Annotated in this window: 67 protein-coding genes, 1 tRNA gene and 4 pseudogenes (2 of these 72 running past the window's edge); 62 read left to right on the forward strand and 10 right to left on the reverse strand. The window is 41.4% G+C overall.

Annotated features, from left to right (window positions below; genetic code table 11):
- The 5 genes from C6347_RS04690 to C6347_RS04710 all read left to right on the forward strand — a co-directional run.
- Nucleotides 1–667: the 3' portion of an iron-containing alcohol dehydrogenase gene (locus tag C6347_RS04690; protein WP_034659783.1), read on the forward strand. It extends 497 nt beyond the left edge of the window; only the last 667 of its 1164 coding nucleotides appear in the window; its start codon lies off the left edge, out of view; its stop codon occupies nt 665–667.
- A 121-nt stretch (nt 668–788) separates the two neighbouring features.
- Nucleotides 789–1961, forward strand: coding sequence for an iron-containing alcohol dehydrogenase (locus tag C6347_RS04695; protein WP_034659782.1), 1173 nt, complete (start codon nt 789–791; stop codon nt 1959–1961).
- A gap of 126 nt (nt 1962–2087) precedes the next feature.
- Nucleotides 2088–3443, forward strand: a complete 1356-nt coding sequence (locus C6347_RS04700; protein WP_106071464.1) for a glucose-6-phosphate isomerase — start codon at nt 2088–2090, stop codon at nt 3441–3443.
- A 110-nt stretch (nt 3444–3553) separates the two neighbouring features.
- Nucleotides 3554–3772, forward strand: a complete 219-nt coding sequence (locus C6347_RS04705) for a spore germination protein (RefSeq protein WP_060597201.1) — start codon at nt 3554–3556, stop codon at nt 3770–3772.
- 32 nt (nt 3773–3804) lie between these two features.
- A complete protein-coding gene (locus C6347_RS04710; protein ID WP_034659780.1) occupies nt 3805–4206 on the forward strand; it encodes a YugN-like family protein in 402 nt (133 codons plus the stop codon).
- On the opposite strand, the gene C6347_RS04715 is transcribed toward C6347_RS04710, so the two are convergent.
- Entirely contained in the window at nt 4203–5189 is a 987-nt protein-coding gene (locus C6347_RS04715; RefSeq protein ID WP_060597200.1) for a potassium channel family protein, read from the reverse strand. The genes C6347_RS04710 and C6347_RS04715 overlap by 4 nt on opposite strands.
- Before the next feature lie 125 nt (nt 5190–5314).
- Between C6347_RS04715 and C6347_RS04720 the strand changes: the two genes are divergently transcribed.
- From C6347_RS04720 to C6347_RS04745, 6 genes are all read left to right on the forward strand, one after another.
- Nucleotides 5315–5539 carry a YuzI family membrane protein gene (locus C6347_RS04720; RefSeq protein ID WP_060597199.1) on the forward strand — a complete coding sequence of 75 codons (225 nt, stop codon included), beginning with the start codon at nt 5315–5317 and terminating at the stop codon, nt 5537–5539.
- Between the two features lie 81 nt (nt 5540–5620).
- Entirely contained in the window at nt 5621–6295 is a 675-nt protein-coding gene (locus tag C6347_RS04725; RefSeq protein ID WP_060597215.1) for a zinc metallopeptidase, read from the forward strand.
- Between the two features lie 48 nt (nt 6296–6343).
- Nucleotides 6344–7636: a hemolysin family protein gene (locus tag C6347_RS04730; protein ID WP_034659775.1), complete on the forward strand. Its 1293-nt coding sequence runs from the start codon at nt 6344–6346 to the stop codon at nt 7634–7636.
- A gap of 135 nt (nt 7637–7771) precedes the next feature.
- Nucleotides 7772–8173 (forward strand): secondary thiamine-phosphate synthase enzyme YjbQ, encoded by a 402-nt coding sequence (locus C6347_RS04735; protein WP_060597198.1) that lies wholly within the window; start codon nt 7772–7774, stop codon nt 8171–8173.
- Nucleotides 8174–8189: 16 nt separating this feature from the next.
- On the forward strand, nt 8190–9221 hold the full coding sequence (locus C6347_RS04740; protein ID WP_060597197.1) for a nitronate monooxygenase: 1032 nt from the start codon (nt 8190–8192) through the stop codon (nt 9219–9221).
- Nucleotides 9222–9245: 24 nt separating this feature from the next.
- Entirely contained in the window at nt 9246–9494 is a 249-nt protein-coding gene (locus C6347_RS04745) for a hypothetical protein (RefSeq protein ID WP_106071465.1), read from the forward strand.
- A 21-nt stretch (nt 9495–9515) separates the two neighbouring features.
- On the opposite strand, the gene C6347_RS04750 is transcribed toward C6347_RS04745, so the two are convergent.
- On the reverse strand, nt 9516–10256 hold the full coding sequence (locus C6347_RS04750; RefSeq protein ID WP_060597195.1) for a protein-glutamine gamma-glutamyltransferase: 741 nt from the start codon (nt 10254–10256) through the stop codon (nt 9516–9518).
- A gap of 339 nt (nt 10257–10595) precedes the next feature.
- Between C6347_RS04750 and C6347_RS19585 the strand changes: the two are divergent.
- From C6347_RS19585 to C6347_RS04775, 9 genes and pseudogenes are all read left to right on the forward strand, one after another.
- Nucleotides 10596–11462 (forward strand): annotated as a pseudogene (locus C6347_RS19585) (cache domain-containing protein); the annotation flags it as partial.
- 114 nt (nt 11463–11576) lie between these two features.
- Complete coding sequence (locus C6347_RS19590) at nt 11577–12404, forward strand: methyl-accepting chemotaxis protein (protein ID WP_374955723.1); 828 nt, start codon at nt 11577–11579, stop codon at nt 12402–12404.
- A 281-nt stretch (nt 12405–12685) separates the two neighbouring features.
- Nucleotides 12686–13576: pseudogene (locus tag C6347_RS19595) on the forward strand (cache domain-containing protein); the annotation flags it as partial.
- Entirely contained in the window at nt 13571–14521 is a 951-nt protein-coding gene (locus C6347_RS19600; RefSeq protein ID WP_374955724.1) for a methyl-accepting chemotaxis protein, read from the forward strand. The pseudogene C6347_RS19595 and the gene C6347_RS19600, both read left to right, overlap by 6 nt.
- Nucleotides 14522–14838: 317 nt before the next feature.
- Nucleotides 14839–15732, forward strand: a pseudogene (locus C6347_RS19605) (HAMP domain-containing protein); the annotation flags it as partial.
- Entirely contained in the window at nt 15727–16674 is a 948-nt protein-coding gene (locus C6347_RS19610) for a methyl-accepting chemotaxis protein (protein WP_374955725.1), read from the forward strand. The pseudogene C6347_RS19605 and the gene C6347_RS19610, both read left to right, overlap by 6 nt.
- A gap of 165 nt (nt 16675–16839) precedes the next feature.
- Nucleotides 16840–17883, forward strand: a pseudogene (locus tag C6347_RS19615) (HAMP domain-containing protein); the annotation flags it as partial.
- Nucleotides 17875–18828, forward strand: coding sequence for a methyl-accepting chemotaxis protein (locus C6347_RS19620; RefSeq protein WP_374955726.1), 954 nt, complete (start codon nt 17875–17877; stop codon nt 18826–18828). The pseudogene C6347_RS19615 and the gene C6347_RS19620, both read left to right, overlap by 9 nt.
- A 90-nt stretch (nt 18829–18918) precedes the next feature.
- On the forward strand, nt 18919–19443 hold the full coding sequence (locus C6347_RS04775; RefSeq protein WP_106039136.1) for a type 1 glutamine amidotransferase domain-containing protein: 525 nt from the start codon (nt 18919–18921) through the stop codon (nt 19441–19443).
- A gap of 61 nt (nt 19444–19504) precedes the next feature.
- Here C6347_RS04775 and C6347_RS04780 read toward each other — a convergent pair whose 3' ends face one another.
- Nucleotides 19505–20509, reverse strand: coding sequence for a Gfo/Idh/MocA family protein (locus tag C6347_RS04780; protein ID WP_106039137.1), 1005 nt, complete (start codon nt 20507–20509; stop codon nt 19505–19507).
- Between the two features lie 201 nt (nt 20510–20710).
- On the opposite strand from C6347_RS04780, the gene C6347_RS04785 reads away from it, so the two are divergent.
- The 4 genes from C6347_RS04785 to C6347_RS04800 all read left to right on the forward strand — a co-directional run bounded on the left by C6347_RS04785 (nt 20711) and on the right by C6347_RS04800 (nt 24123).
- Complete coding sequence (locus C6347_RS04785) at nt 20711–21103, forward strand: DoxX family protein (RefSeq protein WP_106071469.1); 393 nt, start codon at nt 20711–20713, stop codon at nt 21101–21103.
- Between the two features lie 65 nt (nt 21104–21168).
- On the forward strand, nt 21169–22311 hold the full coding sequence (locus C6347_RS04790) for an AI-2E family transporter (RefSeq protein ID WP_106048260.1): 1143 nt from the start codon (nt 21169–21171) through the stop codon (nt 22309–22311).
- 127 nt (nt 22312–22438) lie between these two features.
- Nucleotides 22439–23272: an undecaprenyl-diphosphate phosphatase gene (locus C6347_RS04795; protein WP_050944681.1), complete on the forward strand. Its 834-nt coding sequence runs from the start codon at nt 22439–22441 to the stop codon at nt 23270–23272.
- Between the two features lie 377 nt (nt 23273–23649).
- Nucleotides 23650–24123 carry a hypothetical protein gene (locus C6347_RS04800; protein ID WP_060597177.1) on the forward strand — a complete coding sequence of 158 codons (474 nt, stop codon included), beginning with the start codon at nt 23650–23652 and terminating at the stop codon, nt 24121–24123.
- Nucleotides 24124–24164: 41 nt separating this feature from the next.
- Here C6347_RS04800 and bioB read toward each other — a convergent pair whose 3' ends face one another.
- From bioB to C6347_RS04815, 3 genes are all read right to left on the reverse strand, one after another.
- A complete protein-coding gene (gene bioB / locus C6347_RS04805; protein WP_034659758.1) occupies nt 24165–25160 on the reverse strand; it encodes a biotin synthase BioB in 996 nt (331 codons plus the stop codon).
- A 161-nt stretch (nt 25161–25321) separates the two neighbouring features.
- On the reverse strand, nt 25322–25672 hold the full coding sequence (locus C6347_RS04810) for a hypothetical protein (RefSeq protein ID WP_034659757.1): 351 nt from the start codon (nt 25670–25672) through the stop codon (nt 25322–25324).
- Between the two features lie 198 nt (nt 25673–25870).
- Nucleotides 25871–26248: a helix-turn-helix domain-containing protein gene (locus C6347_RS04815; RefSeq protein ID WP_060597175.1), complete on the reverse strand. Its 378-nt coding sequence runs from the start codon at nt 26246–26248 to the stop codon at nt 25871–25873.
- 158 nt (nt 26249–26406) lie between these two features.
- Here C6347_RS04815 and C6347_RS04820 point away from each other — a divergent pair, with 158 nt between their 5' ends.
- From C6347_RS04820 to C6347_RS04900, 18 genes are all read left to right on the forward strand, one after another.
- Nucleotides 26407–26670 (forward strand): helix-turn-helix transcriptional regulator, encoded by a 264-nt coding sequence (locus tag C6347_RS04820; protein WP_034659755.1) that lies wholly within the window; start codon nt 26407–26409, stop codon nt 26668–26670.
- Nucleotides 26667–26819, forward strand: a complete 153-nt coding sequence (locus C6347_RS19200) for a hypothetical protein (protein ID WP_164847178.1) — start codon at nt 26667–26669, stop codon at nt 26817–26819. Before C6347_RS04820 ends, C6347_RS19200 begins: the two co-directional genes overlap by 4 nt.
- Nucleotides 26797–27039, forward strand: coding sequence for a hypothetical protein (locus tag C6347_RS04825; RefSeq protein ID WP_081311382.1), 243 nt, complete (start codon nt 26797–26799; stop codon nt 27037–27039). Before C6347_RS19200 ends, C6347_RS04825 begins: the two co-directional genes overlap by 23 nt.
- 50 nt (nt 27040–27089) lie before the next feature.
- Nucleotides 27090–27488 carry a RusA family crossover junction endodeoxyribonuclease gene (locus C6347_RS04830; RefSeq protein WP_106071470.1) on the forward strand — a complete coding sequence of 133 codons (399 nt, stop codon included), beginning with the start codon at nt 27090–27092 and terminating at the stop codon, nt 27486–27488.
- Nucleotides 27485–27691, forward strand: a complete 207-nt coding sequence (locus C6347_RS04835; RefSeq protein WP_066030484.1) for an XtrA/YqaO family protein — start codon at nt 27485–27487, stop codon at nt 27689–27691. Before C6347_RS04830 ends, C6347_RS04835 begins: the two co-directional genes overlap by 4 nt.
- A gap of 126 nt (nt 27692–27817) precedes the next feature.
- Nucleotides 27818–28336: a sigma-70 family RNA polymerase sigma factor gene (locus C6347_RS04840; RefSeq protein WP_106071471.1), complete on the forward strand. Its 519-nt coding sequence runs from the start codon at nt 27818–27820 to the stop codon at nt 28334–28336.
- Between the two features lie 152 nt (nt 28337–28488).
- Nucleotides 28489–29133, forward strand: a complete 645-nt coding sequence (gene terS, locus C6347_RS04845; RefSeq protein WP_060597166.1) for a phage terminase small subunit — start codon at nt 28489–28491, stop codon at nt 29131–29133.
- Between the two features lie 8 nt (nt 29134–29141).
- Nucleotides 29142–30443: a PBSX family phage terminase large subunit gene (locus C6347_RS04850; RefSeq protein ID WP_181185443.1), complete on the forward strand. Its 1302-nt coding sequence runs from the start codon at nt 29142–29144 to the stop codon at nt 30441–30443.
- The gene (locus C6347_RS04855) at nt 30440–31897 is read left to right on the forward strand and encodes a phage portal protein (RefSeq protein ID WP_095285856.1); all 1458 of its coding nucleotides are present in this window, start codon (nt 30440–30442) and stop codon (nt 31895–31897) included. The genes C6347_RS04850 and C6347_RS04855 overlap by 4 nt, the downstream gene beginning before the upstream one ends.
- A 38-nt stretch (nt 31898–31935) precedes the next feature.
- Nucleotides 31936–33024 (forward strand): XkdF-like putative serine protease domain-containing protein, encoded by a 1089-nt coding sequence (locus C6347_RS04860; RefSeq protein ID WP_066030487.1) that lies wholly within the window; start codon nt 31936–31938, stop codon nt 33022–33024.
- Nucleotides 33025–33046: 22 nt separating this feature from the next.
- Entirely contained in the window at nt 33047–33970 is a 924-nt protein-coding gene (locus tag C6347_RS04865; protein ID WP_034659746.1) for a phage major capsid protein, read from the forward strand.
- A 13-nt stretch (nt 33971–33983) separates the two neighbouring features.
- Nucleotides 33984–34367 carry a protein YqbG gene (gene yqbG, locus C6347_RS04870; protein ID WP_066030488.1) on the forward strand — a complete coding sequence of 128 codons (384 nt, stop codon included), beginning with the start codon at nt 33984–33986 and terminating at the stop codon, nt 34365–34367.
- The gene (locus C6347_RS04875; protein WP_034659744.1) at nt 34364–34720 is read left to right on the forward strand and encodes a YqbH/XkdH family protein; all 357 of its coding nucleotides are present in this window, start codon (nt 34364–34366) and stop codon (nt 34718–34720) included. The genes yqbG and C6347_RS04875 overlap by 4 nt, the downstream gene beginning before the upstream one ends.
- Nucleotides 34717–35214 (forward strand): HK97 gp10 family phage protein, encoded by a 498-nt coding sequence (locus C6347_RS04880; protein WP_060597157.1) that lies wholly within the window; start codon nt 34717–34719, stop codon nt 35212–35214. Before C6347_RS04875 ends, C6347_RS04880 begins: the two co-directional genes overlap by 4 nt.
- A gap of 4 nt (nt 35215–35218) precedes the next feature.
- A complete protein-coding gene (locus C6347_RS04885) occupies nt 35219–35674 on the forward strand; it encodes a phage tail terminator family protein (RefSeq protein ID WP_066030489.1) in 456 nt (151 codons plus the stop codon).
- A complete protein-coding gene (locus tag C6347_RS04890; protein WP_003212736.1) occupies nt 35661–35873 on the forward strand; it encodes a YqzN/YkzM domain-containing protein in 213 nt (70 codons plus the stop codon). Before C6347_RS04885 ends, C6347_RS04890 begins: the two co-directional genes overlap by 14 nt.
- A gap of 3 nt (nt 35874–35876) precedes the next feature.
- Nucleotides 35877–37223: a phage tail sheath family protein gene (locus tag C6347_RS04895; protein WP_060597153.1), complete on the forward strand. Its 1347-nt coding sequence runs from the start codon at nt 35877–35879 to the stop codon at nt 37221–37223.
- 1 nt (nt 37224) lies between these two features.
- Nucleotides 37225–37668 (forward strand): phage tail tube protein, encoded by a 444-nt coding sequence (locus C6347_RS04900; protein WP_003213309.1) that lies wholly within the window; start codon nt 37225–37227, stop codon nt 37666–37668.
- 292 nt (nt 37669–37960) lie between these two features.
- On the opposite strand, the gene C6347_RS04905 is transcribed toward C6347_RS04900, so the two are convergent.
- Entirely contained in the window at nt 37961–38050 is a 90-nt protein-coding gene (locus C6347_RS04905) for a putative holin-like toxin (protein ID WP_081311383.1), read from the reverse strand.
- A 152-nt stretch (nt 38051–38202) separates the two neighbouring features.
- Here C6347_RS04905 and C6347_RS04910 point away from each other — a divergent pair, with 152 nt between their 5' ends.
- From C6347_RS04910 to C6347_RS04995, 18 genes are all read left to right on the forward strand, one after another.
- A complete protein-coding gene (locus C6347_RS04910) occupies nt 38203–38643 on the forward strand; it encodes a phage tail assembly chaperone (RefSeq protein WP_008344099.1) in 441 nt (146 codons plus the stop codon).
- A 41-nt stretch (nt 38644–38684) separates the two neighbouring features.
- Nucleotides 38685–38822 (forward strand): hypothetical protein, encoded by a 138-nt coding sequence (locus C6347_RS04915; RefSeq protein WP_088002055.1) that lies wholly within the window; start codon nt 38685–38687, stop codon nt 38820–38822.
- Entirely contained in the window at nt 38823–42944 is a 4122-nt protein-coding gene (locus tag C6347_RS04920) for a transglycosylase SLT domain-containing protein (RefSeq protein ID WP_258182050.1), read from the forward strand.
- Nucleotides 42937–43605, forward strand: coding sequence for a LysM peptidoglycan-binding domain-containing protein (locus tag C6347_RS04925; RefSeq protein ID WP_003213616.1), 669 nt, complete (start codon nt 42937–42939; stop codon nt 43603–43605). Before C6347_RS04920 ends, C6347_RS04925 begins: the two co-directional genes overlap by 8 nt.
- An 11-nt stretch (nt 43606–43616) precedes the next feature.
- A complete protein-coding gene (locus C6347_RS04930; RefSeq protein ID WP_106071472.1) occupies nt 43617–44627 on the forward strand; it encodes an XkdQ/YqbQ family protein in 1011 nt (336 codons plus the stop codon).
- On the forward strand, nt 44624–44890 hold the full coding sequence (locus C6347_RS04935; protein ID WP_034659738.1) for a DUF2577 family protein: 267 nt from the start codon (nt 44624–44626) through the stop codon (nt 44888–44890). The genes C6347_RS04930 and C6347_RS04935 overlap by 4 nt, the downstream gene beginning before the upstream one ends.
- A gap of 14 nt (nt 44891–44904) precedes the next feature.
- Nucleotides 44905–45327, forward strand: a complete 423-nt coding sequence (locus tag C6347_RS04940; RefSeq protein WP_106071473.1) for a DUF2634 domain-containing protein — start codon at nt 44905–44907, stop codon at nt 45325–45327.
- A complete protein-coding gene (locus C6347_RS04945) occupies nt 45320–46369 on the forward strand; it encodes a baseplate J/gp47 family protein (protein ID WP_106030407.1) in 1050 nt (349 codons plus the stop codon). Before C6347_RS04940 ends, C6347_RS04945 begins: the two co-directional genes overlap by 8 nt.
- A complete protein-coding gene (locus tag C6347_RS04950) occupies nt 46353–47276 on the forward strand; it encodes a YmfQ family protein (RefSeq protein WP_106030406.1) in 924 nt (307 codons plus the stop codon). Before C6347_RS04945 ends, C6347_RS04950 begins: the two co-directional genes overlap by 17 nt.
- Before the next feature lie 11 nt (nt 47277–47287).
- Entirely contained in the window at nt 47288–47671 is a 384-nt protein-coding gene (locus tag C6347_RS04955; protein ID WP_003212666.1) for a phage tail-collar fiber domain-containing protein, read from the forward strand.
- 273 nt (nt 47672–47944) lie between these two features.
- Nucleotides 47945–49093, forward strand: coding sequence for a hypothetical protein (locus C6347_RS04960; RefSeq protein ID WP_066030496.1), 1149 nt, complete (start codon nt 47945–47947; stop codon nt 49091–49093).
- 2 nt (nt 49094–49095) lie between these two features.
- Nucleotides 49096–49443, forward strand: a complete 348-nt coding sequence (locus C6347_RS04965) for a hypothetical protein (protein ID WP_066030497.1) — start codon at nt 49096–49098, stop codon at nt 49441–49443.
- Nucleotides 49444–49590, forward strand: coding sequence for an XkdX family protein (locus C6347_RS04970; RefSeq protein ID WP_081311384.1), 147 nt, complete (start codon nt 49444–49446; stop codon nt 49588–49590).
- 146 nt (nt 49591–49736) lie between these two features.
- Nucleotides 49737–50822 (forward strand): pyocin knob domain-containing protein, encoded by a 1086-nt coding sequence (locus C6347_RS04975; RefSeq protein ID WP_066030498.1) that lies wholly within the window; start codon nt 49737–49739, stop codon nt 50820–50822.
- Nucleotides 50823–50957: 135 nt separating this feature from the next.
- Nucleotides 50958–51170, forward strand: a complete 213-nt coding sequence (locus C6347_RS04980) for a BhlA/UviB family holin-like peptide (protein WP_066030499.1) — start codon at nt 50958–50960, stop codon at nt 51168–51170.
- 12 nt (nt 51171–51182) lie between these two features.
- Nucleotides 51183–51446 (forward strand): phage holin, encoded by a 264-nt coding sequence (locus C6347_RS04985; protein WP_034659731.1) that lies wholly within the window; start codon nt 51183–51185, stop codon nt 51444–51446.
- Nucleotides 51447–51465: 19 nt separating this feature from the next.
- Nucleotides 51466–52275, forward strand: a complete 810-nt coding sequence (locus C6347_RS04990; protein WP_060597133.1) for a peptidoglycan recognition protein family protein — start codon at nt 51466–51468, stop codon at nt 52273–52275.
- A 112-nt stretch (nt 52276–52387) separates the two neighbouring features.
- The gene (locus tag C6347_RS04995) at nt 52388–52579 is read left to right on the forward strand and encodes a hypothetical protein (RefSeq protein ID WP_066030501.1); all 192 of its coding nucleotides are present in this window, start codon (nt 52388–52390) and stop codon (nt 52577–52579) included.
- Nucleotides 52580–52631: 52 nt separating this feature from the next.
- Here the strand turns inward: C6347_RS04995 and C6347_RS05000 are convergent.
- A tRNA-Ala gene (locus C6347_RS05000) sits at nt 52632–52703 on the reverse strand.
- A 72-nt stretch (nt 52704–52775) separates the two neighbouring features.
- On the reverse strand, nt 52776–53333 hold the full coding sequence (cudC, locus tag C6347_RS05005) for a transcriptional regulator GbsR (RefSeq protein WP_034659712.1): 558 nt from the start codon (nt 53331–53333) through the stop codon (nt 52776–52778).
- A 206-nt stretch (nt 53334–53539) separates the two neighbouring features.
- On the opposite strand from cudC, the gene betB reads away from it, so the two are divergent.
- Complete coding sequence (betB, locus tag C6347_RS05010) at nt 53540–55009, forward strand: betaine-aldehyde dehydrogenase (protein WP_060597130.1); 1470 nt, start codon at nt 53540–53542, stop codon at nt 55007–55009.
- A 27-nt stretch (nt 55010–55036) separates the two neighbouring features.
- Entirely contained in the window at nt 55037–56245 is a 1209-nt protein-coding gene (gene gbsB, locus C6347_RS05015) for a choline dehydrogenase (protein ID WP_106036565.1), read from the forward strand.
- A 40-nt stretch (nt 56246–56285) separates the two neighbouring features.
- Here the strand turns inward: gbsB and C6347_RS05020 are convergent, their stop codons facing one another.
- Nucleotides 56286–56546: the 3' portion of a DinB family protein gene (locus tag C6347_RS05020; RefSeq protein WP_060597213.1), read on the reverse strand. It continues 219 nt past the right edge of the window; 261 of the gene's 480 nt are visible here — the last part of the coding sequence; its start codon lies off the right edge, out of view; it ends in the stop codon at nt 56286–56288.

The raw sequence follows: 56546 nt of genomic DNA on the forward strand, positions 1-56546 counted from the left end.
AGCAGTCTTCCCTAAATTCTCTATTCTTGATCCAGTGAACACATTCACTGTGCCAAAAAACCATACGATTTATGGCATGGTTGACATGATGTCACATGTGTTCGAGCAATATTTCCATCACACGGAAAATACACCTTATCAAGACCGTATGTGTGAAGGGCTTCTTCGTACGGTCATTGAAACAGCACCGAAGCTGATCAACGATCTAGAGAACTATGAGCTGCGTGAAACCATCTTATTCACTGGCACCATTGCCCTTAATGGAATGCTGTCAATGGGGGCACGCGGTGATTGGGCTTCTCATAACATTGAGCATGCGGTATCTGCTGTTTATGATATCCCTCATGCCGGCGGACTTGCGATCTTGTTCCCGAACTGGATGAAGCATGTCATTCAGGAAAACCCAGGCCGCTTTAAACAATTAGCGGTACGTGTATTCGATGTGGACCCTGCGGGCAAAACAGACGAAGAAGTGGGCTTAGAAGGAATCGACAAATTGTCAGCTTTCTGGACAAGTCTTGGTGCACCAAGCCGTTTAGCGGACTATGATATCAACGATGAGAAAATTGATTTAATTGCAGACCGTGCAATGGCACGCGGTGAATTTGGTCAATTTAAAAAGCTAAACAAAGAAGATGTTCTAGCCATTTTGAATGCTTCTTTATAATCGACCAACCAAAAGATAGCTGCTTTCGAGCAGTTATCTTTTTTTGAGTTCGACGTGTACATATGTTAAAGTAGTCTTTCATGTTTTTGGATATATACGCTGTAAGGAGATGTATCAACAGATGGAAAATTTTATTTACTATAATCCAACGAAATTAATGTTTGGAAAAGGACAACTAGAAGGACTAAAAAGCGAACTCGCTCGTTATGGAAAACGAGTGTTACTTGTATATGGCGGAGGCAGCATTAAGAAAAATGGTCTTTATGACAATGTGATCAGCGCGTTAAATGAAGCAGAAGCTGAAGTATTTGAGCTGTCAGGTGTTGAACCAAACCCGCGCCTTACCACAGTGGAAAAGGGAATCGACATCTGCCAAAATGAAAAAATTGATTTCTTATTAGCTGTTGGCGGCGGCAGTGTGATTGACTGTACAAAAGCGATTGCAGCCGGAGCAGAGTATGACGGAGATGTGTGGGACATTATCTCAAAGAAAACAACCGCTCAAAAAGCATTGCCATTTGGCACAGTGCTGACACTTGCGGCAACTGGTTCAGAAATGAATCCAGACTCTGTCATCACAAACTGGGAAACGAATGAAAAATATGTGTGGGGCAGTTCAGTCACTCATCCTGCTTTTTCCATTCTAGACCCTGAGCATACATATTCTGTGCCAGAAAACCAGACGGTGTACGGCATGGTCGATATGATGAGCCACGTCTTCGAGCAATACTTCCATAATGTAAAAAACACGCCGCTACAGGATCGAATGTGTTTTGCTGTTCTTCAAACAGTCATCGAGACAGCACCAAAACTGCTTGAAGACTTACAAAACTATGAGCACCGTGAAACGATCCTTTATGCAGGAACGATCGCTTTAAATGGCACGCTGCAAATGGGCTACTTTGGAGACTGGGCGTCCCATACGATTGAGCATGCGGTATCGGCTGTCTATGACATTCCGCATGCAGGCGGACTTGCCATCCTCTTCCCAAATTGGATGCGTCATACACTCGATCACAATGTGGAACGCTTTAAAAACCTCATGCTGAACATGTTTGACATCGAGACAGAAGGAAAATCAGATCGTGATATCGCATTAGAAGGCATCGACAAGCTGTCAGCCTTCTGGACAAGCCTCGGTGCACCAAGTCGTTTAGCGGATTATGACATTGGTGAAGATCAGCTGGACAAAATTGCCGACATTGCGGCGAAAGAAATGGAATACGGTGGTTTTGGTAACTTTATGAAACTTGGTCGTGATGACATTCTTTCTATTTTGAAAGCTTCTTTATAATCCTGCTTGCCGTTTCTCATAGAGAGAAACGGCTTTTTGCTATGCCAGTGACGATCACTTGATTTCAATAGCTAGTTCCGCTAAAGTGAAAGGGACAGAACTAACGTAATGGAGGGCTTACAAGCGATGACACATATTCAATTTGACTACTCGAAAGCGTTACCTTTCTTTCAAGAACATGAGCTTACATATTTAAAAGATTTTGTGAAGGTGGCCCATCATAATATTCATGAACAAACGGGTGCAGGCAGTGATTATTTAGGCTGGGTTGACTTACCGAAGCAATATGATCGCGAAGAATTTGCCCGCATTAAAAAAAGTGCAGATAAAATTAAGTCTGACTCTGATGTCTTGCTTGTTGTCGGAATCGGCGGCTCTTATCTCGGCGCACGTGCGGCGATTGAATTTTTGAACCACTCTTTCTATAACACGCTGCCAAAAGGCAAACGCAAGACGTCGCAAATCATCTTTATTGGAAACAACATCAGTTCTTCTTATTTAACAGATGTGATGGATCTATTGGAAGATGCAGATTTCTCTATTAACGTCATTTCAAAATCTGGAACAACAACAGAGCCAGCGATTGCGTTCCGCATCTTTAAAAAGCTCCTCATTGAAAAATACGGTGCTGAAGAAGCGAAAAAACGTATTTATACGACAACTGACAAGGCACGCGGTGCACTGAAAACATTAGCAACGGAAGAAGGCTACGAATCATTTATCATCCCTGATGATGTAGGTGGACGCTATTCTGTATTAACAGCAGTTGGTCTATTGCCAATCGCTGTGAGCGGTGCAGACATTGATCAGATGATGGAAGGCGCGGCAAAAGCAAGCGAAGACTTCGCTTCATCTGAGCTTTCTGAGAATGCGGCATACCAATATGCTGTCGTCCGTAATGTCCTTTACAATAAAGGCAGAACGATTGAAATGCTGATTAACTATGAGCCAGGCCTGCAATACTTTGCAGAATGGTGGAAGCAATTATTCGGTGAAAGTGAAGGAAAAGATGAAAAAGGAATTTATCCTTCATCTGCGAACTTCTCAACAGATCTTCATTCACTTGGTCAATATGTTCAAGAAGGAAGAAGAGACTTGTTTGAAACAATCGTCAATGTAGACAAACCTCGCCATGAGCTTGTCATTGAAGCAGAAGAACAAGACCTTGATGGCTTGAACTATCTAGCAGGAAAAACGGTTGATTTCGTTAATAAAAAAGCATTTGAAGGAACGATGCTTGCTCATACAGATGGAAAAGTACCGAATCTTATCGTCACAATTCCTGAGATGGATGCTTATACATTCGGATACCTCGTTTACTTCTTTGAGAAAGCATGTGCGATGTCTGGATATCTACTAGGCGTCAATCCATTCGACCAGCCTGGAGTAGAAGCTTATAAAGTGAATATGTTTGCTTTATTAGGAAAACCAGGCTTCGAAGAGAAAAAAGCCGAGCTTGAAAGCCGCCTGAAACAATCGTAAGAGTAAAAAAGGCACACCTTTGAAAGGTGTGCCTTTTTTGTTTTCTCACGGTTCCTGTGCAAGCGTCCTCATGCTCTGTACATAGAATAATGAGTAGAGGAGGGTGAAACATGAGAACGAATCATATTTACATTCACGATATTTCTGACCAGGCAATCGTCAACTTTGGCAATGTCGGACGTATTTGTCCTATGAGTGCTGTCAAGGATACTGAAGGTGCTGGCAGTGTGAACGAGACGAATCAATTATCCAATCAAAGCTTATTTGATGCTGCTTTTACAAACAATGTACAAATCACAAGAGGTAGATGTATGAATTCCTCTCTTTAACGAACCCTATTATACAAAAAGGAGGGTTTCGTATGATTCATGTACCATCCAGGCTGCCTGGTGAAAGCTTTTCACTTTACCATTTAGAAGAGACCATGAAGCCGCTCGGTTATGTCATTAATGGCAACTGGGATTATGATCACGGGTACTTTGATTATAAAATTGATAACCGTGATGGCTATACTTTTCTCAGAGTTCCTTTTACAGCCGAAAAAGGCCAGCTGGATCAGCCAGGCGTTGTGGTGAAAATGGGAGATCCATTTCTCTTAAAGCATGTATATCAAGATAAGTTAGATGATCATGCGATGGTTGGAAATGTGGGAGCATCCTTTAACCAATTCCAAGAACCAAAAGAGAAAGATGGAGATGTATCAAAAGCTTATACTGAGATTGGCTTTTCACTCGTCAAGGAATTAGAAGACGCACTGCTTTAAAGGCTGATCAGTTCATCCTCTGGATGAAGCTCATATCCAAAGGGAGGATTCATCATGGGTCCTTCTTTTTTTTGTACACCGACAATGATCACATGATGCTCTAAAAAGTGATGGAGCACTGTTAAGAATGTTTCTCCGGCTAACGAAGCTGGAACCGGTATGATGGTGACGTGTTTATGCAAGGTCATATGTCTTTTTTTCTTTAACGCTTTGAACTGTTCCTTTAGAAGAAAATGTTCGACCATTAAATGATTGACTGCATCAGAGGTATGAATGACTTGATTGGCACCAGCACGCTCGGCATTTTTCACGTAACGATCTGTTAAGATTTCAATTAAACAGTATAGCGAAGGATTTAATCCTTTTGCTGCAAGTAATGTTAAAACACTCTGCATATCAGCTGTCACTTCATTTTCGTGCTGATCTGCGGTAATCATCAGTGCATCTGCACTGGTAATATTGGCTTTGCGAAGTGTGACATCTTCGGTGCCATGCCCTTTAATAAAATGAACATTCTCTAAAAGTGGCCCTTCCTTCAAGGAGTCATCAATCAGCACAATCGGCATAGCTGGATCAATCGTTTGAAACGACTGAAGCAGTTTGTTCGTTTTCTCATTCCAGCCGACGATAATGAGATGTCCTTTCCCTTTAAAGGCGACCTTTCCTTCTACATAATGGTGCTGCTTGCTGAACACAGCGGCGGCAAGCGTGGCGAAATAAGCTGTGACAAAGCTTGCGCCGATCAAAATCAGAGCCATACCCGCTACTTGTCCAGGCATGGTTTGCGGCACAAAATCACCATAGCCTACCGTAGAGACTGTAATGAGCGCCCACCAGATCCCATCAAAGATCGTATGATACTGCTTCGGTTCAAGCAAAACGATTAATTGTCCAAAAAAAAGAAGCAAGAAACAGATGATGATGGCAATTCGAAGATAAAGTGGCCACCTTAGCCAAGCGATAAAGATACGATTTGATTTCATCGGACTCTTCCTTTCAGGAGACTGCTAATGTCAGTATGCCCGATTGAGGAACATTTTTTCATCTTCGTCATGTATTGAAACAGATCCCATATCTTAAAATAAGAGAGAAGAAGGAGGGAATGCGAATGTCGTTCGTTCAAAAGACCGTACTTCTTTTTATCGGTGCGCACTTTTTATCATCAGCTGTGATCTTGCTCGTGTTTGACTTAAATGCTGTGAATCATTTTATGAGTGATTTTTCATGGCTGCACTTTTTTCAAGACCTATACGGAACAGTGACCTTTTATACAGCATGCTTAGGTGTGTTCTTCTTTTTCATTGGTGCGGTTATTCCCCTTAAAAAGACCTAGTGCTTTTTTCTGTACACGTTACATAAAAGTCATTAAAATTGTAAATAAATATATAAAATAAAAAGGAAGCTGATGAGCATGCTGTTTTTTTATTTTTTAACATTTGCCGCATTGGGATTGTCATTTTGGGCACAATTTAAAGTAAAGAATAATTTTGAAAAGTATTCAAAGGTTGAAGCATCCAGTATGAAAACAGGTGCGGAAACCGCTCGACATATTTTAGATCACAACGGGTTATATGACGTGCCTGTTGAACCGGTAAGAGGAACTTTGACTGATCATTACGACCCGACGCAGCGTGTGGTTCGCTTATCTGAACCTGTGTACTACGGTCATTCCATATCGGCCATTTCAGTCGCATCACACGAGGTTGGACATGCCTTGCAGCATCAGGAATCCTATGGTGCGCTTGTCTTGAGACATAAGATCTTCCCTGTCGTGAACTTTGCATCTGGTGTTGCCCCGCTTCTTTTCCTTGGAGGAATCTTGCTCGGCAGCCTTAACTTAATCGGGCTTGGGATCATTTTGTTCTCAGCGGCTGTGTTTTTTCAGCTTGTGACATTGCCTGTCGAGTTTAATGCAAGTTCTCGTGCAAAAGATATCATTGTTTCAGAAGGAATCATTAGAAGCAGTGAAGAAAGAGGCGTGAACAAGGTGTTAAATGCTGCAGCTCTTACGTACGTCGCAGCGGCCCTTGTTTCCTTGTTTGAATTGCTCCGTTTTGTAATGATCTTCCTAAATGGCCGTAATGATTAATTGATGCCAGAGGAGGTGAGCCCTTACCATTGTTAGGTAAGGGTTTTTTTGTATATTTTAAACGTATTTTTAGTCATATTACTTATTGCTGCGACAGCATTTTTTGTTGTCACTGAATTTGCGATTGTGAAAATTAGAGGCTCTAAAATCAATCAGCTGATTGAAAGCGGTGATAAGAGAGCCATCCACGTACAAAAGCTCATATCAAATCTCGACGAATATTTATCTGCCTGTCAACTCGGAATTACCATCACCGCTTTAGGCTTAGGGTGGCTGGGCGAGCCGACGGTGGAACATTTTCTGCATCCGCTGTTTGAGGAATTAGGGCTTCATTCCGCATTAACCGACATCCTATCGTTTATCATCGCATTTGTGATCATTACGTTTTTACATGTCGTTGTGGGAGAACTGGCGCCTAAAACGATTGCCATTCAAAAGGCAGAGGCCGTCAGCCTTGTGACAGCAAAGCCACTCATCTTTTTCTATAAAGTCATGTACCCGTTTATTAAAGCATTAAATGGGGCGGCACGAGGCATTGTGAAATTATTCGGTTTTCATTCTGTCAAAGAACATGAAGTGGCGATCAGTGAGGAAGAATTGCGTCTCATTTTATCTGAAAGCTATGAGAAGGGCGAAATTAACCAATCTGAGTACAAATATGTGAATAAAATTTTTGAATTTGATAACCGGGTGGCGAGAGAGATCATGATCCCTCGTACAGAAATTTCAGCCATAGAGGTTGAACAGACGCTTGAAGACATGACGCATTATATGCTGAACGAAAGATACACACGCTACCCTGTTATTAAAGAAGACAAAGATCATGTGATTGGTGTCATCAATAGCAAAGATGTGTTTAAGGCGAGCTTCCTGAATCAAGATGTGACGATTGAAGACTTAATGCGTCCGGTGATTCGGGTGATTGAAAGTACTCCTGTTCAAGAATTGCTCATTTTGATGCAAAAGGAACGAATTCATATGTCAGTGCTCGTAGACGAATATGGAGGAACAGCCGGTCTTGTCACAGTAGAGGACATTTTAGAAGAAATCGTGGGCGAAATTCGGGATGAATATGATCAAGATGAAACACCTCATATCGTCAAAAAAGGTGACTTCCACTATGTAATGGATGGGAAAGCCTTGATTGATGAAGTAAATGATTTATTGGATTTAGCCATTGAGAATGATGATGTTGATACAATTGCTGGCTGGATGATGACACATAAATTTGATTTTGAGATTGGAGATACGATTGAAGCAGAAGGCTGTGAATTTACCATCATAGATGCAGAAGACCATCATATTCGGACCATTGAAATCAAAAAGGTTCACTTTTTCTAAAAACCTCGTAACACTTGACGAGGTTTTTTTAGTTGGTAAACTTTAGGTAAGAGAATGCCTTCTGCCGATAAGCAGTGATTTATTTCACATAAAAAGGGTATGGTTTTATAGAAATGACAAAAAGGAGCCGCTCATATGAAAAAAATCAATGTACAAACAAATAGACGCGATGAGATGATCGACGTGACGAACGAGATCCATCAATATGTCAAGGAAACAGGTATTCAAAACGGAACCGTCATCGTCTACTGTCCTCATACGACAGCAGGGATGACCATTAATGAAAATGCGGACCCAGATGTGAAACGAGATATGCTCCGGAGGCTTGACGAAGTCTTTCCGTGGGAACATCCGAAGGACCGCCATATGGAAGGAAATACAGCCGCACATATGAAAGCGAGCTATATGGGTGCTACGCAGCATGTTCTCATCAATCATGGTGATCTTGTACTTGGCACGTGGCAGGGAATCTATTTCTGTGAGTTTGACGGGCCGAGACATCGCCATTTTTATATACAGGTGTCTTCAAACGAATAAGAGATGGGGGAAATAAATGGGAGATATCACGAAATTACTGCAAATCAAATATGGAATTATTCAAGCGCCAATGGCAGGAGGCGCCGTGACATCGCAGCTGGCAGCCGCTGTTTCACAGTACGGGGGACTTGGCAGTTTGGCAAGTGGATATGTGCAGCCTGACAATTTGAGGCAGCAGATCAGACAGGTCAAACAGCTGACAACTCGCCTGTTTCAGGTCAATGTATTTGTACCAGAGCCAATTCCAGAAGTCAAAAAAGAGGATGTGGCATTTTGGGAGAAGAGACTGCCTGCACGACCAGCCGCTGATAGGCTGCCGAGCCAAGAGGAATTGTGGGATGATTTTGAACAGAAAATCAACATTATTCAGGAAGAAGACGTACCGGTCGTTTCCTTTACCTTCGCTTGTCCAAATGAACAAACGATTCATCGCTTAAAACAAAAGGGGATCTTTTTAATTGGAACCGCCACAACAAAAGAGGAAGCACTGCTTTTAGAGGAAAAAGGGATGGATGCCATTGTTCTGCAAGGAAGTGAAGCAGGGGGGCACCGAGGTACCTTTTTACCTGCAAAAGGAGATGCCCTGGTGGGACTCTTTAGTCTGATCTCTGACGTCAAGCCGCTCTGTCATGTGCCATTGATCGCCGCAGGCGGGATCACAGAACGAGCAGGTGTGAAAGCCGCTCTAGCGCTTGGAGCGGATGCGGTTCAAATCGGCACACGATTTTTAGCCAGCCAGGAAAGTGCTGCGGCAGACGTATACAAAAAGGCGATTTTACAGGCAGAAAGCAGTGAAACAAAGATCACGAGGCTTTTTTCTGGGAAAAGAGCAAGAGGAATTGTGAATCAGTGGATGGAGGAAGAAAGACAGAATGAAGATAGGGTTCTTCCTTATCCGGTTCAGCATGTATGGACGACACCGATGCGAAAAGCAGCCGCGGCTGCAGGAAACCCTGATCAAATGGCTCTTTGGGCAGGACAGGGCGTTAGCCGTATTCACTCGATTTTAACCGTTGAGGAGATCATGCATGAACTGACGCATATATAAATTCATGTTGGGTGGTGTGAAAGGATGGACATCTTAAAGCATTCATACCGAAAAAAAGGACAAATTGAATTTTGGTTTGATGAATTTCCGTACTCTTCTGCCGTCCTTACGCCCATTCGTCATTACTATTTTGTTCGTTACGTAAAATGGAGCCGGCACGATCCGCCGGTCACAAGAAAAGACTTAGAAAAAATGGAGATCCTTGCGAACAAGATGCTTGGCACGCTGCAAGATTATCGTAAACGCAAGGCATACAAAAGCCCCTTGTCATAACCAATAGACAAGAGGCTTTTTTTAGCTGCCAAACATTTGCCTGAGATAAATCACATCCATCCGGGTGGTCTGCGGCAATAGATAAGCAGATTGAACAGCACCTGGCCGCCTTCTCTTATTCAATTTGTCGATAATTTCTGCCGCTGTTAAAATCCCAAGTCCATGTCCGTAATATTGATCTTCTCCTAAGTAAATCACATTTTCCCCGCGCCACTGTGACTGCTGATAGCTAAACTCTGGATTTTCAAAATATAAGCAATCCCCATAGATAAAGTCATTCCCGCGTTCTGTATAAATCGACAATGTATCATAATGCCAGTCATACAGGGTTAAGCTGCGAAGCCTTCGGTTAAACTTCTCGTCTCCTACCGTTTGCAAGACCCCCATATAAAATACGATCACAATGGCTGTGGCACATTCAAATGCATATTGTGAGCCATTTTCAAAAATGTCTTTAATTCCTCTAGATGGTTCCACTTGATAGCGCAGCTCTAGTGCTCCTGCTTCCGATACACGCCAAAAGGCATCATTTGCACGAGATTTTTGGAAGATGGCAAATGAGGCACCACTTTTATGCAAATCTCTTGCAGCATTCATAATGTTCGATCTCAATGTGACCTCAAATAACAAATCAGATGCTTGCCTGTAGCGGAACGTATCATTTGAGGCTTGTAACTGCATCAAAATGATCCGCTTTTGTCCCTCTAGCTGAAATGAAGCCAGCTGCTCATTTGTCACTGGCTGTCCTGAAAGAATAATCATATGAAAAGCGCCCCCTTTTGTATTAGCGTATGCAAGATGCTTGGGCAAGGAATCAATTTGTGAAAATAAACAAAAAGGCATCCTTTTTAATTGAAAAACATGAAAATAATATGAAGATGTCCGATATATAACATATCGTTTAAAAGGAGGAAAAACATGAAAAATGCAATAAAATGGTTGAAAAAACCATCGATTTCTAAGAGACTGATTATTTCATTCACGCTCGTTCTTGTCTTGCCAATTATTACACTCAGTACGATTTCATATCAGATTGCCAAAGAAGAATTAGATCATGAAATCATGTACGGAGCAAACACAAGAGTCAATGAACTGAATGACATGATTCAGCAAAAGCTTATCAATAAGGAAAACGCAGTAAAACTCTTTACTGAAACATCTACTGCTGCAGACTTTAAGAAGAACAACCAGGACGAACTGTATGAGCATTTCGAGATATACAGTAAAATCAATGAAGATGATGTGGTTGGCTTTTATGCAGCAAGTAAAAAGCGTGATTTCATTCAGTTTCCTAAGGTAGACATGCCAAAAGGCTATGATCCAACAACGCGTGATTGGTATCAACTAGCTATGCAGGATGACAGTGGTAAGCCAGTTGTTACTAATCCATACATCTCTGCCACAACAAACGGCATGGTTGTCACGATTGCCCAGCGTCTGAAGGACGGGTCGGGAGCGATCGGAATTGACATTGATGTGCAAGACATTGTCAATAAAATAAAAGAGATTAAAATTGGACGACAAGGATATCCAATTATTGCGAATAAAAATAAACAAATTGTGGCTCATCCAGAAGAAAAGTCAGGATCTAAGGTCACTGAAAATATTTCATCTATCCTTTACAGCGGAAAAGAAGGAACGTCAACTTATGAGAATAAAGGAGAACAAAAGCGTCTTGTTTTTGTGACAAATGATTTAACAGGTTGGAAAATTGCTGGAACGATGTTTGTATCAGAAACAGAAGAAGCAGCACAGCCAGTTTGGAATTCTGCCATTATTCTTTTAATTTCTTCATTTATCCTTGGCGGCGTTGCGATCTTCTTTATCGTTCGATCCATCACAATTGGACTTCGAAAGCTTGTTGATTTCTCAAACAAAGTGAGTGAAGGGGATTTAACCGAAACCCTTGAAACCAAATCGAAGGATGAAATAGGAGAGCTGACAAGAAGCTTTAGCAAAATGAGTGAATCCCTCCGTGACGTCATTCGAGCGGTACAGCAATCTGTCGACAATGTGGCTTCCGCTTCCGAGGAGCTGACGGCAAGTGCCAGCCAAACAAGTCAAGCAACTGAACATATCACGATGTCGATTGAACAATTTTCAAATGGAAATGAAGCACAAAACGAGAAAGTCGAATCTAGTACGAATCAGCTTGTGGCAATGAATGAAGGGTTACAAGACATGTCACATACGTCATCAGAAGTGGCTGCTGTCTCACTTCAATCGACAGAGGCTGCTGGTCAAGGCGGCCGAATTGTTGAAAGCACAGCGAGCCAAATGAAACATATTGATACATCTGTACAAGAAGCAGAACAAGTCATGAAACAATTAGAATACAAGTCTAAAGATATTACGAGCATTTTAAATGTTATTAACGGCATTGCAGATCAAACGAATTTACTTGCGCTAAATGCAGCCATCGAAGCAGCAAGAGCAGGTGAATCAGGACGCGGCTTCTCCGTCGTTGCAGAAGAAGTGAGAAAACTAGCTGTCCAATCCGCAGATTCAGCGAAAGAAATTGAAAAGCTCATTCAAGAAATTGTGTTAGAAATTGCTAAATCTCAAGATATGTTCAAAACGGTCAATCGAGAAGTACATGCAGGACTCGGTATGACAGAAGAAGCAAAAGAAAGCTTCCAGAAAATTTATGAGGCGGCAGAAGGAATGTCGAAAAAACTGACTCAATTAAACGATACAGCGATTGATCTATCGAGCGGTTCAAAGCTTGTCTCACAAGCTATGCAGGAGATGCGCCAAGTCTCTAGAGAAAGTGCGGCAAACATTCAGGACATTGCGGCTTCTGCTGAAGAGCAGCTGGCATCTATGGAAGAAATCTCATCTTCTTCTGTGACACTTGCTAACATGGCAGAGGAACTAAAAGAGCGCACAAGTCAATTTAAAATTGATTAAAAAATGATGAAAAAATACCCAGAATTGTCTGGGTATTTTTTTTATGTTTAAACATCGTTTTCAGCCTGTAAAAATAAACCTTTCATCCGATAATAACTTTAGAGAAGTAAAGGGGGAAAGAGAAAATGGGGAAAATGATCCAATGGTTAAAAAAACCATCCATTTCAAAAAAATTAATTATTGCCTTTTTGGTAGTCCTTATCCTGCCAACCACTGCACTGACAATTAGTGCATTTTTTACATCAAAGACAGAGCTAGACAAACAGATTATGGGCAGTGCGATGAGTCAAGTCAATGCATTTGATACCTTAATCAATGAGAATATAGGAAACAAAGCAGATGCTGTGACCCTGTTTACAGATACACTCAAAGCGTCTAATCTTCAAGAAAAAAATAGAAATGCGACCATTAAAGAATTGCAGCAATTTGGAAAAATTAATGAAAAAGATGTTTCTGCTATCTATGCAGGCTCCGAAAAGGGATTGTTTATGCAATATCCTGTTCAAAAGATGCCTGATGGCTACGATCCAAGAGAGCGTCCATGGTATCAAGAGGCACTCAATGCAGAAAACGGCAAACAAGTCATCACAAAACCATACGTAGCAGCCTCCACAGGGAAAATGGTCATCACCATTACTCAAAAAATGAAAGATGGTTCAGGTGTTATTGGAATTGATTTAGAAATTGACACCCTACTGCAAAAATTAAAAGAAATCAAAATTGGGCAAAAAGGCTATGCCTTTATCATGGAGAAGGATAAAACAGTTTTAGCAGATCCGACCCAAAAGCCAGGAAGTCAGGTAAATGAGAATCTGGCGAATATTATTTTTGAAAACAAAGAAGGAAACGGCAGCTACACACTCAAAGGAATAGATAAAAAGGTTGCGTATGTGACCAATGAATTAACCGGCTGGAAAATCGGTGGAACGATGCTCGTATCAGAAGTAGAAGATGCAGCAAAGCCCGTTTTCAATACAGCCATTATTGTGTTCAGTGTGACACTTATCGTAGCAGGTACCCTTATCTTCTTTATCGTCCGCTCTATATCTAAAAGATTATCCAACCTTGCCCGCTTCTCGAAAAAAGTCAGCGAAGGTGATTTGCGCGATAAGCTTGAGATCCAATCAGATGATGAAATTGGCCAAGTTGGGAAAGGCTTTAATACAATGATTGACTCATTAAGAACCCTCATTGGTGCCGTCCAAACCTCGGTCGAAAATGTCGCTTCTTCATCAGAAGAACTGACCGCCAGCGCAGGGCAAACAAGTAAAGCAACAGAGCATATTACACTATCCATTGAACAATTCTCCAATGGAAATGAAAGTCAAAATGACAAAGTCGAATCCAGCTCAGACGAGTTAGAAGAAATGAACCGAGGCCTTCAGCACATGAATGAGTCGGCTGAATCCATTACTGCTTCATCGATCAAATCAACAGATATCGCAGGGGAAGGCGGACAGCTTGTGGAAAAAACCGCTTCTCAAATGAATGTGATTGATCAGTCCGTGAAAAAAGCAGAGAATGTCATCAGCGCTCTTGAAAGTAAATCAAAAGACATTACACAAATTCTAGGTGTCATCAATGGAATCGCTGACCAAACGAATTTACTTGCGCTAAATGCAGCAATCGAGGCAGCAAGAGCTGGGGAATCTGGCAGAGGCTTCTCCGTTGTAGCAGAAGAAGTAAGAAAACTGGCTGTTCAATCAGCCAATTCGGCGAAAGAAATCGAGAATTTGATTAAAGAGATCGTTCAAGACATCGATGTATCACAGGAAGTATTCACTGCGGTGAATCGAGAAGTTCAATCAGGCTTAAGCTTCACTGAACAAACAAGAGTCAGCTTCCACAATATTTTCGAAATGACAAAAGAAATTTCTGACCAGCTTCAAACGATGAATCAAACGGTTATCCAGCTTTCAAATGGCTCTGCCCATGTGTCAGAGGCTGTCCGTGAGATTGCAGACGTCTCACGTGAAAGCTCCGCAAACATTCAAGACATAGCGGCTTCAGCGGAAGAACAGCTGGCATCAATGGAAGAAATCAGCTCATCCTCTGCTACGCTCTCATCAATGGCAGAAGAATTGCGTGATTTGATCAGCAAATTTAAAGTCGAATAGACATAATGAAAAGAGTCCTACAGCTAGAGGGCTCTTTTTTCATTAAGTAAATCAAAAGAAATAGGTGAATTTAATCATTTTGATTAATTTTCGAACATTAAGTCTTGAAAAATAATTCGTATTACCTAAGAATAGAAGGGAAAGACCACAAATCATAATTCAAAAGGAGTAGAGTCATGAAAAAAATCAACTTTTTTAAGCACTTTACAATGTCGAAGAAATTAATTACTGCATTCTTAGCGATTCTCCTAGTGCCAATTCTCGTATTGGCAGCATTTTCTTATGAAGTGGCATCAAAGTCTCTCAATGATGAGATTATGTCTAGTGCTGCAAATGGTGTTCAGCAATTAAACGAACTCATTAATAAAGATGTACAGCCTAAAATTGATATCGTTTCCTATTTAGCCAAATCGGTAAAAAAGAGTGAATTGGCTTCTAAAAACAAGGATTTACTCAAGGTAAAATTAGAGCAATTATCGGAAACAGATGAAGATGTGGTGGAAGTATTCATTGCAGATCAAAATGGTAAACTAACCGAATATTCCAAGATTCACAAAGGTAGTGCCTCGAGCGCAAAAAACGAATCGTGGTTTCAACAATCGATGGGAGATGAGAAACTCATCATTTCAGATCCTTTTGTCGGCAAGTCATCAGATGACCTGCTCATCACAATATCAGAACAATTAGCAGATGGTTCTGGTGTGATTGGGATCAATGTGCGCTTGAACACGATCGTGAAAGATACAAACAGCATCAAAATTGGCAAAGAAGGCTATGCGTTTGTCGCGACTGCAGATCAGCATTATATTGCCCATAAAACAGACAAGCCTGGGGCGAAATTGACAGGTGATTTCATATCGAAATTGTATGATAAAAAACAAGGCAGCTTCAAATATGAATACAATGGAAAGCCGAAGCAAATGTTTTTTGACACAAATGAAGCAACAGGCTGGAAGCTTGCTGGAACAATGTATTTGGGCGAAGTCAAAGAAGCTGCACAGCCAGTTCTCGACTTAACAATGATCATACTGGCAGCTGCGATTGCCATAGGCGGAATCGCGATTTATTTTATTATTAAATCGATTCGAAAGCCACTGATAGAGCTCTCTGAATCGGCTGAGAAAATCAGTCAGGGTGATCTGACCCAGCATATTGAAGTTCGTACACACGATGAAATCGGGAAGCTTGAGCAGAGTTTTAACGAGATGTCAGCAAAGCTGAAACACGTCATTCTAGCTGTTCAGAATTCTATTGAAAATGTGGCTGCTTCTTCTGAAGAGTTAACAGCCAGTGCGGGACAGACCACCCAAGCGACTGAGCATATCACATCATCTATTGAACAGTTCTCAAACAGCACTGAACACCAAAATGATATGATCGAAAAAAGCTCAGTCCAGTTGAATGAAATGGATCGCAGCTTATCCCATATGGTCGATACGACCTCACATATGATGGAATCGTCGATTGATTCGAGCAAAACGGCTCAGGCTGGTGGAGAACTCGTTCAAAAAACAGCAGGTCAAATGCAAACCATCGAGCAGGCAGTGAAAGAAGCAGAGCTTGTTATTCAAGGCTTAGAGCAGAAATCAAAGGATATTACTAACATTCTGGGTGTCATTAACGGCATTGCTGACCAGACCAATCTCCTTGCTTTAAATGCTGCGATAGAAGCCGCTCGGGCAGGAGAAGCAGGCAGAGGTTTCTCTGTTGTTGCAGAAGAAGTTCGTAAGCTGGCAGAGCAATCAGGAAGCTCTTCAAAGGAAATTGAAAGCCTGACGAACGAGATTGTGGAGGAAATTGAAAAGTCACAGAAAATGTTTAAACAAGTAGCAGGTGAAGTACAAGCTGGATTAAACATTACAGATGAAACGAAAGTCAGCTTTGAGAAAATCACCGATAAAACATCAGAAATGACAGAACAAATGAAACAAATGAACGGAACCGCCAAAGAACTCTCGCATGGCTCAAATGATATTTCACATGCGGTGAATCAAATCAAAGAGCTTTCAAGAGAAAGTTCCGCAGGCTTCCAAGATATCGCAGCATCCGCAGAAGAACAGCTGGCATCTATGGAAGAGATCAGCTCATCCTCTGCCACGTTATCTCAGATGGCAGAAGAGCTAAGAGAGCTCATTAAACAATTTAAAATGTAAGAGATATAAGGAAGCACCTGACGTTTTGACGTCAGGTGTTTTTCCATTCGATGCATATAATTTGGGTGTTTTGGACTTATTTAGACTTTAATAAATTAAAAAAGTAAATAACCTAGTAGTACTTCCGATATATATACTATCTTACTAAAAGGAGTTTTCTTTTTTATGAAATTCATACAGTATTTCAGGAAGCCATCTATTTCAAAAAAGCTCGTATTCTCTTTCTTATTTATTCTCTTATGCCCAATCATTGTATTGGCATTCTCTTCATATCATACGGCGAGCACCTCTTTAAATGATCAAATCATGCAAAGCGCCAAGGAGAACGTAGAGCAGCTAGATAAAAATATTACGAAGGTTGTGAAAGTGAAAACAGACGCAGCCGATTTTTTTAGCAAATGGATCACGGAGAAAAAGCTTAAGCAAAAAGGCACGACAGATATTCAAGGGCGCTTTGAGCAGTTCATGAGTATGAATGATGACACAGAAGGCATTTTTGTCGCTTCAAGTGATGGCAAAGTGTTTTCAAGATATCCTAATAAAAAAATGCCTGCTGACTATGTCGCAACGGAGCGGGATTGGTATAAAGACGGCTGGGCGAAAAACGGGGAGCTGTCTGTTTCAGCACCGTATCCAACGGCTTCAACCGGTACGCTTGTGGTCACAATCTCTAAAAAGTTAGAGGACGGATCAGGAGTCATTGCAATGAACCTAGACATTGCGAATCTAGTAAAAGAATCAAATAGCATAAACATTGGGAAACAAGGCTATGCCTTTATTGGAAGTCCGGATCGTACCTTTGTTGCCCATCCAACGAAAAAAGCTGGATCCAAATTATCTGGTGAATGGCTAGAAAAGCTTTATTCACAAGATGAAGGTTCTATGAGTTATATGTTTGAAGGAAAAGAAAAGCAAATGGAGTTCACCACAAACAAAGCGACTGGCTGGAAAATTGTCGGTACGATGTTTGTGACGGAAGTAGAAGAAGCTGCACAGCCAGTCTTTAACATGGCCGCTATCATTTTAGCAGGCGCGCTCATCATTGGCGGGATTCTGATTTTCTTGATCATCCGTTCCATTACAAAACCACTTTCTATACTTGTCTCTTCCTCAAGGAAGATCAGTGAGGGAGATTTAACAGAAAAAATTGATGTCCGGTCAAAAGATGAAATTGGACAGCTAGGCACAAGCTTTAATGAAATGAGTGAGTCATTAAGAGATGTCATCCAAGCTGTACAAACATCTGTAGAAAACGTGGCTTCTTCATCTGAAGAACTGACGGCAAGTGCAGGTCAAACAACAAAAGCAACCGAACATATTACATCATCTATTGAATCATTCTCAAACGGCAACGAAAATCAAAGCGAAATGGTGGAACAAAGTGCGTCTCATTTAAAACAAATGAACGAAGGACTGAACGAAGTCGCAGAAACGTCTGATGTCATCACAGCGTCATCTATTCAATCAAAAACAGTAGCGGAATCAGGCGGGCAGCTTGTGGAGCAAACCGTTGGCCAAATGAAGACGATCGACCATTCAGTGAAAGAAGCTGAAGGGGTGATCAACGGGCTGGAGCATAAATCAAAAGATATCACAAACATCCTAGGCGTGATTAACGGCATTGCGGATCAAACGAATTTACTTGCACTCAATGCTGCCATTGAAGCAGCACGTGCAGGTGAGTCAGGCAGAGGCTTCTCTGTTGTCGCAGAAGAAGTGCGTAAACTTGCAGTTCAATCATCGGATTCAGCAAAAGAGATTGAAAAGCTTGTGAAAGAAATCGTATCTGAAATCGAAACATCTCAAAATATGTTCAAATCAGTGAATGAAGAAGTGAAGAATGGTCTTTCCATTACAGATCAAACGAAAGAAAGCTTCTCACAAATTAATCTGCAAACAGCGGAAATCGCAACAAGAATCAATGAAATGAATACAACAGTACGCGAGCTTTCAAAAGGATCTGAGCAAATTTCTAAAGCGGTGAATGAAATTGCCGATGTATCACGAGAGAGTTCAGCAAGCATCCAAGATATCGCCGCATCTGCTGAAGAACAGCTTGCTTCTATGGAAGAGATTAGTTCTTCATCTACGACTCTTTCCCAAATGGCGGAAGAATTACGTGATTTAATTAAAAGATTCAAGATCAGCGAATAAGATCAAGTGGTTCTCCTCAAGGGGAACCGCTTTTCTTTTTAAGAGGTCATCTCGTACAATAGAGGAAATCGAAAGAATAGGAGAGATGTTATGCGTTTATCAGATAAGAAGGTCATTGCGTTTGTCAGTGATGATTTTGAAGATTTAGAGCTATGGTATCCGGTTCTGCGTTTAAGAGAAGAAGGGGCAACTGTGCATCTTGTAGGAGAAAAAGCAAAGCATGAGTACATCGGAAAATACGGTGTGCCGGCTGTATCTGATGCAGATTTTTATTCCATTCAAGCGGATGAATATGATGCTGTGCTTGTCCCTGGTGGATGGGCACCAGATAAACTGCGCCGTTATCCAGAAGTGTTAAACATTGTTCGTTCATTTGATGCAAAGGCAAAACCAATCGGGCAAATTTGCCACGCTGGCTGGGTGCTGATTTCAGCAGGAATCCTGCAAGGCAAAAAAGTAACAAGTACACCTGGTATTAAAGATGATATGACAAATGCTGGAGCGGACTGGTTTGATGAAGCAGTCGTCACAGATGGCCACCTCGTCTCGAGCAGACGTCCGCCGGATCTCCCTCCATATGTGAAAGCATTTGCGGATGTGTTAGCGGCAACATAAACAAAGGATCCGAAACAAAAAACAAAGGGCGAACTTGCACATCATGTTCGCCCTTTGTTCATCATTTCATGCCCCATTCATTTTGTCTATCGGCAGGATACATCACGCCCATTTGTTTTCTCGCCTCGTCCATGACGGACATGGTTTGAACAGATAAGGCAAATGTATTGACTGGAGACTGCCCCATTCCTTGCTGAATACACTCAATAAAATGACAGATTTCATAATACATGGCTGGCTGATCATCTTTGAGAGAGATATCGGTTTGATGTCCTTGACGATCGTGGAACGTGATACGCGAAGGACGGTGGAATTGATCAATCACCATCGTGGCGTCCTCTCCTTGAATTTCCGCAGATAAATGAGACGTTGAAATTTTAGAATGAAAAAGGAGTGCTTGATGCCCGTCATATTGTAAAAGGACAGAGCCGCTCCCATCTACACCAGAAGAAAGCTTATAGCCTCTCGCGGTGATTTGATTCGGCAGACCAAATAAATAGATCGCCGGGTAGACAAGATACACACCGATATCCATTAAAGAACCATTGGATAATTCAGGCTTAAAAGCATTTGGAATCTCGCCATTTCGGTAAGCATCGTATCTTGAGGAATATTTACAGTAATGAGCGACCACTTGCCGAATGGGCCCGAGCTGATCAAGATGCTGTTTGATTTGCAGGAAGTTTGGCAGAAATGTCGTTTTCATCGCTTCCATTAAACACACTTGATGTTTTTTCGCTGCAGCAATCATCTCTTCCACTTCTTTTCGGTGAGAGGCGAATGGTTTTTCGCATAAAACGTGCTTTTGGTGCTCCATCATCAACATGGCCTGCTCCTTATGAAGGGCATTTGGACTTGCAATATACACGGCATCAAACGCATCACTTTCCGCCATTTGATGTAAGTTCGTAAAAACTGTATCAATACCGTATTTTTCGGCAAATGCCTGGCCTTTTTCAGCGGACCGTGAATAGACGGCTGTACATGTAAAATCAGCTGCTCCTTCACCGGCCTGTAAGAATCGATCTGTAATCCAGTTCGTTCCGATGACAGCAAATCGAATCATGTCATTCCCTCCTTCTGCTTTTCTCTGATTATACATCCTTTGAAAGCGTTTGTATGAAAGAACATTCTTTTTATTGAAGAGCGGATGAAACCTTTATATAGGCTGATGCGTCTTACATAAAGGATATAAATGTACGAAAAGTGGGTAGTTTCTTCCTTCATTCGGGTAATACTCTGATAGAAGGGAGAGGAGGAAACGAACATGAAGCGCACCCTGCATATAGGAAGTACATACGTCTTTGCGCTTTTATTCATAGCAGCCGGTATTTTTCATGTGATAGAGCCGAGCGGCTTTGCCCGTATGATGTCAGGCTGGCTATTTCCATATGTGATAGTCTATGCGACTGCATGCTTTGAATGGCTGATGGCTGTTTTGCTGCTTCTGCCAAATGTCAGGATTGCAGCAGCAAAAATCATGGCTGTCTATCTTGTACTCATTTTCCCTGCAAACTTATTTGCTGCACGAGAGGGAATTCCAATTCCAGGTCAAAAAAGCACAGAGCAGGCCTTGCTATGGATAAGGCTTATTGGACAGCCGATTCTCATTATATGGGCGATGTCCATTGCGAAATGGGAAAAAAAGCTGAAACAATGACCACCATATCATGATCAGGTAGTGTACAATTTATTAATAAAATAGTTCGAGTTTGGAGGAACGATATGAATTCTATGCAAATGTGGAGCAGTCGATTTAAAAAATTTTTTCTTGATAACAAGTTTGTTCTCTTTTTACTCGTCCTGCTATTAATTGGATTGAATATCCTTGTTTTCATGAAAACATCTTTTATTTTCACACCGCTCATTGTACTCGTCAAAACCATCGCCTTACCGATTATTTTAACGGGGGTCGTGTATTATTTATTAAATCCGATTGTCAACTTGTTAGAGAGGTTTAGAGTCAAACGGATCTTTTCAATTTTGCTTTTATATATTGTCATTATTGGTATCATTACAGTGACCATTGTGTCTATTATTCCTTTTTTACAAGCACAAACGATGAGTCTGTTTCATAACCTTCCGAAATATGTTGATACGGTAGAAGAACAGATTCGCCAACTAACGGGAAGCAACTTTATTAATCAAGCGCAGAAAGCGATGAATTTTAACGTCTCTGAATTGGTGAGTAAAGCGTCAAGTCAAGCGACGAAGATTTTGGAAAGCACCTTTACCGGAGTGGGGACTTTCTTAGGGGCGCTCACCGAAATCATCATTTCGATCGTGACCGTTCCGTTCATTCTGTTTTATTTATTAAAAGACGGCAAAAAATTACCTGACTATTTCCTGAAATTTATTCCGAATAAGTTTAGAGATCATACACATATCGTGCTTCACGAAATGAACCATCGCCTGAGCTCTTATATTCTCGGACAGATCATTGTCAGCTTCTGTATTGGTGTTCTTCTTTTAATCGGTTATCTGATTATTGGACTTGACTATGCGTTGCTGCTGGCGATCATTGCGGCATGTACAAGTGTGGTGCCTTACCTTGGTCCAACGATTGCGATTACACCAGCGATTGTGATTGCGCTTGTGACATCACCAGTGATGCTTTTAAAACTCATCATTGTCTGGACAGTGGTTCAGCTCATTGAAGGGAAATTTATTTCACCTCAGGTCATGGGGAAAAACCTTCATATCCATCCGATCACGATTATTTTTGTTCTATTAACAGCAGGTAAATTGTTCAGCGTAGTCGGCATCATTGTCGCGATTCCAACATATGCCGTCCTGAAGGTCATCACGACCCACTTGTTTGATTGGTTCAAAATGCGATCCAATTTGTACAAAGAAGAAAAGGTTTAATGTCATAATCTTTTTTTGAAAAAAATATAGTATCATAAAGACGAGCTTTCGATGAAGAAAGCTTGTCTTTATGTGGACATAGATGGTTGGACTGTTCAAAAGATCAGAATTGAAAGGAAAGAAAATCATGAATCTATGGGATTTATTCGTGGCACTGGTTTTAGGAATTGTCGAAGGATTAACAGAGTATGCACCTGTCTCATCTACAGGTCACATGATCATAGTCGATGATCTATGGTTAAAATCAAAGGAAATCATTACGCCAGAGGCGGCAAACACATTTAAAGTCGTGATTCAGTTAGGTTCTATTTTAGCAGTCATGATTGTGTTCAAGGATCGTATTTTGAACTTGTTAGGCTTAAAGAAAAATATCACCGAAGAACAAAAGCGCAGCGGGCATAAGCTGACCATTGCTCAAATTGCAGTAGGACTCGTCCCAGCCGTCATTTTAGGATTCTTATTTGAAGACTATATTGATAAATACTTGTTTGACGTGAGAACAGTCGCTGTCGGTTTGATTTTAGGCGCAGTGTTGATGCTTGTCGCTGACTGGATCAATAAACGTAAAACAGAAACAAGCTCTGTCGATAACATGACGTACAAACAGGCGCTTTATATCGGACTGTTTCAATGTTTGGCATTATGGCCAGGCTTCTCTCGCTCAGGTTCGACGATTGCAGGCGGGGTTATTCTTGGTTTGAATCACCGTGCTGCAGCTGATTTTACATTTATCATGGCGATGCCGATTATGGCAGGCGCAAGCTTGTTAACACTTGTGAAAAATGCCGAATATTTAACAACAGACATGTTGCCATTCTTTATCGTCGGCTTTGTGAGTGCATTTGTTGTGGCTCTCTTTGTTGTTCGATTCTTCCTAAAACTGATCAATAAAATCAAACTTGTGCCTTTTGCGATATACCGAATTATCCTAGGTGTGATTTTATTTATCCTGTTCATGTAATGCTGTAAACTACTCTTATAAAAGAGTAGTTTCAGCGTATAGACAAACCTTCGCATTCGTTGTCAGGTCTGCGCGCCGGTGCTCACGAATGTCAAATTCGCTCCGCGCCGGTGCTCGTCCTTCCTAGACTGCAAAGGTTTTCAAACACGCTGAGCTGAAAAGAAGACAAAGGGCTAAAATAAAGATCATTTTAGCCCTTTGTCAACAATCTGAAACTACTCTTATAAAAGAGTAGTTTTTTTGTTGTTTCAGCTCTTTTAAACAGTAAAATCACCCTCTTAATTGGTAGAAAAAGAAGTTTTTTCATAATTTAGTGTTTAAGAGACAGAGGAAGGGGTAGTACATAAACATACCAATTAAAGGAGGAGTTAGAAATAATGAGAAAAACAAGCAAATTTGTTGTTAGTTCTATGATTGCTACGTCAATGGTTGCTGTCCCTCTATCTCTTACGACTTTTGGTCAAACGGCTGAAGCTGCTACGACAACAGGTGTTGATGGAAGTGTCTCTATTGATCCAGTAGCCATTGCCGATAAAATTGAACAAGCAGTAAAATCATCTCAAAATCGTGATGGATTTGTAAAAAATGCGGCGTACAGTGCCTTCTATGAAGCAGGTCAAAACTATAACGTAGTTGTCCAAAACTTAAGCCAAGATCATGACTTTAGCGGACTGAACAATGTTGTCTACTATGATAGTGTTGAATATGATGGTATTACGTTTGGTATTTGGGTATTTGAAGATGGTACGTTCGTCAACAATGGTGACGGCGGCTATATTAACTGGACATTTGTTGGCAGCTTTGACCGTGAGGAAGGAAGCGGCACTGTCGATTTCCATAAAAGATTCTAATCTTATTGCCAAAAGTCTGCCGATTCACCGGCAGACTTTTTTTATAACGCACATTCTTCTATGTCAAAACCTAAATCTTCAATGATGTGATGATCCGTTTGGACTTGCTGGCCTTTTGTTGTTAAATAATCGCCTACGAAAATGGAATTTGCCGCATAAAGGGCAAGCGGCTGAAGCGTCCGTAAATTGAACTCTCTGCCTCCAGATACTCGAATTTCCTTGGTTGGATTGACAAATCTCATGAGTGCTAACACTTTCAATGCTTTGATCGGATGTGTTCGTTCTTGATGCTCAAGCGGTGTTCCCTCGATTGCATGAAGAAAGTTGACTGGAATGGAATCCGCATCAAGGGCTCTGAGCGCAAAAGCCATTTCGACAATTTGCTGGTTGGTTTCACCCATCCCAATAATAACCCCTGAGCAAGGTGACATGCCGGACTGTTTGACCTCCTCAAGGGTCGACAAACGATCATGATATGTATGAGTTGTCGTAATGTGAGCATGATGATCTTGATGTGTATTGATATTGTGATTATACCGATGAACCCCTGCTTCCTTCAGCCGCCTCGCTTTGTCTTCATTTAATAACCCAAGACATGCACACACCTTCAAAGGCATGGTCTCAGTGATCTCTTTTACTGCTGCCGTCACCTCATCTAACTCTCTGTGAGAAGGTGCTCTGCCGCTTGCGACAATACAATAAGTCCCCGCTTTTCTCTTGAGCGCCTCACGCGCGCCAGCCACAATCGTTTTTTGATCAAGCATTGTATATCTTTCAACCGGTGCTTTTGAAATGATCGACTGTGAACAATAACCACAGTTTTCAGGGCAATAACCGCTTTTTGCGTTAAAAATCATATTTAATTTCACCTTGTTTTGAAAAAAATGAAATCGTACTTGATAGGCTGCATGCATCATAGATAATAATTCTTTATCGTCAGCTGCAAGAATGTCTAGACCTTCTTGCAGCGTGATCCGTTCATTTTTCAGCGCTTTCTCCGCCATCGCTTCCCAAGACAAAGATATTTGTTTTCCCATCATAAGCTCCTCTCATTATGTTAACTTATTTTTATTAAAAGTTAACATAAGAGATGGTCGTTGGCAAGCATTGGATAAATGAAGTCTATGAATATACATGTAGACACACAAAAAGGCGATGATCATGAAGTCATCGCCTTTTCATATGTAAAGCAATATGCTTATCGAACAGTAATATAGTTAATCACACGTTCTCCAAGTGAATTATAGTAAGAAACCGTCACTGAACCGCGTTGTACGGCACGAATCCAAGTGAAGTTTGGAGCTGTTTGATCTAATTGAATCGCATAAGTTGCGCCCGTCACAGTAATTTGGCTTGCTGGAAGAGAGACGGCGATCGAAGAACCTACAGGAAGCGTACGGGTCAACGTAATCACTTTATTCATAATAGGAGCTTTTGCTATGACTGGTTCTTTTGGCTGTGCAGCTGCATGAGCACCTTCAGTTTGGAAGAACGTAAGAGCACCTAAAGCAGCTAAAGACAATGTACAAGCTTTCATTAATTTTTTCATCGGTAACACTCCTTTTTTTGGTATATACATATATTAATAATAATAGAATTATATGTCAATAAAATTATGTAGAAAAAAGAGTATTTATGGTGAAAATTGCCATGTATTATTCATATGTCTTCTCTTTTTTAGGGGAAAAAGAGGCATAAAAAAAAGCTGGGCTATCCCAGCAATGTAAAGCTTTATGAAAAGAGATCATCAATCGTCGTCTCGCTGTTTTGGCTGACGGCCTTTTAGCTTCTCTTTTTCTCTAATGTAGTGAATAAAATCGATGGTTTGTCTTCGCGCTTCTTCGGAAAAATCGGAGGCAGCTTTAAACGCAATTTGCAAATCAGGATCGTTTGCAAGGTCGGCATCAGTTCCGCCTTTGTCCTTACCTGTGAGAAGATAATCCGTTGAGACCCCATATAACTCGGCGATTTTCACAATCATCTCACCGTCAGGCTTTCTCAAGCCATATTCCCAATTTGCATAAGTGGACATCGCCTTTAATCCGAGTTTTTTAGCAACCGTTGACTTGCTCCATCCATGCTTCTCTCTTAATTCAGTTAAAATCTTTCCAGTCAAATTATCCATTGGAAACACCTTTTTTCATGTTATGAGTAAATTTTATCATGAATTACACGGAAAAGATAAATAATTACACAAAAAGAATAAAAAATGATTGACTTACTCGTTTCGTGTATATTATCATAATGAATATAACTTACACATATTGAGTAAGAGGTGGAAAGATGAAACTTGAACATTTACGAGAAGAACGCATTTTACAAGGAAAAACACAAACCTATATGGCGAAAAAGTTAGGATATAAGTATACGAGCGGCTATGCAAATATAGAAATGGGCAGAACGAAGCCTAGCTTAGAAATCGCAAAGCATATTGCAGATCTGCTGAATAGGGGTGTTCAAGAGCTTTTTTTTGACCAAAAGTTACACGAAATGAGTAATTCTCTAAAGGAAGAGCATTTCTTAGAAAAGGGGAGACGAACAAAATGAATATTGAACATCCAATGGTAGCGCAGATGAATGACTTTGGATATCCAAAAAGCTACTGGTCATATGACATGAAACGTTATGGATATCAAACAGAGATTGAGGACAGTCTGGAGGGGTTTGAAGAAGATGAAACATCAGATGACGTTTGATGCCAGAAAGGAAGCGCAGCTTTGTTTAGTCCAAGCTGGCGGCTGGATCACCTTTCATCATCAGAAACCGGTGTTTGTTTTTTCCACAGCAGAAGACAAGCAAACATACATGACCCTCTTGGCGGAAAAGTTCGCTGAAGCAAAAAAGGAGGAATCAAGGCGACGTGAAACGATGGAAGCAAATTATGACAATCCTCAAATGCTTGCTCAAAGCGAGTAAAAACGAACAAGACATCCGTCAGTGGGAAAAGGATGACGGGAGATCCTAACATGGTCATCCTTTTCATCATTGAGGCAGAGTTTTTAACAAAAGATACATTGATAAAAAGAATACGAGCAGCTGCAAAAGCACAATGCCCGCATAAAATAAAAGGCGCACTATCACTCGAGATTCGCTTATTTGACGACATGCCGCTTGACATAGCTGACTGTCAAAACAAGCGTACATACGCAGAAAAAGGTTTGATACGCCCGGTGCACGTCAGCATCTTTCAGCCAAGACTACAACATATTCAAGAAGCACTTCATTCTATTGCGGATAAGGTCCCTCTACAGATTGTCGATTTAAGAGTTTCCCAGTTTTATAGTATGCGTCCAAGAATTGAAATCATTTTAAATACGATAGGTGATGGCACGAAATCCTCACCAAATAAGGAGACAAGCATATGAACGAGCCAAAACAATTACTCATTCAAGAAAACCAGACATTTGTCGGTGAGATGGAAACAGGAAAAATTCAAGTCATCGTGTTAGATGGGAATGTAGGAACGGCTTATAAGATGGATGTACCTGAACATGGAAAAACCATTATACAAACGGCAAAAGGTCATTTTGCAAGAGTAGATCACGAGATTGGTTTTAAAATCAGCTAGATCACTGAACAAATCACAACATCATACGTCCAAGACGGAAAGCCTGCGGACACTGATCAAGACCCTATGAAAAGGGGACTGATTGGTGTCCGTTTTTTATTTTCTTAAAAAAGGGAGAGAGCCAATATGCAAGATTTACTTATCGAATACAAACGGGCATTAAAGGATGCTAGAAAAAGATATGCACCATATAGAGAAAAAGAAGACAAACAGCTTTCAGATCAAGAGAAGCATGATAAAAAAATTATCGCCAGTATGGTCAGCGATCTCGAATACGTCGTGGAATGGCTTCAAATCGGCAGACAGCCAGGCGCACGCAGAGGATTAGACAGACGTTCAGTCTATCAGCGTACCATTCTAGCAAATCCAGAAGTGTTAGAGGCTTTATCATATGAATATACACTCATCCAAGAAAATGAAAGAGAATTCAGTGAGCGGGACAAGAAACGAATTGACGAAGCCTTGTCCGTTTTAACGGATCGAGAAAAGGATGTATTCTTCATGCACACAACACAAGGATTATCGTTTAGTGAGATTGCGATTATGCTGGATGTGAAAAAAGGAACTGTCCAAAAACATATGGAGAGAGCTCGGACAAAGATGTCCAAAAAAGTACAAGAACGCCTATTCGAAGCAGCTGAATAGGCGTTTTTTCTTTTACAAAATAAATGGAGCAGCACTTGTCTTACAGTTGCCACCTATAGTTAGAAAGACCAAACGGATGTTTGCTAGCCCTACACAAATGATTCCTTCACAGGAAATCGTTCGAATTAAAAGGAGGCGGCAGGTGAATGTAAATGAAAGATAAACGGATAGGAGCCAAGCAAGATTATATGAAAGGGATGACGTACCAGCAAATTGCTGATCATTACAATGTCTCGATCCATACCGTGAAATCATGGAAAAGACGATACGGATGGCAAAGGCAAAAAGATTCGTCAAAGCAGGCACACTCGATCTTCAATCAGTTTCTGTCAGATGAAACGATTGAAATCATGGAGAAAATGGGCGGGCGTACATCGCTTGATTTAATCTGGGATCAAATTCAAATTCAATATGCTGCCATTATTCGGGCGCAGCGCATCATGTATGTGTCAGATCAAGAGGACATGATCAAAGAGCTGAAAAAGGCGGCATACAAGCCTTCTTCATTAGAAGAAACAGTAGAAGGCATTCAGCCAGAACAAGAAATCAGCACAGAAGAATATTCGTTTCAATTTTCGTGGGATCGGCATGCCACCTTTTTAAATGCCCAATCCCGTGCAATGGGAGAGCTCAGGCGTCTCATTAAACAGTTTGAAGAGCTCGCACATGCGAAGGATGAACGAAGATTAAGGCTAAAGCAAATTGAACTGACCATCGAAAAAACAAAAAAAGCAGTGCGTGAAGAAAAAGAGGAAGATCTTCACATCATGATTAAGCGGAAAGAGGATAACTCATGACGCCATTGATTGAAAAAGAAGTCAATCCTCACTTTGAACACTTTCTATTCGATTGGAATCAGAAGTTTCAATTTTTAGTAGGCGGCTACGGCTCCTCCAAAAGCTATCACATTGCGTTAAAACTCATTTTAAAGCTGCTGGAAGAAAAACGGACAGCACTTGTCATTCGAGAAGTATATGATACGCACCGTGAATCAACATTTTCTCTATTACAAGAGATCGTCAGCGATCTTGGCATCGATCGTGTGGTGAAGTGCCGAAGTTCGCCGCTTGCCTTGACGTTTCGAAATGGCAGCAGCATCTTATTCAAAGGACTGGACAAGCCTGAGAAATTGAAATCGATCAACAACATCTCGATCATTTGGATTGAAGAGTGTTCAGAGGTTTCTTATGAAGGCTTTAAAGAGCTGCTTGGAAGGCTGAGGCATCCGTCCTTACCGCTTTATATGATGTTATCGACCAATCCTGTTGGTCAAGATAATTGGACGTACAGACATTTCTTTCGAGATGAACAGCTGAAGCGATTTGTCCTAGATGACGAAACCTTATACAAAAAGCGCACCGTTGTCATCAAGGATACGTACTACCATCACTCCACAGCGGAAGATAATCTATTTCTCCCTAAAAGCTATGTGAAGCAGCTGGATGAGCTGAAAGAATACGACCCAGACCTCTATCGAATTGCGAGGAAGGGCTATTTTGGCATCAATGGAACAAAGGTTTTTCCTCAATTTGAGGTGAGAAATCATTCTGATGTATTAGAAGCGATTCAGCAGATTGACAGGCCGCTGAAACGAGCAGGCATGGATTTTGGATTTGTTGAATCGTACAATGCGCTCATTCGATTAGCCGTCGATCATGAAAAAAAGTACTTATATATTTACTGGGAATATTACGACCGCGGAAAAACAGATGATGAAACAGCCGTTGATCTAAAAGAGTTCATTGAATCAAAGGAACTCATCAAAGCTGACGCAGCCGAGCCTAAAACCATTCACTATTTTCGGCAGCGTGGATTTCAAATGGTGGCTGCACATAAATACCAAGGCTCACGTTTGCAGTATACGAAAAAGATCAAACGGTTTAAGAAAATCATTTGCTCTGATGCTTGTCCGTACACAATCTATGAACTTCAATCACTGACCTATAAGGCAGATAAGGATGGCCGTTTAGAGGAAGATGAATTTCAAATCGATCCACACACATTATCAGCCATTTGGTATGCGCTGGATGATTATGAAGTGACGGATTTGAAACAGACCGCCTCGGAGCGTGTCCGCCCAAACAGAGAGAGGAGGTCTATACAATGAAACAATTGAAAGCAACGATTATGAAGGCAAACATGTCTGATCATACAAAACAAATGTATGCAGATGAATTTTCCTACGAAAAAGATGACATTGTTCCCCCGCCTTACAACATCAATGAATTAAAAAGCATGGCAGAATATTCAACCATTCTTCAGCAATGTATTGATGCGTACAAAACCAATATTTTAGGCTTTGGGTTTGGGGTAGAATACGCCTTTGACTTTAATGCAGAAGGTGTAAAACCGGCAAAAAAGAAAGCCGCAGAGAAGGAATGGACAAGACTTGAAGAGTTTACGAAGTACATGAACTATGATGAGTCCGCTGATGTGATTCTTGGCTATGTCCTCGAAGACCGAGAGAAAACGGGCAATGGTTTTTTAGAGGTGCTGAGAGATGGACAAGGAAAGCCGGCAGGAATCGAGTATTTAGATGCGCTTCATATCCGCATTTGCAAGCTTAGTGAGCCAGTCGACGTCGAATTCAGGTACACCGAAAATGGCGAAATGAAGACAATGAATCGAAAGAAACGATTCCGTAAATATGTACAGGTAATCAACGAAAAGAAAGTCTTCTTCAAGGAGTATGGTGATCCGCGCATTTTGCACTGTGAAACAGGCAAGTACGATGACACTACACCAGAGCCGCTTCGCGCAACAGAAGTGATTCATTTTAAAATTGGCAGTGGAACGTATGGGATTCCCCGCTGGATTGGCAACATCGTCAATATGTACGGAGCACGCAAGGCAGAGGAGCTGAACTATCTTTATTTTAAACAAGGGCGGCATGTACCAGGTGCCATCATTGTCGAAAATGGCATGCTGTCAGAATCCTCTTATCAGCAGCTTCAAGATTATATGGACGATATTGAAGGATCTGATCATGCACATAAGTTTCTATTGCTTGAAGTTGAAGGTCTACCGACAGAAAAAGGGTTAACGGGAGAAGAAGATGTCTCAAATGTCAAAGTGAACTTTAAATCCCTAGCCGAGATCCTGCAAGAAGATGCGCTCTTTTTAGAATACGATGAAAAAACAAGAAACAAAATCCGCTCTGCGTTTCGCCTTCCTCCAATTTACACAGGTGAGTCTCAAGACTATAACAAAGCGACAGCAGATACGGCGCGTAAAACAACAGAAGAGCAGGTATTTCAGCCGGAACGGCATCTCATCACAGGAAAACTCAATACTCTTTTCCTGCCGGATCTTGATATTTGGCATGTCCGTTTTCTATTAAATGGTCCTGATTTTAGAGACCCATTAGAGATTGCCAAGGTACTGACGCCATTTATTCAGGCGGGGGCAGTGTCACCTAACGATTTGCGCGATCTAGCAGGAAGAATTCTCGGAAAAACGCTAGAAGAATGGCCTGAGGAACTATATCACCGACCTTTAGAAAGCCGCATGAAATCAGCTGAAGAAAAGCCTCAACCAGAGCCGGATCAGCTGACGAAATAAACAGAAGCGCGTGCACTTTTTTGAAAGGGGGTGAACATATGCCAAGAGAACTAAAAAACGCTAAAATTACGCATGTTTCCTACGTGGACAAAGCAGCGAACAAGAAGAAATTCTTTTTGATGAAAGCAAAGAAAAAGCGGCCTGACTTTCAAAAGGAGGTCAGTGTCCTGACAAAGGCAGAAGATGCTCATCGCCTCGTGTACGGTGTCGTGTATGAGCCGAATACGCCTGATGCACATCAAGACTTTATGACAGCCAAGGAAATTGAAAGAGCGGCACACGGCTTTATGAAGGATGCCCGTCATATTGACAAGCAGCATGATTTTCAGGATGGTGTTGGCGAAGTGGTTGAATCGTATATTGCTCCGGCTGATGTAGAGGTAGGCGGCGAGCTGATTCGAAAAGGGTCTTGGGTGCTTGTGACAAAAGCTTCCCAAGAGATTTGGGATCAAATTCAGAAGGGCCACATTACAGGCTATTCAATGGCTGGAACGGCGGATATCGTCGCCATAGAAGAACAAGATCAGCTTCTATCTCAAGGCACGAATGAGAGAGGGCTTTTTTCTTTGCTGAAAAATTTCTTTTTAAAAGAGGAAGGTGCAAACATGTCACAATCATTTTGGAACGTTTTAGACCATCTGCTGGAAACTTTACAGTCAAGTGATGGTGATGAGGCGGATGTAAGAGCTGCCTTAGAACAGCTCATTCCAATCATGCAGGATATCCTGAAGACAGAGGATGTACTTCAAACGATTGGTGAAAGGCCAGCCGCCGTACAAAAGGAAGATGCTGCTTTGACGACAGATCAAGTACGAGAGCTCGAAAAAGCAAAAAAGGCCATCGAAAACGTCTTACAGCAGGCTGAACAACAAGAAACAGATCAAACCGGGGAAGAACCTGTCCAAAAAGTGCTCGAGCAAGTCGTTGCACCGATTCGTCAGCAGCTCTCTTCCTTAGAGAAATCAGCCAGCAGAGAAAAAGCAGCGGTGCAGGAAGTGCTTGAGCAGCAGCTTTTGCCTATTTCAGAGCGGATTCACATGCTTGAAAAGGCGCGGGGCATGTCAAAACAAACAATCCACGATACACAAAACGACACAACAACACCCATATGGGATGGCTTACTATAAGCCTAAATAAGGAGGAAATAGTGTGAGAAATCAAGAGTTGATTCGCAAGGCTGAAATGACACTTGCCAGCTTAAAAACCGGCGGTCTCATGAACGCAACCCAATCCAACACATTCATTAGAATGATGCAAAACACACCAACCGTTTTAAATGATGCACGCATCATTCCGATGGAAAGTGATTCACAAAAAATCGAAAAAATCGGCTTTGGCCAGCGTATTTTGCGCCCAGCAGAAGAAGGCCAAGCGCTTGATGCAAAAGACCGTGTTGTCCCAGCGACAAGCACTGTCCAGCTAAATGCGAAAGAGGTCATTGCAGAGATTCACATGACCTACGACAGTATTGAAAACAATATTGAAAAAGACGGAATCCAGCAGACAATTATGCAAATGCTGGCTGAACGAGCGGCGGTCGATATTGAAGAGCTCATCGTCAATGGGGATACGACTTCATCAGATCCATTTTTAGCCCAAATGGATGGCGTGAGAAAACAAGCAGTATCTCATATTGTTGATGCAAATGGAGCGGAAATTAGCCGCCAAATGTTTAAACAAGCCTATAAAGCGATGCCGTCAAAATATTTACGTGTACCTCAGGATTTCCGTTTCTACACATCCCCAAGTTTAGAGGTTGAGTGGAAGGATCAAGTAGCAAACCGTCAGACAAATCTCGGAGATGCGGTCATTCAAGGCGGACTTTCTTCTGCATTCGGTGTGCCAGTCAAAGGTCTTGCCAATATGCAGCCATATGACGAAGCGGGAACAGACGTATCAGATATTTTGCTGACACACCCTAAAAATATTATCGTAGGTTTTTCTCGTAATATTCGAATTGAAGTAGAAAAAGATATTCGCAGCCGTAAATTTATTATTGTCCTGACAGCGAAGCTAGACAGCAAATTTGAGGAAGAGGATGCTGTAGCAAAAGTGATGAAAGTGAAAGAGTAGGTGACGGCAGGCCATGATTATTTCTCCTGAAGAACTGCAAGCCTATTCTGTATTTGAGCGTGTGAAAAATCGATCTGTAGAAAGACTGACAGCAGATATTATCGAAGCCGAAGCTTCGGTATTTCAGATCGTAGGTCATGATTTCTCAAGCGAAAAATATCAGCCCCTTCCTGAAAAAGCAAGAATCGCATTATTAAAAATGGCCCAATATTTTGCCATGCTGAATGATGACGAATCTATGATGAAAGGCTTTACGTCAGAAAAAATGGGTGATTATTCATATGCGAAGGCAGCTGATCAAGTGAAAGGCAAACCTTATGTATATGCCCTGCTTGTCGATTACATTGAACCATCATTAACTGGCGGCAGTACCAAATTAAAGGTGAGATCATTATGAGTTATCACTCTTTATTAACAGACCGCTGTGATCTTTTTCACCTTGAACATCAGGAGGCTTCCCGAGGAAAATTCGGGGTTCCAGCTGATGACTTACAAATGACTCTTTCCTATCCCGATGCTCCTAGCCTGACAGATCTGGCTTGTTATGTCATAGAAAAGAATCAGTCCCTTGTGCAAGAAGAGCCGAATACAGTTATTTATCAGTCCTATCTTGTCCATTTCCCTTTAGCAAGTGATATTCGCCTGCATGACAAAATGGTGTGGAACGGCGTCTCACTTAAGTTGCAGCAGCCCAAAATAGTGAAAAATCATCACATTGAAGTGATGGCAGTCAGGAAGGAAAATCTATGAAAATTGATGGACTTGACCGGCTGCTTTCACAGCTGGAAACAGCGTGTGCCGGCGGCTTAAAAGCAGAATATCAAGATTTGTTGCAAGACATGGGCCTAGAGCTTTTGGACATCATTCAGGATGAGCTAATCAAGGAGAATGCTGTCGATACAGGCCGGCTTCTAAGCTCCTTTACGCAAGGAGACAAGGAGAATCATTTTCTTATGTCAAAAGGTGGTCTCACGCTTGAAGTGGGAACGCAGCTTGAATATGCCTCCTATGTTAATGACGGACATGCTACTTCTTCAAGTGGAGAGCGAAGATGGGTGCCTGGCAGATGGGCTGGCAGCCGCTTTGAATATGATCCGAATGCAAAGACAGGAATGATGCTTGCCTCTCAATGGATAGATGGAAATGGCTACTGGGATCATGCTGTCATGCTCTATGAGCAAATGTTTGAACAGTCGCTGGATCGAAAGCTTCAAAGCTGGTTCGATCGACATTTTGGGAGGTGATGAAATGAATCAAGAAGTCGGGGCAATCATGCATTATATTTACACACACTTTCCTGTGACAATGTATGATCGACTTTTGCCAGAGCGTTTTCAAGTGCCATCCGTTTATGTGCCGCCCGTAACAGTCATCAGCGGTCCAGATACGGTATCTACGTTTATGAAATCTTATTCGCTGCAAGTAAAAGTGTTTCATATGGATACAGGAAAAGCGCATGACGCGGCAGAAACAATTGTTGATGCATTGCTTGCTGATCGTCAAATGATTCAGATGATGAGTGAAGATGGAGAGGTGCTTGATGATTATGTCCGCATAAAAAGAGTGGAAACCAGAATGATAGATCAAGGCGTAGCAGCGATTGTCCTGACGTGGGATAGCAGTTATTGGTACAACCGAGACAAACAAGCAAGCCTTGAAGATATCAACTTTTCAGATGGGGTGATCAAACGTGAGCAAGACTAAAAAAGCAGAGCCCGCTCAAACAGCTGGCGAAGAAAAAGAATTTGGCTTTTCATTTGAAGCCTTAAAAGAGCACAGTAAGGATCTTTTTGGGGTTAAACCAGAAATCCTTGAAGGTGCTCTTTTTTATATCAAACATCAACCAATTACAAAAACAGAAGCGAAAAAGCACATTGATGCTTTTTTGTCCAAGGAGGTTTAAAGGATGAACGGAGGCACATTTACACCAGGTACAGAGAAAAAGCGTCCTGGCATTTACTTTAATTTTAAAACAACAGCAGAGCAGAGAATTACTTTAGGCGATCGAGGTACGGTGGCACTTCCTCTTGTGATGAGCTGGGGAGAACCAAAAACCTTTATTTCCGTTTCCAATATGGAAGACTTAAATAAAAAGGTCGGACTCAACATTGATGACAAGTCACTTCTTCTTTTCCGTGAAGCAAAGAAAAAAGCACAAACGGTCTTGCTTTACCGCCTAAATGAAGGGGAGACGGCCAAAGCTGAAATCGCAGAAAACTTTGTGGTCACAGCCAATTATGGCGGTCTAAAAGGAAATGAGATCACTGTACAAGTGGCAGAAAATGTACTTGATAGCACAAAGCGTGACGTCATCACTTATCTTGGAACAGATATTGTGGATAAGCAGGTTGTCACGGATGTCAAAGATCTTGTGAAAAACAAATATGTTCAATTTTCTGGTGAAGGTGAAGCCGTCATCACGGCTGGTGTGGCACTAAGCGGCGGGAAAAATGGTGTGGCAAGTGTCGCAGATTATACAGCTTTCCTAGAAGCAGCAGAAACAGAATACTTTGATGTTATTGCTCTCCCGATCGATAATAGTGAGCAATTAAAAGCGACCTTCGCTTCATTTATCGAGCGTTTACGTGATAAGCAAGGACGTAAGGTGCAAGGAGTTGTGGCCAACTATGCAGCTGACCAAGAAGGCATCATCAATGTGACAAGCGGTGTTGTGCTGGAAGATGGAACAGAACTAACGCCTGCTCAAGCAACAGCATGGGTCGCAGGTGCAAGTGCAGGTGCAAACTTCAATCAGTCACTGACCTTTGTAGAATACGAAGGAGCAGTGGATACATTAGAACGCCTTGATAATGATCAAGTAGAATACCGATTATCACAAGGGGAGTTCCTGTTCACCTTTGATGCGAGAGATCGTACCGTGAGTGTTGAAAAAGATATTAACTCCTTGACAAGCTTTACAGCTGAAAAGAACCAGCAAATGGCGAAAAACAAAATCATTCGTGTGCTTGATGCGATCAACAATGATTTGACGTTCGAATTAAAAAATCTGATTAAATTACGCAAAGCCAATGGCAATGACATTCCAGCATCAGATGATGGGGTGCAGCTTGTGAAAACACTGATTACTCAGTATCTCACACAGCTTCAAGATGGCAGCGGCATTACAGGCTTTAACTCAGAAACAGATATCGTGATCGGTCTCAATGAAGATCGTGATGGATTTATCATCGATCTAGCGGTTCAACCAGTAGATGCAGCAGAAAAATTCTATTTCAATGTGGAGGTGAAGTAAGATGGCTTTTAAAGCGCAAAATACAATTTCAGGTAAAGAAGGTCGTCTTTTCTTAGAAGGTGAGGAGCTTGCCTTTATCAAAACGTTTGAAGCAAACGTGGAGAAAAACAAATCAGAAGTCAATGTGATGGGCCGCCGAATGACTGGTCATAAAACAACAGGGGCAAACGGAACAGGAACGGCAACATTCTATAAAGTCACGTCACGTTTCGTTCAATTAATGCTCAACTATGTGAAAAAAGGGGAAGACCCATATTTCACTCTTCAGGCTGTAATTGACGATAAGTCATCAGGCCGAGGTACTGAGCGTGTGACATTATTTGATGTCAACTTTGATTCAGCTAAAATTGCTGGACTGGATGTCGATTCAGAAGCGCTTGAAGAAGAAGTTCCGTTTACGTTCGAGGACTTTGATCTTCCTGAAAAGCTGAAGAATTCTTTCTAATTACAATTGAAAAAGGCATTACGAATGACGAAAATATATGTTATTTTTATTTTATTCAACGATATGGTATAATTTTTCATAGTTACAGAGTAGCTACAAAAGAGTTACTGTGTAACCTCAAAAAGTTTCTTAGAAATATGTTTACATGCAAAGAACTTTGCATAAAATAAAAAGAAGCCAGGATGCGTCAACATCCCGGCAATGTACAATGAGGCCCTCAAGGGGCTGGCTAATCAATTAGATAGTTTTAAGGATAGACTTTCCCTTCAACCGTCCAAAGCTCAAGGGGAGTCTATTTTTTGTCTATATACGTCAACAGGGCAACGATAAATGACCCGAATGCAAGCATTAACATAAGCGCTTGAAATGTTGACATGAGCATCACCCCCTTCCTATCGGGGATGAGCCAGACACTCTTGAGCAAGCCATTCAATTGTACAAATTAAATTATACATGAAAAGATTGGAAAGCACATTCAAAAAATGGATGTGCTTTTTTGCATTCAAAAAAACATAACAAAGGGAGTTTTTAAACATGAGCGAAAAACAAACATTTGATCTTTCATTTTTTATGCCAGGACAAACAGTAGAAGCGGAAGAGGTCAAAGTACCGATTTCTAAGCGTTTTGTTGATAAAAAAGGGAATGTCATTCCTTTTGTCTTTAAAGCCATTACAACTGAACGCATTGATGAACTGGAAAAAGAAAATACGACCTTCAAAAATGTCAAAGGCAGAGGCCGCGTAAAGGACTTAGACAGTCAGCGCTTCTACGCACGAATTGCGATTGAATCGACCATTTATCCAGATTTCCGCTCAAAGGAATTAAGGGAAGCCTACAGCACACAAGATCCAGTTGAAGTAGCAAAACGCGTCCTGTCAGTTGGCGGTGAATATGCGAACTGGTTAAACAAAGCCATTGAAATCAACGGATTCGAAGACGAAATTGAAGATTTAGAAGACGCAGCAAAAAACTAATAAAAGATGGGGATAAAGAAGCTGTGTTTTTATATTACGCCATGCACGAGCTTCACTACTCCCCATCTGAACTCCTAGATTTATACGAATCACCAAGACCGTTTAAAGCACTCCTATTCGGACTCATTAGCTACAAACTAGACATGCTAGAAAAAGAAGCAAAGAAAGGAGGGAAATAATTGGCGAAACTCACTGCACGATTTGAATTAGAAGACAAAGTATCGAAGAAGCTGCTGCGAATACAAAAGCGATTTCAAACATTTGAGAAGCAGCTCAAACCATTTAGAAAACCGGTAAAAATAAACCTGGAAATAGATGAAAAGAAGTTAAGAAACTTCAGTTTATCGCTTCGGAAAATTTCAGTATTTTCCATGAGACTGGATCAGGGAATCTATCGTGATTTAAAAGCATTAAACAATCAGTTAAATATGCTCCCAAATCATCTGGTCATATCCATTCAAGCGAAAGGACTAGATGTCATTAAATCCAGCATAAACCGTTTAAAACAAGCGGGAACAAGCCCCATTCTGCTGACGTTTAAACTAAACGATCAATTGTCAGGTAAAATGTCATCGATCAAAAAATCTATCTATCAGCTCATGAACAGAACGTATTATATGAGATTAAACATGGTTGACCAAGCCACCGCTGCAATTCAACGAATCAAAAAGACACTCAAAAGCTTGACGATGTCTAAACACGAAATCAGAGTGTCTGTTCAAGACAATGCAAAGAGTAAGTTGAAAAAACGAGATCAGGCTGAGTCGATTGTGAAAGAACAAAACATAAAAAAAGAGCCTGAGGCTGTTAGTCCATCAGTGAAAACAGATGAATCTAAACAGAGTTGGCTTCAAAACCTTGCCAATAAAGGATTAAATGAAATTCAAAAATATGCAGGTGACGTTGCAGACAAAGTGAAGGAAAAATTGAGTCCTAGAAAGTTTTGGGATGAAAAAGCACTTCCTTGGGTTGAAAATAAAATGGAAGATTACAAACAAGATGTGATCGGAAGAATTAAAGAGAAGATTAAATTTAATCCTGAAGAAAAACTAGATCAATTGGTGAAGACTGGATTAGATCGTCTCTTTGGTGCAAGTGATCAATCAAGTGAAAGTGCCACTCCAGCACCAACAACAGCACCAACAACAGCACCAACAACAGCACCAACATCAACACCATCAAATCCAGCTCCCAAAACGAAACCTCAGCCGCGAGGTGGAAAAGGCTTGTTTCGCAATAGTTGTTGCCCCTGTTGTGCAAGAGGTTTAAGCAGGGGAGGATCTACTAAAACTAAAAATAGAAATGGTCAATCACCAAGACAATCCACAAACCCAAATGCCACAACAAGAACCGAAATGAATAGAAGACCTCCAAGTAGATTAGGGAAACTGAAAACAAATGCAGGTAAATTATTTGGAAAAATTCCTAGTGGACTAAAGAAAGGTGCGGGTATCGCAGCTTCAGTTGGCGGACTTACGGGTTTAGTGAAAGGTAGCAAGGGGTTAAGTGGATTAGGGAATGCGATGAAGAGTATAGGTAAAGGGAGCGGCAAGTTATTAAAGAAAGTACCTATTCTAGGAAGTGTACTTAGTGCAACAAATCTAATCGGTATGAACAAAGAGAATGCTGGTGAAAAGATTGGTACGACTGGAGGCGGAATCGCTGGCGGGATGGCAGGTGCTGCAGCAGGTGCAGCTATTGGAAGCGTAGTTCCAGGGGTAGGTACAGCCATCGGCGGTCTAGTAGGCGGCATCGCTGGAAGTATGGGTGGAGAATCTATCGGTGAAACAATTGGAAAATGGTTTGATGGCGGCGGATTTGAAAAGATTGGCCAAAAAGCCATTGAAATCAAAAATCAAATTGTCGAAGTTTGGTCAACAGTTGCGGCTTGGTTCACAGAAAATGTATGGACACCATTAAGCAATACGGTTGTCACAGTAGCGTCATCCATTTGGTCAAGTTTAGTCAATGCATGGACATGGATACAAGAAACCTTCAGTGCAGTTGCAGGCTGGTTTATTGAAAATGTATGGACACCGCTAAGCGATACAGTCGTCACAGTAGCAACGACCATATGGACAAGTCTAGTCAATGCCTGGACATGGATTCAAGAAACATTTAGTGCCGTAGCAGGCTGGTTTATCGAAAACGTTTGGACACCTCTCAGCGACACAGTCGTTACGGTAGCAACGACCATCTGGTCAAGTTTAGTGAATGCCTGGACATGGATTCAAGAGACATTTAGTGCAGTTGCAGGTTGGTTTATTGAAAACGTTTGGACACCGCTAAGCAGCACAGTCGTTACAGTCGCTACAGGGATTTGGACAGCATTATCAAATGCATGGAAAACGATACAATCAATCTTTGGAGCTGTATCGTCATGGTTTATGGAAAATGTATGGAACCCACTTGTAGATACGGTAGGAACCATTAAAGACAGTTTCGGTAAAAAGTTTGAAGAAGCGTATAAAGTCGTGACAGATATATGGGATGGATTATCCAAATGGTTTGAGGACAAAATTCAAAAGCCGATTGTAAAAGTAGCAGAAGCTATTAGTGATGGGTTTTCTGCAGCATTTGGTTGGGTTAAAAAGATTTTTGACAAAGCAGGCGGTATTGTAGATGTAGTCATAAATTGGATTGTTGGGAAGAAAAAACCCGATAACAATGCCACAGGCGGCTATATCACCCAGCCAACCTTATCATGGGTCGGAGAAGCAGGTAACGAATTTGTTATTCCAACTCAAAATAACCGAGGACGCGGGAAGATGCTGCTTGCTCAGGCTGCTTCTCATCTTGGAATGTCTGTTATGCCAAGCGGAGCAGCTGGAAATCAAGTATCAAGCTCTCCAGCTCCTACAGCAGTAGCTTCATCATCTTCTGTCGGTTCAATAGACGGATCTGTCTCGATGACTGGGAACATTCAAGCCTCCAGCATAGGCGAGCAATTTAATAAGGATTTTGAACAAGGATTAAATCAAAAAGTGATTACACTTGATCAATGGAAGCAAAAGAATATTCAGCAACCTTTTGCTCAATTGACCTCAGACTTAGGTAAGTATGGTCAGCAAACAGTTGCTGCTTTTGCGAATGGTCAGCAGGTGACACCCACAGGAACAGACAGCTTTTTGCAAAGTCGTGTAAAAGCACCATACCAACAAGTGATGACAGCATCACCAACTTGGGGTTCTGGAACAGTTAATGGTTTTGCCACAGGTCAAAATGCCACATCAGTTGGTACTAGCCAATACGTAGATCAGCACATCAAACAACCATTCCTACAAGCAAAACAAGAATCACCAGGCTGGGGCTCAGGAATGATGGATGCCTTTAACAACGGCATGCGTTCAAAAGCAAGTGAAGTCACACAAGCTGCCAAAGAAATGGCGAAGAAAGTGGAGCAGGCGTTTAGAGAGGAATTAGACATTCATTCCCCTTCACGCGTCATGATGAGTCTTGGGAAATTTGCATCGATCGGTGTCGTTAAAGGGCTGGACTCAGTGGATGTGAAAAAGTTTGCTGAAAATCAGGCTGGTTCATTAATCGGAGCTTTCAGTGGTATGGGGGCTTCAGGTCTTAGTGTTCAGCAATGGCTCATGGCAGCTCTCATGGCAACTGGCACATCGATGAACTGGCTTCCAGGTCTTATGACCATTGCACAGCATGAATCGAATGGAAATCCGAGAGCAATCAACTTATGGGATTCCAACGCTAAAAAGGGAACGCCTTCTAAAGGCTTAATGCAAACCATTGGACCGACGTTTAACTCCAATAAAGGCAAAGGTATGAATGACATTTGGAACCCAATTCATAATGCTGTAGCCGCCATTAACTACATTAAGGGCAGATATGGAACAGTCTTCAATACACCGGGATTACGAAGTATGAGAAGAGGCGGGCCTTATAAAGGCTACGCAAATGGTGGACTGATTACTCAGGAGCAGGTTGCTAGAGTCGGAGAAGGAAACAAACGCGAATGGATTATTCCTGAAGAAAGAGGGATTCGAGGGAGATATTTATTAACGCAGGCAGCCAAAGCACTTGGGATGCAAGTATATGACCCAGCAAATGCGTCTGCTCCTTTACCAGAATCACAAATGCAGCAAGTCACCTCAGCTCAGTCTTCTAGTCGTACAGCATCGTCAAGTAATAAGCAAATCACCATTCAATTCAATGGGGATCAGCATTTCCATAATGGACAAGATCAGCAATCGCTTGTCGAAAAAATTAGACAAATGCTCGTAGATGAACTGGAAGTAGAGCTTCATACAGGAACGAAGGGGGTCGTGATCGATGGGTAAATCAGTGTATCAATTGTGGATTTCCCAAGGAAAGGACAAGTTACGATTCCCTGTCCTTCCATCCGAACTTGAAATCACAAATAACGTACAAAATGAAACGGTAAAGGTTGCTTCTTTTGGAGAACTGACCTTTATTGATGTCCCATCGGCTAAGCAAGTATCATTCACTTCATTATTTCCTAAGAAATATTCACCAATTGCTGAATATAAAAGCATTCCATCACCAGAGAATGCGATAGCGAAAATAGAACGAATGATGCGTTCAAAGAAGTCGGTGCGGCTCATTGTAACGGGGACAAAAATTAATATGACGTGTAGCATTGAAAGCTTCACCCATAAAGAAGGGTCATATGATATTGGCGATCGTGAATTTACGATCGAGTTAAAGGAATACAAAACCGCATCGCCTAGGAAAATTAAACGAAAGAAAAAAGCAAAACAAACGAAAAAGAAAAGGCCTTCAAAAACACCACCAAAAATGTACACCGTCAAAAAAGGGGATACGCTATGGGCTATTTCAGGCAGATTTTATGGCGACAGTACAAAATGGCGGCGTATTTGGAATGCCAATAAATTAGCGATGATTAAACGTAGCAAACGCAATATTAAGCAGCCAGGGCATTGGATTTTCCCTGGACAAAGGTTAAAAATACCACAATAGGGGGGCTGGCATTGATCGAGCTTTTTGCCATCAGAAGCGGCACCATGTATGAGCTTGTCACAGAGAGTGTGACACTTCAGGGGCAAAGGTATCAAGCCCCTCGCTCTATTCAGGCAAATATTATCACTAAACAAGGCAGTCAAACATATTACCGTGTCTCAGAAGGGGACACGGTTCTTTTTAAATGGAAAGGAAAAGAGCTGTTCAGAGGCATTGTGTTTTCCCGGACGCCTGTTGAAGGGAAGCTGACCTTTACCGCATACGACATGCTTCAATATTTGGTGAAAAACCAAGATGTCTATGTTTTTTCAAAACAAAGAGCAGATCAAATCTTGAGGCGGATAGGGGCTGACTTTCAAATTCCCATGACCTCCATCGCCAATACAGGACATGTCATAAAATCACTAGTGTTTAAAAACGATACGAGTTTGTATGACATGATTCTGAAAGCGTTAAAAGAAACAAAGCGTCAAACCGGTAGAAACTATCAAATCTATTCTGCTAAAGGAAAGATGGGGCTGAGAGCTTGGCCAGATCCAGAGGACGTATGGGTCATTGAATCAGGCGTCAATCTCATTGGTTATCAGTACAGCACCTCGATTGAAGAGACAGCCACTCGTGTCAAACTGCGCACGTCTGCAGATGAACAGGGAAAGAATAAGAAAAAAGGCAGCAAATCAGAGATTGTGGTGGTCGAACAGGATAAAGCAGGTCAGAGTAAATACGGTATTTTACAGCATGTTGAGACGGTTACAGGGCAAATCAACCAGCCGCAGCTACAAAAAAGAGCCAAAGTACGGCTGGCAGAGAAAAAAGGCGTCAAGCAAGAAATCAAAAGCATACAAGCGCTAGGCATTCCTGAACTGCAAAGCGGTCTTCCAATCTATTTGAAAATCCCTGAAATCAACGTGAAAAAAACCTACTGGATCGATCAAGACAAACATGAATTCAGTGGGGTGAAACACACCATGACAATTGATGTCGTTGAGAAAAATTCCATCCCAAAGGGTGATCAAGCGTGAGATTAAGTGAAGCGATTAAACGATTAGCAGTGAATGCTGTAGATGCCGCCTCTCCAATTGATCTGGTGGTTGGAGAAGTCACGGCAGTTTCTCCTGTAAGCATCCGGTTAAATGAAAACCATAAGCTAGTCATTCCGGAAGAATTACTGATTTGGCCAAAGCGCCTAAATAAGGGTGAGGATGATGAACTGAAAAGGGGAGACAGCATTATGGTGCTGGCAATGGCAGGAGGGCAGTCCTTCTACATCATCGACAAATTGTAAGGGAGGTGATGAATGTGGCACTTTCACCAGAGGAAGAAATCGAGGAAATAGAAGAAGAGGAAGAGGTGGAAACCTCGATGACGTATCGAATAGATGTTGAAACTGGCAGACTGACAGGTGAAACCATTTCAGGCATTGAAGCAATTCGTCAATTCGTTTATATGACACTCAGGACAGAGCGGTATGCACATCCTATCTACAGCCACGACATTGGCACTGAAATCCAGGAGCTCTTGACGGATACAGAAGCCACGGATGAATACAAAGAAATGGAGATTCCGAGGCTGCTAGAGGAAGCATTGATTGTCGACGAACGGATTGATCATATTGAAGAATTAGAGGTCACAAAGCAAAGTGACTCGTTTCATGTCAAGCTAGCTATTGTCACAGATGAAGGCACATTAGAAATAGAGGAGGTGATGGAGAGCGATGTTTGAGGAACAAACGTACGAAGCATTAATGGAAAGAATGCTAGACAGACTGCCAGATGACATAGATAAAAGAGAAAACAGCGTCATTTGGAATGTCTTGGCACCTGCTGCCGCTGAATTAGCCCAGTCCTATATTTGGCTTGATCAAGTATTCGAGCTGGTCTTTGCAGATACAGCACAAGGAGAGTTTCTAGATCGGCGGGCTGCTGAAGTAGGAATTGAAAGAAAACCAGCGACTAAAGCGGTATGGTCCGCAGCTATTCAGCCGGAGGATATCAACATCCCAGCTGGTTCACGGTTTTTTATTGAAGATGTCTATTTCCAATATTCGAACGATGGCACGCTAGAATGCGAGACACCTGGCAAGATCGGCAATGGTCAATTAACAGATCAGCCGCTGCTATCACTTGATACAATTCCAGGACTCGAATCGATTACCATGAAAGAACTGGTGATACCAGGACAAGAGGAAGAAGATGACGCTTCGTTATATGATCGCTACTTAATACGTGCTAGGCGAGAGGCTGTCAGTGCCAACAAGGCGCATTATAAAAAATGGGCTGAGGAGGTGACAGGGGTTGGCAGAGCGAAAGTATTCCCGCTTTGGAACGGAGAAGGGACGGTCAAAATTGTCATCACAGACGGCAATCTAGATGTTGCATCAGATCTGCTTGTTAAAAGAGTACAGGAATATATCGACCCAGTATCAGGCGAAGGGGAAGGACAAGCGCCTATTGGTTCAAAAGCAACCGTCGAAAGCGCCAAATGGCTGGATATTGACATAGAAGTAGCCGTCGAACTTCAAATGGACTGGACCCTTGAAGGAGCGCAGAAAGAAATAGAAGAAAAGGTCAAAGCGCTGTTGAAATCAATCGCATTTGAAAAGAGTACCATTCGAATGTCCGCCTTAAATGACATTCTGTACCATTCAGAAAGTGTATCAGATTATGCAAACGTGTTATTGAATGGGGAATCAAAAAACTTAGTGTTACAGGACATTGAGATACCGCGTCTGAGGCAGGTGAAGGTTATTGAGCAAACAGGATGAAATGAAAAACTACTTGCCGCCATATTTTACAGAGATTTATGAAGTAGATCATCTACTCAAAACAGAAGCACCGGAGTTTGAGCAATTGGATGAATCCATTTTCGATTTAACGGATCAGTTCTTCCCTTTAACTGCGACATGGGGATTGAATAGATGGGAAAGAATGCTGAAGGTGCAGCGAGAATCAGGTGACTCCATTGAACTTCGCAGGGCACGCTTACTCAATATGATGTCAAACATTCCACCGATCACGTATCTTTCATTAGAGAAATCGGTGAATCGCTTTCTCAAAAATCCAAGTGCCATCATCCGTCTCACCACCAATCGCTATCATTTCGCCTTACGTGTGAACCTAGATGACCTGCAAAACACTAGATATATTGTAGAAATACTTGAAACGTTAAAGCCGGCTCATTTGGCTTATACGTTCACTGCATTTCATCATACCGATGTACATGAAAAAAATGATCATCACGGGAGGCTCACACTGCGAAGCAGAGTGGGTTTTTTCGATCATATCCCGATTTTACTGAATGGTGAATTTGTATTAAATGGTACGTTTTATCTTAGCGGGACAAGAGGTTCAACCGATGTACCTGCTCGTTTTCGGCATTCGTTGAAGATGAGAATGCCGCTTCAGCATAAGTCAGAAACCACATATCGCATGAATTATGTCATCACTGGAGCTGTACATGAAACAGGGCAAAAAGCGGCACTGACTTTACGCACAAAGAACCAGCTGGCACATCAAACCAAAAAGAAGATGACGTTCCGATTGGCAGTACATGTCCAAACTGAACAGGGCGGCAGCTTACTGATCAAGGATCATTACTGGATTCTCGATGGATCTGTTCCGCTTGACGGATCAAAAATGCTAGCAGCAACTTCTCAAAAAATAGAGCTATAAGGAGGATCACAATGGCTGATCAATTAACCGTAACAACATTATATGCACGTCAACAAATGGCAAAGGCAAGAGCAGAGGGAACAAAACTCACAAAAGTCGTCAAAATGGCATTTGGAAACGGCGGGACGAAGGATGGCAAACCGATCTCACTAGACGGCACTGAACAAAAACTGAAAAAAGAACTCGTCCAAAAAGAGATTGATTCGTTTACCTTCATGGAACCAGCAAAAATCCGCTACACCTGCACGATCGCCGAAGGAGAACTTGCAGGAGAAGTCATCAACGAACTAGCACTTGTCGACGAAGCCGGCAAATTCACCGCCATCCGCACCATGACAGACAAACAAAAAGACGGCGACATCGAATTTGTTTTTGAGATTGATGATATTTATTAATGGAGTGACTTCAGGAAATAACCCAGTGTTTATTTTGCCAGAAGAATACAGCCAAAGCAGGCGATCTACTTTATAGGAGTTGCTTTGAGTATAAAGGCACTAGGAGCACTTCAATCACATCGTTAGATCAATTTAAAGGTATGTGTGCATCTTTCTTCATATAAAGCCAATCCCACTGGGTTTTAAGTTTAGTAAAAGGTGAAGTCATATATCATTACAAGTAAAAATAGATTAAACAAGCGATTATAGATTTTGAAAGGAGAATGATCAAACATGGAGATTAAGACACCACGAACTTTTAAAACAACTGATAAAGCCCATGCCGACCTATTTAATAATATAGTTGAAGACTTTTTTGACAATGATGTAGGACTATTAGAAGCAATCAATCAACATATTGATGATACAAATCCACATACGTCTGAAGCAGAAAAGAAAAAATGGAATGATTCTCAGAGCTATAAGATTACTGCTGATAATGGTAGTCAGTTAATTAATATTCCTGCTGATGAAAGGATTTTTGACGCGATAAAAGGGAAAGGAATGTGTACTTTTTATGCAGCTTCTGGAGTTGAAGATTCCCCAACTCCAGCGAATATTTCATTAAGAGGGTTACAGACAGTAGGTCAAGATAACATTGGAACTGGCTTTGCTGTAGATATTGCTGGTAATGCTTATAGTTTTTATTATAATGCTGCGCATACTTCTATTAACTGGACAAAGCTTCCGACAGATGCGGAGAGAAATAAATGGAATGAAGGCCAATTATCTAAGATCACTGCGGATAGTGGAGGAGTGATTATATCTGTTTCTGATGGTGAAGATTTACTCGAAAAGTTAGTTTCTTTAGGTCCGAGGCATGGTACATTTTATGTCACAGGTAAAGCACTAAACACCCCAACAACAAGATCTTGCCGAGGTATGTATCATTTTACTTCTCAAGATAGCAATGGAAAAGGGACATTTGGATGGGTTATGGCCATAGATTATAACAACTACATGTATACGAACTACCTTGATTTAAATTTGGGGTGGCAAGGCTGGAAACGTGTTTTAACAAATGTAGAGCAAATAGAATGGAAGTTTCCGACAACAATAATAAACGGATGGAAACAATATGGCACTCAAAAAGTGCAATTTTATAAGAATCCATTTGGAGAGGTAGAGTTAATTGGTTCTATTACAGGGGGTACTATCGGTTTTGCAGTACCTGTTTTTACATTGCCTAGTGGTTATCGTCCTATACAGGATATGCATTTTATAGGGGTAGCATCTAGTATCGGCACTGGTTCAACACCACAAACACACAGAACACATATTGATACTAAAGGTAATGTGTATATACAAGGCGTCTCCAATTCAACAAACCCAAATGAATTTATCACGTTCGGCTTTAAATTCATGGCGGCTCAGGAGGGATGAAAATGAAATGGATATATAAATACGATGAAAAATTCAATTACCTTCCAGGAGAAGAAATAGAAATTGAAGAGCACGAAGACCTCCCAAAAGGATATACAGATGTAAGACCTCAAGATGGTTTGTACAAAGGTAAATACAATGAAGCGAAAAAGTCATGGTATGAGTCGGCTACACAAAAATACATTGATAGCTTGCGACCAGACCCGCTACCATTGTCAGAAATGGATCTATTAAAACAGCAAAATGCTGATCTGCTTCAGCAACTGGCAGAGTCAGAAAAGAGAGCAGAAGAACAATCAAGGAATTTATCAGAACTTATCATGCTGCTGAGGGAAAAGGAGGTCATTTAATTGGATTGGTTCCGCAGTATTTCATTGTTCTATCAATGGAAATGTTATGAAAATGAGGACGTAGCAAAATTTGTTCGTTTCGAGAAGATTACGCCGAAACAATACAAAGAAATAACAAACGAAGAATATCCAACTAACGCTGAATAGGCGTTTTTATTTTGCCTTTGGGAGTAGGATGGAAATGGATTTGCCTGAATATTTAATGACACAAGGCCCATTGCCGTTCTCTTTTGCTGGATTCTGTCTTAATCTCATTGAAACAACTTACGTAATGGTAGAAAGGAGAGTACACATTGGATATAAAAACTCCTCGTTCTTTTGAAACGAGTGATAAAGCTCATGCTGATCTATTCAACGAGATGTTGAAAACATTGCTTCATAACGACACTAGGATATCAGAACAATTAACTCTTCATATGGGGGATTCGAGACAACACTCTTCAGAAGTAGAAAAAAAGAAATGGAATGAGTCGCAGCTGTATAAAATTACAGGTGATGATGGAGTACATCTTCTAAATATTCCTGTCGGATCAAAAATCTTTGACTCAATTAAAGACAAAGGGACTTGTACATTTTATGCACCTAGTGGAATAGAGGATAGCCCTTCACAATTTGCCATTAGAGGGATTCAGACAGTGGGACAAAATAATGTTGGAACAGGTTTTGTGATAGATACATCAGGTAATGCATATTACTTCTACTACAATTCTAGCCATATATCTATCAATTGGACTCAGCTTCCGACAACTGCTGAAAAAGATAAATGGAACAATGGACAGCTGTATAAATTGACTCAAAACAATGGTAAGCCTATGTATAAAGGGGTAAGTGAAACCACTGACTATAATGAGATTACAGAAACAGGAATGTATCTCATTTATAATGCTGGTCTAAATGGTCCTAAAGAGATCAAAAAGGCATTTATGATAGTGATAAGTTATGGAAATACCCTATTACAAACTATTTATGATGCAGTCAACGGTCTTAATTCTTTTTATAGAATTAGGAAGATTGACTATACATGGACTGAATGGGAAAGGCAGCTTACATCTACAGATTTAAATGCCTCCTGGTATAATGTAAATCTAAATAGTAATATAAAGCAATATTTAGTCAACCCATTAAAATATTCTGTTAGACAAAATATTTTATATTTGAGAGGATCATTTGAGCAAGTTCCGGCTAATGAAACAGAAATTGCAATTTTAACGCAGAAACCTTCTTCTTTAACCGTTTTCACTTGTGCGACGGTTGGTTCATACGGATCTGCAAGGTTGTCTTTATCTAAAGATGGTATTCTAAAATTTGATGGATTAATTGCAAATGATCCGTTAAATGTAACCCGTATTGAAATTAATGAAGCAATTCCACTATGGTAGCTATAATATGGGCAAGCTACTATGACTTTTTTATGTAGTTAATTTGAATCACCGCAGACGACTACCAAGATATAACTGGAGAAATGTACAAAGCCTAATGGCTTTATTTTTTTGCCGGAAAGAAGGTGATTTCAAATGGAAGTAGATGTCGTCCAAAACTTAATGACACAAGGCCCGTTTGCCGTTCTCTTTTGCTGGATTCTGTTTTATGTTCTCAATACAACAAAAGAAAGAGAAAGTAAACTCAATGAGCAAATCGAGGCGCAAAATGATGTGTTAGCAAAGTTTAGTGAAAAGTATGACGTTGTGATCGACAAACTCGACAAAATTGAGCGGAATTTAAAATAGGAGGTAAAAATCATGAAAACATTCGACAAAGGCACTGTGATTCGCACAGTGCTTCTTTTTATTGCTCTGATCAATCAAACGCTAGTCATGTTTGGACAGACGGTGCTGCCGATTAGTGAGGAGCAAGTACAAACCGCCGGTGAGGCACTATATGTAGCAGGTTCCACCATTTTTACGATGGTTACAGCCGTTATCGCTTGGTTTAAAAACAATTATGTGACCTACAAAGGTCAATTACAAAAAGATACCCTGAAACAAAGAGGGCTAACAAAATAATAGTTGAAGGAGAAACAATATGGTCAATATCATTCAAGCCTACATTCCAAAACACAACCGCAACAGACCAGGAAATAGGATGAAGCCGCTCTATATTACGGTGCATAATACCTCTAACACTGCAAAAGGTGCAAATGCGGGAAGTCACGCTGCGTTTGTTGCACGTTCAAGTACTGGGGTCAGCTGGCATTACACTGTCGACGATCAGGTCATTTATCAGCATTTACCATTAAACGAGAACGGCTGGCACGCAGGGGATGGCAGAGGCGATGGCAATATGAAATCAATCGGAATTGAAATTTGTGAAAATACAGACGGCAACTTTGAACAAGCAGTCGAAAATGCTCAATGGCTCATTCGGAAACTGATGGGCGATTTGGGGATTCCTTTATCAAATGTAGTGCCCCATAAACATTGGAGTGGGAAAGAATGTCCAAGGAAATTGCTCGGACGATGGGATCAATTTAAAGCTGGAATAGCCACAGCTCATACCGACAGCAAAAGCACAAGAAAGCCAGTCCGAACAGAGAGCCTGAGCCACAAAGACAAAGCACCCGTGACCAAACAGAAATCGTCAAATTTGCCATCTGGCATTTTAAAAATAACCAAGCCCTTGACAAAAGGATCTCAAGTGACAGCCGTGCAAAAAGCCTTATCTTCCCTCTATTTTTACCCAGACAAAGGAGCAAAAAACAATGGGATTGATGGCTATTATGGACCGAAAACGGCGAATGCGGTCAAGCGGTTTCAGCTCATGAACGGCTTAGCGGCAGACGGGATTTACGGACCAAAGACGAAGAACAAAATGGAACAATTGCTGAAAAAGTGATCATTCATAAAGTGCTATCAGCAGGTGAAGGGATTTTTCCTTGCTGATAGCTAATAAAAAATGACATCATTTGTGATATAATCGACCGAATCTATCATAAGGTGAGAATAAAATGAAAAAGGAACTGTTCCAAGTCATCATGCTGTCAGTGGTGCTGCTCATCTATTTCATTTATCACGGAATGACGAGCGATTTCCCTGTGTCTTACACAATCATTCTCATCACGGCTTATCTCTCTGTGATCGCGTACCGGATCATAAAGATATTAAGGTTAAGAAAAAACAAAGAACAAACACAACTGTAAGAAATATATACATAAAAAACCATCCTTGATTTCTCAAGAATGGTTTTTCGTATGGAGCGTAGGGGATTCGAACCCCTGACCCTTTCGCTGCCAGCGAAATATTCTCCCACTGAACTAACGCCCCGATGTATGACGACATAATTTATTATAATCAATCCTCCTGTAAAATTCAAGCTGTAAAACGCAAACATATCGCCTATTTATCTTTCTGATCAATCGGAATATAGTCGAAGATCTCCCCTGATTGTACAGAGTCCGCTAAGCGTCTCAGCCAGTCATAATAGGCTTTCGAGCTTTCAAGCTGTTCAAGAAGCTGCTGCGCTTCCTCTCTTACATGTTCCTCCAACTGATCATCACTAGCAACCTCTTGAAGCCGCTCTTGCGCTTCTTCAATCGCCGCTAAATTGACCTCGACCTCCCGTTCCCATTTTTGCGGAAAGAAGTTCGTGAAAAACTTAAAAAAGTCTTTTTCAGCAACAAAGCTGTGTTTTCTTCGGCCCCGGTGAAACGTCTTTTTGACAATATTCATATCTTGCAGTTTTTTCACACCCGTACTCATACTTGGCTTGCTCATTTGCAGCTCTTCACGCATTTCATCGAGCGTCATTTCCTCATTTAAATACATGGTCCCATAGAGAATACCTGCACTTCGTGTAATGCCATAGAGATCCATTGTTTCAGCTATGGAATCAATGACTAGATCTTTAGCAGCTAAAATACGATCTTCTGCTTGTGGCTGTTCCTGCTTTTTCATCTTGTCCCTGCTTTCTATTAAGAGAATTCAATACGTTCAAAAAAATCTTTATGGACTATATGTTAACGAAAGAATACAAAATGTCAAAATAAATGAAGCCTATCTCCCTTTGACAGAAAAATTTGAACATGATAAGTTAATTATGTTCAAAACGTTAAATTTTTATTTAACAAACTTACCAAAGAGAATCAGAGGAGGTTCCTTCTATGAGTCAAACACTATTTATAGATGGACAATGGGTTGGCGCCAAAAGTGGCGACACACGGGATATCATCAATCCATTTAATCAAGAAGTGATCGCGACAGTCAGCGAAGGATCAAGAAATGATGCGCAGCTAGCCATCAAAGCAGCGAGAAAAGCCTTCGATCAAGGGGACTGGGCAAATCAGCCTGGACTTGAAAGAGGAAATATGGTGTTTAAGATTGCTGAGTTGATTAGACGTGATCTTGATGAACTAGCCAAATTGGAATCGCTTGATACTGGTAAAACATTAGAGGAAAGCAAAGCAGATATGGACGATATTGCGAACGTGTTCCAATATTACGCAGGTCTGGCTGACAAAGATGGCGGGGAAATCATTGCGTCACCAATCCCGAACTCAAAAAGTGAATTAGTCAGAGAGCCAGTCGGTGTATGCGGGCAAATCACTCCTTGGAACTATCCATTGCTTCAAGCAAGCTGGAAAATCGCTCCTGCTCTTGCAGCAGGGAACACAATCGTTTTAAAACCAAGTGAAATTACACCACTCACCACGATCAAAATATTCCAACTCATGGAAGAAGCAGGAATTCCAGCAGGAGTTGCAAACCTAGTCCTTGGACCAGGGGCAACGGTTGGCGATGAGCTTGCTGTGAATGAACATGTAGATTTGATTTCATTTACAGGCGGTATTGAAACAGGCAAGAAAATCATGCAGGGAGCCAGTGGGAATGTGAAGAAAATCGCCCTTGAGCTCGGCGGGAAAAATCCGAATATTGTGTTTCAAGATGCTGATTTAGACGTAGCGGTTGACCAGGCAATGAATGCTGTGTTTTTCCATGCAGGGCAAGTATGTTCAGCAGGTTCACGTTTGCTAGTGGAAGAATCCATTCATGATGAATTTTTAGAAGAACTGGTGAAGCGTACGAAAAAAATCAAGCTAGGCAACGGCTTTGATGAAGAAACCCAAAGCGGGCCGCTCATCTCAGCTGAGCATCGAGAAAAAGTAGAGAAATACGTCAGCATTGGGTTAGATGAAGGCGCAAGATTAGAAACAGGCGGAAAAAGGCCTGACGCAGAGGAGCTTTCAAATGGGTTCTTCTACTTGCCAACGATTTTCTCAGGCTGTACGTCAGAGATGCGGATTGTCCAAGAAGAAGTCTTTGGCCCAGTATTGACAGTCGAATCCTTCCGAACAGAGGAAGAAGTGATCGAGCTGGCAAATGATACGATTTATGGATTAGCAGGAGCTGTGTGGTCTTCTGATATTGGAAAAGCCGAAAGAGTGGCTCGTCAATTAAGATTAGGCACAGTTTGGATCAATGATTTCCATCCTTATTTCGCTCAAGCACCTTGGGGTGGATATAAGCAGTCAGGTCTTGGACGTGAATTAGGACGCACCGGACTTGAGGAATATACGGAACTGAAGCATGTATATCGAAATACGAAACCTGAAGCGGTTCATTGGTTTAAATAAATATCACACATTTGGAGGAGATTCTATATGACATTAAATATGAAAATTGAAAGCATGCAGAAATTCCACACATTTGAAATCCCGACTGTCATCAAACATGGCATCGGTGCAGTGAAACATGTTGGGGAAGAAGTGAAAGCATACGGTGTCTCGAAGGTATTGCTTGTAACAGACCCTGGTATTTATCAAGCGGGCGTAGTAGACCCAGTGGTTGCTTCATTAAAAGAAGCACAAATCGATGTGATCCTATTTGATAAAGTAGAGCCAAACCCGCCAGTCCGTTTAGTGAATGAAGGATCTGCGTTATATGAAAAAGAAGGCTGTAATGGATTAGTCGCTGTAGGCGGCGGAAGCTCAATGGATACAGCGAAGGCAATCGGAGTAGAGGCGACTCACGAAGGCTCAGTCCTTGATTACGAAGCGGCAGAGGGAAAAAAACCGCTTGAAAACAGAATCCCACCTTTAACCACCATTCCGACCACGGCTGGTACAGGTTCAGAAGTTACGCAGTGGGCAGTAATTACGGATGAAGAAAGAGAATTTAAATTCAACACAGGTGGACCACTTATTGCAGCTCACCTCACAGTGATTGACCCAGAGCTTCATGTATCCATGCCTCCTCATGTGACAGCAATGACTGGAATTGATGCGCTTGCTCACGCTATCGAATGCTATACGATGAAATTTGCTCAGCCTATTACAGATGCGGTAGCGCTCATGGCCATTGAATATGCTGCTCATTATATCCGCCGTGCTTTTGCTGATGGTGAGGACCTAGAAGCTAGATATGGAATGGCACAAGCTGCAATGCTTGCCGGGCTTTCTTATGGAAGCGAGTCAGCTGGAGCTGCGCATGCGATGAGTCAAACACTCGGAGGTATTATTCCTGTAGCGCATGGCCAGTGTGTAGCAGCAATGATGGGACCGGTGATGGAGTATAACTGGAAAGGGTATCCGGAAAAATTCGCTCGTATTGCGCAAGCGTTCGGCATTGATACAAGCAGAATGTCTACAGAGGAAGCAGCAAAAGCTGCTGTGAACTGGATGTATGATTTAGTGGAAGATCTAGAAGTTCCTTCATTAGAAGAACAAGGTGTATCAAAAGATATGATTGACCGTTTATCTAAAGAAGCCATGAAAGATCCGCAAACAATTGGAAACCCAAGAGATCTAAATGAAAAAGCGTACAACTGGATTTATGCTCGCTGTTTTGATCTAACACCGAAAACAGTGTAACAATGAAAAAAGGCTCCCAAAAGGGAGTCTTCTTTATGTCTTATAGCTGTTCTTTAATTTCTTTGATTTGATGAATATGACGTTTTTCGTGTGCGCCGATAAAATCAAGATATTGCTTAAGGGATAACTCTTCAAACACCGGGTGCGCAATGACACGTTTGAAATCTTCCTCAGTAAACGTTGATAAAATTTGATTGAGCTGTTCACGTGCTGTATCGAGCTCATCCTTTAAATGTGTAGGTGTCACATGCTTGCGTTCAGGCTCAACAATTCTAGGCGCAGTGGCTTTTCTAGAACGGTC

It is taken from the genome of Bacillus sp. NMTD17 (assembly GCF_002998735.1).
In the GTDB taxonomy this organism is placed as follows: domain Bacteria; phylum Bacillota; class Bacilli; order Bacillales; family Bacillaceae; genus Bacillus.

Coding starts and splice junctions, on each gene's coding strand:
- C6347_RS04695 (WP_034659782.1), top strand. CDS start 789: ATGGAAAATTTTATTTACTATAATCCAACGAAATTAATGTTTGGAAAA.
- C6347_RS04700 (WP_106071464.1), top strand. CDS start 2,088: ATGACACATATTCAATTTGACTACTCGAAAGCGTTACCTTTCTTTCAA.
- C6347_RS04705 (WP_060597201.1), top strand. CDS start 3,554: ATGAGAACGAATCATATTTACATTCACGATATTTCTGACCAGGCAATC.
- C6347_RS04710 (WP_034659780.1), top strand. CDS start 3,805: ATGATTCATGTACCATCCAGGCTGCCTGGTGAAAGCTTTTCACTTTAC.
- C6347_RS04715 (WP_060597200.1), bottom strand. CDS start 5,189: ATGAAATCAAATCGTATCTTTATCGCTTGGCTAAGGTGGCCACTTTAT.
- C6347_RS04720 (WP_060597199.1), top strand. CDS start 5,315: ATGTCGTTCGTTCAAAAGACCGTACTTCTTTTTATCGGTGCGCACTTT.
- C6347_RS04735 (WP_060597198.1), top strand. CDS start 7,772: ATGAAAAAAATCAATGTACAAACAAATAGACGCGATGAGATGATCGAC.
- C6347_RS04740 (WP_060597197.1), top strand. CDS start 8,190: ATGGGAGATATCACGAAATTACTGCAAATCAAATATGGAATTATTCAA.
- C6347_RS04745 (WP_106071465.1), top strand. CDS start 9,246: ATGGACATCTTAAAGCATTCATACCGAAAAAAAGGACAAATTGAATTT.
- C6347_RS04750 (WP_060597195.1), bottom strand. CDS start 10,256: ATGATTATTCTTTCAGGACAGCCAGTGACAAATGAGCAGCTGGCTTCA.
- C6347_RS19590 (WP_374955723.1), top strand. CDS start 11,577: ATGTCGATTGAACAATTTTCAAATGGAAATGAAGCACAAAACGAGAAA.
- C6347_RS19600 (WP_374955724.1), top strand. CDS start 13,571: ATGATTGACTCATTAAGAACCCTCATTGGTGCCGTCCAAACCTCGGTC.
- C6347_RS19610 (WP_374955725.1), top strand. CDS start 15,727: ATGTCAGCAAAGCTGAAACACGTCATTCTAGCTGTTCAGAATTCTATT.
- C6347_RS19620 (WP_374955726.1), top strand. CDS start 17,875: ATGAGTGAGTCATTAAGAGATGTCATCCAAGCTGTACAAACATCTGTA.
- C6347_RS04775 (WP_106039136.1), top strand. CDS start 18,919: ATGCGTTTATCAGATAAGAAGGTCATTGCGTTTGTCAGTGATGATTTT.
- C6347_RS04780 (WP_106039137.1), bottom strand. CDS start 20,509: ATGATTCGATTTGCTGTCATCGGAACGAACTGGATTACAGATCGATTC.
- C6347_RS04785 (WP_106071469.1), top strand. CDS start 20,711: ATGAAGCGCACCCTGCATATAGGAAGTACATACGTCTTTGCGCTTTTA.
- C6347_RS04790 (WP_106048260.1), top strand. CDS start 21,169: ATGAATTCTATGCAAATGTGGAGCAGTCGATTTAAAAAATTTTTTCTT.
- C6347_RS04795 (WP_050944681.1), top strand. CDS start 22,439: ATGAATCTATGGGATTTATTCGTGGCACTGGTTTTAGGAATTGTCGAA.
- C6347_RS04800 (WP_060597177.1), top strand. CDS start 23,650: ATGAGAAAAACAAGCAAATTTGTTGTTAGTTCTATGATTGCTACGTCA.
- bioB (WP_034659758.1), bottom strand. CDS start 25,160: ATGGGAAAACAAATATCTTTGTCTTGGGAAGCGATGGCGGAGAAAGCG.
- C6347_RS04810 (WP_034659757.1), bottom strand. CDS start 25,672: ATGAAAAAATTAATGAAAGCTTGTACATTGTCTTTAGCTGCTTTAGGT.
- C6347_RS04815 (WP_060597175.1), bottom strand. CDS start 26,248: ATGGATAATTTGACTGGAAAGATTTTAACTGAATTAAGAGAGAAGCAT.
- C6347_RS04820 (WP_034659755.1), top strand. CDS start 26,407: ATGAAACTTGAACATTTACGAGAAGAACGCATTTTACAAGGAAAAACA.
- C6347_RS19200 (WP_164847178.1), top strand. CDS start 26,667: ATGAATATTGAACATCCAATGGTAGCGCAGATGAATGACTTTGGATAT.
- C6347_RS04825 (WP_081311382.1), top strand. CDS start 26,797: ATGAAACATCAGATGACGTTTGATGCCAGAAAGGAAGCGCAGCTTTGT.
- C6347_RS04830 (WP_106071470.1), top strand. CDS start 27,090: ATGGTCATCCTTTTCATCATTGAGGCAGAGTTTTTAACAAAAGATACA.
- C6347_RS04835 (WP_066030484.1), top strand. CDS start 27,485: ATGAACGAGCCAAAACAATTACTCATTCAAGAAAACCAGACATTTGTC.
- C6347_RS04840 (WP_106071471.1), top strand. CDS start 27,818: ATGCAAGATTTACTTATCGAATACAAACGGGCATTAAAGGATGCTAGA.
- terS (WP_060597166.1), top strand. CDS start 28,489: ATGAAAGATAAACGGATAGGAGCCAAGCAAGATTATATGAAAGGGATG.
- C6347_RS04855 (WP_095285856.1), top strand. CDS start 30,440: ATGAAACAATTGAAAGCAACGATTATGAAGGCAAACATGTCTGATCAT.
- C6347_RS04860 (WP_066030487.1), top strand. CDS start 31,936: ATGCCAAGAGAACTAAAAAACGCTAAAATTACGCATGTTTCCTACGTG.
- yqbG (WP_066030488.1), top strand. CDS start 33,984: ATGATTATTTCTCCTGAAGAACTGCAAGCCTATTCTGTATTTGAGCGT.
- C6347_RS04875 (WP_034659744.1), top strand. CDS start 34,364: ATGAGTTATCACTCTTTATTAACAGACCGCTGTGATCTTTTTCACCTT.
- C6347_RS04880 (WP_060597157.1), top strand. CDS start 34,717: ATGAAAATTGATGGACTTGACCGGCTGCTTTCACAGCTGGAAACAGCG.
- C6347_RS04885 (WP_066030489.1), top strand. CDS start 35,219: ATGAATCAAGAAGTCGGGGCAATCATGCATTATATTTACACACACTTT.
- C6347_RS04895 (WP_060597153.1), top strand. CDS start 35,877: ATGAACGGAGGCACATTTACACCAGGTACAGAGAAAAAGCGTCCTGGC.
- C6347_RS04900 (WP_003213309.1), top strand. CDS start 37,225: ATGGCTTTTAAAGCGCAAAATACAATTTCAGGTAAAGAAGGTCGTCTT.
- C6347_RS04905 (WP_081311383.1), bottom strand. CDS start 38,050: ATGCTCATGTCAACATTTCAAGCGCTTATGTTAATGCTTGCATTCGGG.
- C6347_RS04910 (WP_008344099.1), top strand. CDS start 38,203: ATGAGCGAAAAACAAACATTTGATCTTTCATTTTTTATGCCAGGACAA.
- C6347_RS04915 (WP_088002055.1), top strand. CDS start 38,685: ATGCACGAGCTTCACTACTCCCCATCTGAACTCCTAGATTTATACGAA.
- C6347_RS04925 (WP_003213616.1), top strand. CDS start 42,937: ATGGGTAAATCAGTGTATCAATTGTGGATTTCCCAAGGAAAGGACAAG.
- C6347_RS04945 (WP_106030407.1), top strand. CDS start 45,320: ATGTTTGAGGAACAAACGTACGAAGCATTAATGGAAAGAATGCTAGAC.
- C6347_RS04955 (WP_003212666.1), top strand. CDS start 47,288: ATGGCTGATCAATTAACCGTAACAACATTATATGCACGTCAACAAATG.
- C6347_RS04960 (WP_066030496.1), top strand. CDS start 47,945: ATGGAGATTAAGACACCACGAACTTTTAAAACAACTGATAAAGCCCAT.
- C6347_RS04965 (WP_066030497.1), top strand. CDS start 49,096: ATGAAATGGATATATAAATACGATGAAAAATTCAATTACCTTCCAGGA.
- C6347_RS04980 (WP_066030499.1), top strand. CDS start 50,958: ATGGAAGTAGATGTCGTCCAAAACTTAATGACACAAGGCCCGTTTGCC.
- C6347_RS04985 (WP_034659731.1), top strand. CDS start 51,183: ATGAAAACATTCGACAAAGGCACTGTGATTCGCACAGTGCTTCTTTTT.
- C6347_RS04990 (WP_060597133.1), top strand. CDS start 51,466: ATGGTCAATATCATTCAAGCCTACATTCCAAAACACAACCGCAACAGA.
- C6347_RS04995 (WP_066030501.1), top strand. CDS start 52,388: ATGAAAAAGGAACTGTTCCAAGTCATCATGCTGTCAGTGGTGCTGCTC.
- cudC (WP_034659712.1), bottom strand. CDS start 53,333: ATGAAAAAGCAGGAACAGCCACAAGCAGAAGATCGTATTTTAGCTGCT.
- betB (WP_060597130.1), top strand. CDS start 53,540: ATGAGTCAAACACTATTTATAGATGGACAATGGGTTGGCGCCAAAAGT.
- gbsB (WP_106036565.1), top strand. CDS start 55,037: ATGACATTAAATATGAAAATTGAAAGCATGCAGAAATTCCACACATTT.